This is a genomic window from Amycolatopsis sp. NPDC104819 (genome assembly GCF_055583145.1).
On sequence record NZ_JBVJON010000001.1, the window covers coordinates 659,828 to 705,500 of the forward strand.

The 45,673-nt window shown below is 70.4% G+C and carries 48 protein-coding genes and 1 tRNA gene (1 of these 49 only partly in view); 36 read left to right on the forward strand and 13 right to left on the reverse strand.

Features of this window, described 5'->3' with window-relative positions; all coding sequences use genetic code 11:
* The 14 genes from ACZ63E_RS03335 to ACZ63E_RS03400 all read left to right on the forward strand — a co-directional run.
* Nucleotides 1-428 carry the final stretch of a polysaccharide biosynthesis protein gene (locus tag ACZ63E_RS03335; protein ID WP_465333936.1) on the forward strand. Its footprint begins 889 nt before the window's first position, so 428 of the gene's 1,317 nt are visible here — the last part of the coding sequence; its start codon lies beyond the left edge, outside the window; the stop codon is at nucleotides 426-428.
* Between the two features lie 65 nt (nucleotides 429-493).
* Nucleotides 494-2,473 (forward strand): DUF6541 family protein, encoded by a 1,980-nt coding sequence (locus ACZ63E_RS03340; protein WP_465333938.1) that lies wholly within the window; start codon nucleotides 494-496, stop codon nucleotides 2,471-2,473.
* 68 nt (nucleotides 2,474-2,541) lie between these two features.
* On the forward strand, nucleotides 2,542-3,243 hold the full coding sequence (locus ACZ63E_RS03345; RefSeq protein ID WP_465286280.1) for a glycosyltransferase family 2 protein: 702 nt from the start codon (nucleotides 2,542-2,544) through the stop codon (nucleotides 3,241-3,243).
* An 11-nt stretch (nucleotides 3,244-3,254) separates the two neighbouring features.
* Nucleotides 3,255-3,689: a DUF2304 domain-containing protein gene (locus ACZ63E_RS03350; protein WP_465333939.1), complete on the forward strand. Its 435-nt coding sequence runs from the start codon at nucleotides 3,255-3,257 to the stop codon at nucleotides 3,687-3,689.
* A 46-nt stretch (nucleotides 3,690-3,735) separates the two neighbouring features.
* Nucleotides 3,736-4,230, forward strand: coding sequence for a uridine kinase family protein (locus tag ACZ63E_RS03355; RefSeq protein WP_465333940.1), 495 nt, complete (start codon nucleotides 3,736-3,738; stop codon nucleotides 4,228-4,230).
* 327 nt (nucleotides 4,231-4,557) lie between these two features.
* A complete protein-coding gene (locus ACZ63E_RS03360) occupies nucleotides 4,558-6,228 on the forward strand; it encodes an ABC transporter substrate-binding protein (RefSeq protein WP_465333941.1) in 1,671 nt (556 codons plus the stop codon).
* Between the two features lie 88 nt (nucleotides 6,229-6,316).
* Nucleotides 6,317-7,318 carry an ABC transporter permease gene (locus ACZ63E_RS03365; protein WP_465333942.1) on the forward strand — a complete coding sequence of 334 codons (1,002 nt, stop codon included), beginning with the start codon at nucleotides 6,317-6,319 and terminating at the stop codon, nucleotides 7,316-7,318.
* Complete coding sequence (locus ACZ63E_RS03370; RefSeq protein ID WP_465333944.1) at nucleotides 7,315-8,238, forward strand: ABC transporter permease; 924 nt, start codon at nucleotides 7,315-7,317, stop codon at nucleotides 8,236-8,238. The genes ACZ63E_RS03365 and ACZ63E_RS03370 overlap by 4 nt, the downstream gene beginning before the upstream one ends.
* A gap of 6 nt (nucleotides 8,239-8,244) precedes the next feature.
* A complete protein-coding gene (locus ACZ63E_RS03375) occupies nucleotides 8,245-9,240 on the forward strand; it encodes an ABC transporter ATP-binding protein (protein WP_465333946.1) in 996 nt (331 codons plus the stop codon).
* Nucleotides 9,237-10,349, forward strand: coding sequence for an ABC transporter ATP-binding protein (locus ACZ63E_RS03380; RefSeq protein WP_465333947.1), 1,113 nt, complete (start codon nucleotides 9,237-9,239; stop codon nucleotides 10,347-10,349). The genes ACZ63E_RS03375 and ACZ63E_RS03380 overlap by 4 nt, the downstream gene beginning before the upstream one ends.
* Before the next feature lie 83 nt (nucleotides 10,350-10,432).
* Nucleotides 10,433-10,792, forward strand: coding sequence for a YciI family protein (locus tag ACZ63E_RS03385; protein WP_465333949.1), 360 nt, complete (start codon nucleotides 10,433-10,435; stop codon nucleotides 10,790-10,792).
* Nucleotides 10,789-11,970 (forward strand): RNA polymerase sigma factor, encoded by a 1,182-nt coding sequence (locus tag ACZ63E_RS03390; protein WP_465333950.1) that lies wholly within the window; start codon nucleotides 10,789-10,791, stop codon nucleotides 11,968-11,970. Before ACZ63E_RS03385 ends, ACZ63E_RS03390 begins: the two co-directional genes overlap by 4 nt.
* A gap of 81 nt (nucleotides 11,971-12,051) precedes the next feature.
* The gene (locus tag ACZ63E_RS03395) at nucleotides 12,052-12,693 is read left to right on the forward strand and encodes an SDR family oxidoreductase (protein ID WP_465333951.1); all 642 of its coding nucleotides are present in this window, start codon (nucleotides 12,052-12,054) and stop codon (nucleotides 12,691-12,693) included.
* A gap of 104 nt (nucleotides 12,694-12,797) precedes the next feature.
* Nucleotides 12,798-13,445 carry a DedA family protein gene (locus ACZ63E_RS03400; RefSeq protein ID WP_465313116.1) on the forward strand — a complete coding sequence of 216 codons (648 nt, stop codon included), beginning with the start codon at nucleotides 12,798-12,800 and terminating at the stop codon, nucleotides 13,443-13,445.
* Here ACZ63E_RS03400 and ACZ63E_RS03405 read toward each other — a convergent pair.
* Nucleotides 13,442-14,350 (reverse strand): EamA family transporter, encoded by a 909-nt coding sequence (locus ACZ63E_RS03405; RefSeq protein WP_465333953.1) that lies wholly within the window; start codon nucleotides 14,348-14,350, stop codon nucleotides 13,442-13,444. The genes ACZ63E_RS03400 and ACZ63E_RS03405 overlap by 4 nt on opposite strands.
* Nucleotides 14,351-14,436: 86 nt before the next feature.
* Here ACZ63E_RS03405 and ACZ63E_RS03410 point away from each other — a divergent pair, with 86 nt between their 5' ends.
* Nucleotides 14,437-15,345 (forward strand): LysR family transcriptional regulator, encoded by a 909-nt coding sequence (locus tag ACZ63E_RS03410; protein ID WP_465333955.1) that lies wholly within the window; start codon nucleotides 14,437-14,439, stop codon nucleotides 15,343-15,345.
* Between the two features lie 32 nt (nucleotides 15,346-15,377).
* Here the strand turns inward: ACZ63E_RS03410 and ACZ63E_RS03415 are convergent, their stop codons facing one another.
* Nucleotides 15,378-15,983 carry a TetR/AcrR family transcriptional regulator gene (locus ACZ63E_RS03415; protein ID WP_465333957.1) on the reverse strand — a complete coding sequence of 202 codons (606 nt, stop codon included), beginning with the start codon at nucleotides 15,981-15,983 and terminating at the stop codon, nucleotides 15,378-15,380.
* Nucleotides 15,984-16,042: 59 nt separating this feature from the next.
* Here ACZ63E_RS03415 and ACZ63E_RS03420 point away from each other — a divergent pair, with 59 nt between their 5' ends.
* Complete coding sequence (locus tag ACZ63E_RS03420) at nucleotides 16,043-16,645, forward strand: peroxiredoxin-like family protein (RefSeq protein ID WP_465333958.1); 603 nt, start codon at nucleotides 16,043-16,045, stop codon at nucleotides 16,643-16,645.
* Here the strand turns inward: ACZ63E_RS03420 and ACZ63E_RS03425 are convergent.
* Together ACZ63E_RS03425 and leuA are read right to left on the reverse strand one after the other, a co-directional pair.
* Entirely contained in the window at nucleotides 16,632-17,183 is a 552-nt protein-coding gene (locus ACZ63E_RS03425) for a DedA family protein (RefSeq protein ID WP_465333960.1), read from the reverse strand. The genes ACZ63E_RS03420 and ACZ63E_RS03425 overlap by 14 nt on opposite strands.
* A gap of 80 nt (nucleotides 17,184-17,263) precedes the next feature.
* Nucleotides 17,264-19,024 carry a 2-isopropylmalate synthase gene (gene leuA, locus ACZ63E_RS03430; protein ID WP_465333962.1) on the reverse strand — a complete coding sequence of 587 codons (1,761 nt, stop codon included), beginning with the start codon at nucleotides 19,022-19,024 and terminating at the stop codon, nucleotides 17,264-17,266.
* A 218-nt stretch (nucleotides 19,025-19,242) separates the two neighbouring features.
* Here leuA and ACZ63E_RS03435 point away from each other — a divergent pair, with 218 nt between their 5' ends.
* Both ACZ63E_RS03435 and ACZ63E_RS03440 read left to right on the forward strand, forming a co-directional pair.
* Complete coding sequence (locus tag ACZ63E_RS03435; protein WP_465333963.1) at nucleotides 19,243-19,632, forward strand: hypothetical protein; 390 nt, start codon at nucleotides 19,243-19,245, stop codon at nucleotides 19,630-19,632.
* An 83-nt stretch (nucleotides 19,633-19,715) separates the two neighbouring features.
* The gene (locus ACZ63E_RS03440; protein ID WP_465333965.1) at nucleotides 19,716-20,420 is read left to right on the forward strand and encodes a ComEA family DNA-binding protein; all 705 of its coding nucleotides are present in this window, start codon (nucleotides 19,716-19,718) and stop codon (nucleotides 20,418-20,420) included.
* Here ACZ63E_RS03440 and ACZ63E_RS03445 read toward each other — a convergent pair.
* Nucleotides 20,417-21,007 carry a nitroreductase family protein gene (locus ACZ63E_RS03445; RefSeq protein WP_465333966.1) on the reverse strand — a complete coding sequence of 197 codons (591 nt, stop codon included), beginning with the start codon at nucleotides 21,005-21,007 and terminating at the stop codon, nucleotides 20,417-20,419. The genes ACZ63E_RS03440 and ACZ63E_RS03445 overlap by 4 nt on opposite strands.
* A gap of 230 nt (nucleotides 21,008-21,237) precedes the next feature.
* Between ACZ63E_RS03445 and ACZ63E_RS03450 the strand changes: the two genes are divergently transcribed.
* Together ACZ63E_RS03450 and ACZ63E_RS03455 are read left to right on the forward strand one after the other, a co-directional pair.
* Complete coding sequence (locus ACZ63E_RS03450; protein ID WP_465333968.1) at nucleotides 21,238-22,503, forward strand: aspartate kinase; 1,266 nt, start codon at nucleotides 21,238-21,240, stop codon at nucleotides 22,501-22,503.
* Entirely contained in the window at nucleotides 22,503-23,543 is a 1,041-nt protein-coding gene (locus ACZ63E_RS03455) for an aspartate-semialdehyde dehydrogenase (protein ID WP_465333969.1), read from the forward strand. Before ACZ63E_RS03450 ends, ACZ63E_RS03455 begins: the two co-directional genes overlap by 1 nt.
* A gap of 41 nt (nucleotides 23,544-23,584) precedes the next feature.
* Here the strand turns inward: ACZ63E_RS03455 and ACZ63E_RS03460 are convergent, their stop codons facing one another.
* Nucleotides 23,585-24,085, reverse strand: a complete 501-nt coding sequence (locus ACZ63E_RS03460; RefSeq protein WP_465333971.1) for a hypothetical protein — start codon at nucleotides 24,083-24,085, stop codon at nucleotides 23,585-23,587.
* 67 nt (nucleotides 24,086-24,152) lie between these two features.
* Entirely contained in the window at nucleotides 24,153-25,136 is a 984-nt protein-coding gene (locus ACZ63E_RS03465; RefSeq protein ID WP_465333973.1) for a DUF4034 domain-containing protein, read from the reverse strand.
* 98 nt (nucleotides 25,137-25,234) lie between these two features.
* Between ACZ63E_RS03465 and ACZ63E_RS03470 the strand changes: the two genes are divergently transcribed.
* A complete protein-coding gene (locus tag ACZ63E_RS03470; protein ID WP_465333974.1) occupies nucleotides 25,235-26,413 on the forward strand; it encodes an RtcB family protein in 1,179 nt (392 codons plus the stop codon).
* 17 nt (nucleotides 26,414-26,430) lie between these two features.
* Nucleotides 26,431-26,811: a hypothetical protein gene (locus ACZ63E_RS03475; RefSeq protein WP_465301139.1), complete on the forward strand. Its 381-nt coding sequence runs from the start codon at nucleotides 26,431-26,433 to the stop codon at nucleotides 26,809-26,811.
* Here ACZ63E_RS03475 and ACZ63E_RS03480 read toward each other — a convergent pair.
* Complete coding sequence (locus ACZ63E_RS03480; RefSeq protein ID WP_465334363.1) at nucleotides 26,808-27,953, reverse strand: MFS transporter; 1,146 nt, start codon at nucleotides 27,951-27,953, stop codon at nucleotides 26,808-26,810. The genes ACZ63E_RS03475 and ACZ63E_RS03480 overlap by 4 nt on opposite strands.
* Nucleotides 27,954-28,116: 163 nt before the next feature.
* On the opposite strand from ACZ63E_RS03480, the gene ACZ63E_RS03485 reads away from it, so the two are divergent.
* The 5 genes from ACZ63E_RS03485 to ACZ63E_RS03505 all read left to right on the forward strand — a co-directional run bounded on the left by ACZ63E_RS03485 (nucleotide 28,117) and on the right by ACZ63E_RS03505 (nucleotide 31,284).
* On the forward strand, nucleotides 28,117-28,467 hold the full coding sequence (locus ACZ63E_RS03485) for an MFS transporter (protein WP_465333976.1): 351 nt from the start codon (nucleotides 28,117-28,119) through the stop codon (nucleotides 28,465-28,467).
* An 11-nt stretch (nucleotides 28,468-28,478) separates the two neighbouring features.
* Nucleotides 28,479-29,168, forward strand: a complete 690-nt coding sequence (locus ACZ63E_RS03490) for an MFS transporter (protein ID WP_465333977.1) — start codon at nucleotides 28,479-28,481, stop codon at nucleotides 29,166-29,168.
* Nucleotides 29,169-29,631: 463 nt separating this feature from the next.
* Nucleotides 29,632-29,763, forward strand: a complete 132-nt coding sequence (locus ACZ63E_RS03495; protein ID WP_465333978.1) for a hypothetical protein — start codon at nucleotides 29,632-29,634, stop codon at nucleotides 29,761-29,763.
* The gene (locus tag ACZ63E_RS03500; RefSeq protein ID WP_465333980.1) at nucleotides 29,744-30,343 is read left to right on the forward strand and encodes an acyl-CoA-like ligand-binding transcription factor; all 600 of its coding nucleotides are present in this window, start codon (nucleotides 29,744-29,746) and stop codon (nucleotides 30,341-30,343) included. Before ACZ63E_RS03495 ends, ACZ63E_RS03500 begins: the two co-directional genes overlap by 20 nt.
* 410 nt (nucleotides 30,344-30,753) lie before the next feature.
* The gene (locus tag ACZ63E_RS03505) at nucleotides 30,754-31,284 is read left to right on the forward strand and encodes a hypothetical protein (protein ID WP_465333982.1); all 531 of its coding nucleotides are present in this window, start codon (nucleotides 30,754-30,756) and stop codon (nucleotides 31,282-31,284) included.
* A gap of 246 nt (nucleotides 31,285-31,530) precedes the next feature.
* Here ACZ63E_RS03505 and ACZ63E_RS03510 read toward each other — a convergent pair whose 3' ends face one another.
* Nucleotides 31,531-32,580, reverse strand: a complete 1,050-nt coding sequence (locus ACZ63E_RS03510; protein WP_465333983.1) for an alpha/beta hydrolase — start codon at nucleotides 32,578-32,580, stop codon at nucleotides 31,531-31,533.
* Nucleotides 32,581-32,706: 126 nt separating this feature from the next.
* Between ACZ63E_RS03510 and ACZ63E_RS03515 the strand changes: the two genes are divergently transcribed.
* From ACZ63E_RS03515 to ACZ63E_RS03540, 6 genes are all read left to right on the forward strand, one after another.
* Nucleotides 32,707-33,279, forward strand: a complete 573-nt coding sequence (locus tag ACZ63E_RS03515; RefSeq protein ID WP_465333984.1) for an NADPH-dependent FMN reductase — start codon at nucleotides 32,707-32,709, stop codon at nucleotides 33,277-33,279.
* Nucleotides 33,280-33,414: 135 nt separating this feature from the next.
* Complete coding sequence (locus ACZ63E_RS03520; protein ID WP_465333986.1) at nucleotides 33,415-33,837, forward strand: organic hydroperoxide resistance protein; 423 nt, start codon at nucleotides 33,415-33,417, stop codon at nucleotides 33,835-33,837.
* A gap of 37 nt (nucleotides 33,838-33,874) precedes the next feature.
* Nucleotides 33,875-34,351, forward strand: coding sequence for a Dps family protein (locus tag ACZ63E_RS03525; RefSeq protein ID WP_465301149.1), 477 nt, complete (start codon nucleotides 33,875-33,877; stop codon nucleotides 34,349-34,351).
* A 73-nt stretch (nucleotides 34,352-34,424) separates the two neighbouring features.
* Nucleotides 34,425-35,804: a glutamate decarboxylase gene (locus ACZ63E_RS03530; RefSeq protein ID WP_465333988.1), complete on the forward strand. Its 1,380-nt coding sequence runs from the start codon at nucleotides 34,425-34,427 to the stop codon at nucleotides 35,802-35,804.
* Nucleotides 35,805-36,240: 436 nt separating this feature from the next.
* Entirely contained in the window at nucleotides 36,241-36,867 is a 627-nt protein-coding gene (locus ACZ63E_RS03535; RefSeq protein ID WP_465333989.1) for a TIGR03085 family metal-binding protein, read from the forward strand.
* Between the two features lie 10 nt (nucleotides 36,868-36,877).
* Nucleotides 36,878-37,063, forward strand: coding sequence for a tautomerase family protein (locus tag ACZ63E_RS03540; RefSeq protein ID WP_465333990.1), 186 nt, complete (start codon nucleotides 36,878-36,880; stop codon nucleotides 37,061-37,063).
* 36 nt (nucleotides 37,064-37,099) lie between these two features.
* Here ACZ63E_RS03540 and ACZ63E_RS03545 read toward each other — a convergent pair whose 3' ends face one another.
* Nucleotides 37,100-38,950, reverse strand: coding sequence for a S9 family peptidase (locus ACZ63E_RS03545; RefSeq protein WP_465333991.1), 1,851 nt, complete (start codon nucleotides 38,948-38,950; stop codon nucleotides 37,100-37,102).
* A 39-nt stretch (nucleotides 38,951-38,989) separates the two neighbouring features.
* On the opposite strand from ACZ63E_RS03545, the gene ACZ63E_RS03550 reads away from it, so the two are divergent.
* Nucleotides 38,990-39,754, forward strand: coding sequence for a methyltransferase domain-containing protein (locus ACZ63E_RS03550; RefSeq protein ID WP_465333992.1), 765 nt, complete (start codon nucleotides 38,990-38,992; stop codon nucleotides 39,752-39,754).
* A gap of 51 nt (nucleotides 39,755-39,805) precedes the next feature.
* Here the strand turns inward: ACZ63E_RS03550 and ACZ63E_RS03555 are convergent.
* Nucleotides 39,806-39,879 (reverse strand) — tRNA-Pro (locus tag ACZ63E_RS03555).
* Between the two features lie 29 nt (nucleotides 39,880-39,908).
* A complete protein-coding gene (locus ACZ63E_RS03560; RefSeq protein WP_465333993.1) occupies nucleotides 39,909-40,889 on the reverse strand; it encodes a metallophosphoesterase in 981 nt (326 codons plus the stop codon).
* A 118-nt stretch (nucleotides 40,890-41,007) separates the two neighbouring features.
* On the opposite strand from ACZ63E_RS03560, the gene ACZ63E_RS03565 reads away from it, so the two are divergent.
* Nucleotides 41,008-42,714 (forward strand): serine/threonine-protein kinase, encoded by a 1,707-nt coding sequence (locus ACZ63E_RS03565; RefSeq protein ID WP_465333995.1) that lies wholly within the window; start codon nucleotides 41,008-41,010, stop codon nucleotides 42,712-42,714.
* A 48-nt stretch (nucleotides 42,715-42,762) separates the two neighbouring features.
* Here the strand turns inward: ACZ63E_RS03565 and ACZ63E_RS03570 are convergent, their stop codons facing one another.
* The gene (locus tag ACZ63E_RS03570) at nucleotides 42,763-44,937 is read right to left on the reverse strand and encodes a transglycosylase domain-containing protein (protein WP_465333997.1); all 2,175 of its coding nucleotides are present in this window, start codon (nucleotides 44,935-44,937) and stop codon (nucleotides 42,763-42,765) included.
* A 343-nt stretch (nucleotides 44,938-45,280) separates the two neighbouring features.
* Here ACZ63E_RS03570 and ACZ63E_RS03575 point away from each other — a divergent pair, with 343 nt between their 5' ends.
* Nucleotides 45,281-45,577 carry a WhiB family transcriptional regulator gene (locus tag ACZ63E_RS03575; RefSeq protein WP_465333998.1) on the forward strand — a complete coding sequence of 99 codons (297 nt, stop codon included), beginning with the start codon at nucleotides 45,281-45,283 and terminating at the stop codon, nucleotides 45,575-45,577.
* Nucleotides 45,578-45,673: the final 96 nt, after the last annotated feature.

Genomic DNA, 45,673 nt, shown 5'->3' on the forward strand with positions numbered 1-45,673 from the left:
ACGAGGGCCGGCGCCGGCTGCGGAAGCTGCTCGCGGTGGGCGCGCTCGGCACGCTGGTCGTCGGGGTGGTCGGCGCCCTGGTCGGCTGGCTGATCGGGCCGTGGCTGGTCTCCCTGCTCTACGGCTCGGAGTTCGTCGCCCAGGGCTGGTGGGTGGCGTGGATGGTGTGGGGTGCGGTGCTGCTCACCGCGCTGCAGCTGATGACGGCCGTGCTCGTGGCCCGCAAGGAAGCGAACAAGGTGCTCGTCACGTGGGCCGTGGTCGCGGTCGCGACCGCCGTGACGCTGCTGCTCGTGCCGGGTGACCCGATCCTCAAGGCGGTCGCCGGGCTGGCCGGTGGCCCGACGCTCGGGCTGGCCGTCGTGCTGGTGTTCGTGTTACGACGGCCAGGCAACGTGCACCCCGCTTCGGACGTCCCAGTAGGGTGACCCCGGCCGGACCCTCGGGGACAGGATCGGCGTGAAGCGCCGGTGAGGTTGGACAGCGGAAAACCATGAACGTACTTCTGGTCGTGCTCGCCTTCTGGCTGCCTGGCCTCGTCTTCGGGGCGGCGATCAGGCTCCGCGGCTGGCTGCTCGCGGCGGCCGCGCCGCTCCTGACCTTCGGCGTCGTCAGCCTGGGTGTGCCGGTGCTCGGCGGCCTCGGCATCCGCTGGAACGCGCTCGACGTCGCACTGTGGACGCTCGTGCTGTCCGTCGCCGGCTTCGGGCTCGCGTTCCTGGTGCAGCGCTTCACCGCGCGGCGGCACCCGGACTGGGCCGAGAAGGACGCCGCCGCGGCCGCGCCCGCCCGGTCCGTGCGTGACCACCTGCTGATGGGCGCGGGTGTCTTCGCCGGCAGTCTGATCGCGGTCGTCACGTTCCTGCGCGGCGCGCGCGGCCTCAACCAGGTCCAGCAGGGCTGGGACGCGCCGTTCCACGCCAACCTGGTGCGCTGGATCGCCGAGCACGGCGACGCCCGGCCGTCGACGGTCGGCACGATCGCGAACCTGCCGGGCCAGACGGACTACTTCTACCCGGACACCTACCACGCCCTGCTCGCGCTGGTCCTCGACAAGGCCGGCCTGGCGATGATGCCGACGCTGAACATGGCGGCGCTCACCGTCATCCTGTGCGTGCCGATCGGTGTCGCGGCGATGTGCCACGTGTGGCGGATGCCGCCGCTCGCGGTCGCCGCGGCCGCCGCGGTGTCGGCGTCGTTCACGAACTTCCCGTACGACTCGCTGTGGCGCGGCCCGCTGTGGCCCTACGTCGCCGGGGTCGCGCTGATCCCCGCCGCGCTCGCGCTGGCCCGCCTGCTGCTGGAGCCGAAGGGCGTCGCCGGCCCGGTGGCCATCGGCCTCGCCGTCGCGGGGCTGATCGGGCTGCACACGAGTGTCGCGTTCGTCGTGGTCGTGTACTTCCTGCTGATCCTGCTCGCCGTGGTGTTCCGGTTCGAGCGGATCGACTGGCGGCGCTCGGCGGCCTCGCTCGGCGCGACGATCGTGCTGGCCGTCCTCTGCGGACTGCCGCTCGCACTGCCTTCGCTGTACAACGCCGGGGGCGTGACGGGTGCTTTCTGGGCATCGGAAGCGACCGTCTCCGGCGGTTTCGGCGAGACCATCACGTTCTCGCCGATGGCCGCGTTCCCGCAGTGGTGGATCGGCGTGCCGGCGTTCATCGGCATCTGCCTGCTGGTGAAGCACCGCCGGATGCTGTGGATGGTTGCCGCCTACGTCGTGTTCGGCGGGCTGTTCGCGGCCACCGTGTCGATGGAGTCGCCGCTCATCCACACCCTCACCGGCATCTTCTACAACGACCACTGGCGGATCGGCGCGCTGGTCCCGCTGGCCGGGGCGGTCGCGTTCGGCGAGTTCACCGACACCGCGGCCCGCTGGTTCGCGCGCAAGGCCGGCACGCGGCTGACGAACGTCCGGCCGGCGACGCTCACCACGATCGGCGTCGTGCTGCTCGTCGTCGTGATCGGCGGGCTCAGCCGCGGCGGGTACATCGGCCGCAACACCGCCCGCCTGCAGCTCAACTACAGCGGCGGCCCGACGGTCAGCAACGACGAGCGCGAGGCGTTCGGCTGGCTCGCCGCGCACACCGCGCCGGGCGAGCACGTCATGAACGACAAGGCCGACGGCTCGGTCTGGATGTACGCCCTCAACGGCGTCCAGCCGGTCGAATGGACCTTCTACGGCGCCGAGCGGGACACCCCGGCCGGCTACCTCAGCGTGTACCTCAACGACATCGACAAGTACCCGCGGGTGCGCGAGCTGCTCACCGACCTCAAGGTGCGGTACGTCTTCATCGGCAAGGGCAAGGTCACCACGACCACCCAGACCGGGGTCGGCCTCGAGCACCTCGAATCCGGTACCGGTTTCAAGCTCGTCTACCGCAATCCGGGCGCTTCGATCTACGAGATCGAAGGCCAGCAGGGGGTCGTCACCTCGGGGGCGGCCGCCGGGTCCGCGGCCGGTAACGGGCAGTGAAAGGCTAGAGTGATCGCGTGTCAGTGACGTCTGCGACCTCCGTGACCAGCCGCCGGGTGCTCATCGTGATGCCCGCGCTGAACGAGTCGGCGAGCGTCGCGTCGGTCATCGAGCAGGTGAAGCGCGCCCTGCCGGGTGGCGACCTGCTGGTCGTCGACGACGGCTCGGTCGACGACACCGCCAAGCTCGCCCGGGCGGCGGGCGCCGAGGTGGCCCGCCTCGCGGTGAACCTCGGTGTCGGCGGCGCGATGCGCACGGGCTTCCGCTACGCCGCCGCCCGCGGCTACGACGTCGTCGTGCAGGTGGACGCGGACGGCCAGCACGACCCCGACGAGCTGGACGCGCTGCTGCGCGGCCTGGACGACGCGGACATCGTGATCGGCTCCCGGTTCGCCGGCAAGGGCTCGTACAAGGCGAGCGGGCCGCGCAAGTACGCGATGGTCGCGCTGTCGCTGGTGTTCTCGCGGCTGGCGAAGACCAAGCTCACCGACGTCACGTCGGGGTTCAAGGCGATGGGTCCGCGGGCCATCCGGCTGTTCGCCGGCTACTACCCGGCGGAGTACCTCGGCGACACCGTCGAGTCGCTGGTCATGGCCATCCGGGCCAAGCTGACCATCAAGGAGATCCCGGTTGTCATGCGGGAGCGCGCGGGCGGCACGCCCAGTCACTCGCCCGTGAAGTCGGCCGTCTACCTCAGCCGGGCCGGGCTCGCGCTGCTGCTGGCGCTGGTGCGCCGCCGGCCGGCCGTCGACTCGTCCGACTCCGCGTAAGGGGAAGCAAAATGCAGGGTTGGCGCGTCCTCAGCATCGTCGTCGCCTGTGTCGTGCTGTTCGTCGTCCTCGAGATGATGCGGCGGCGGAAGCTGCGCGAGAAGTACGCGGGTGTGTGGCTCGTCGTCGCGGTCGGCGTGGTCGTGCTCGCGGTGCTCCCGCAGGCCGCCGAGTTCCTGGCCAAGAACACCGGCGTGCAGACGCCGTCGAACTTCGTCTTCCTCCTCGCCGGTGTCGTGCTGGCGCTGGTGTCGCTGCACCTGTCCACCGAGGTCGGGCACCTGGAGGAAGAAGTCCGCACGTCGGTCGAGGAGATCGCGCTGCTGCGCTGCGAACTCGAAGACGCCAAGCGCGAGCTGGAAGGCCGGATCGCCGAGCTGGAGACCAGGACGTCGGCCCCGGACGACGTCAAAGGGCTCCCGGAGGTCGAGCGCGTCGCCAAGTGACGCGCTGATCGGGGCGCTGCTCGCCGCGCCCGCCCGCCTCGGCGGGGTGCGCGTCCTGGCCATCGACGGCCCCTCGGGCGCCGGGAAGTCCACAGTGGCCGCCCAGGTCGTCGAGCGGCTGCGCACGCGCGGCTGCCGGACGGAACTGGTGAGCACGGACGCTTTCGCGACCTGGGACGACCCCGTGGCCTGGTGGCCGCAGCTGCTGGACGGTGTCCTGCGTCCGCTCGCGGCCGGTGAGGAAGGCGGTTACCGGCGCGTGGACTGGTCGACCGGCACTCCCCGCGCGGGTGAGCTCGTCCGGGTGACGGTGCCGGACGTCCTGGTGCTGGAGGGGGTTTCCTGCGGCCGGGCTTCGGCAAGACCTCTGCTTTCGCACCTGTGCTGGATCTCCGGCGGTTCGGCGGCCGAGCGGCTGGCGAAGGCCGTCGCGAGGGACGGTGAGGCCGCACGGGACGAACTGGGCCGCTGGCAACGGTTCGAGCGCGGCTGGTTCGCCGTCGACCGCACTTCCGAGGCCGCCGGCACCCGACTTTCGTAGGGAACGGATCGCTCACGCTGCGTGCACGAGCCGTTCCGGACCGATCAAGAAGGCTCGCCGCGGAAACACGACTGGTCTAACGTGGGTACCGCCATCTGAGTTAGTGATCCGGCACCGGGTGCAGCCATCCCCGGCAAATGGTCACATTGTGTCGCGATTTACGGACACATTGCGGTCAAATCGACGCCCACGTAGCGCGATCGTAACCTCACGTGCTTAAGTGCGAGCCGAGTTCCCGCTAGTGTCGGCGAGCACACCGATCGTCCGTCGAGTTTCTGACCGACCGGACGGTGACTTTGATCCCGAACATCTCCCAAGGGGTGCCAGATGCAGCAATTGCGGCTGACCCGAACACGCCGCGTGGCCCTGATCGGGCTCGCCGGCGCGCTCGCGGTTTCGCTGTCCGCCTGTGCGGAATCCAAGCGTGAAGAGGGCGCCGGAGGTGGTTCCGGAGGCACGATGATCTTCGGCGCGGCCGGCAACCCGAAGATGTTCGACCCCGCGTTCAACGACGAGGGCGAGACCTTCCGGATCACGCGGCAGATCTACGACACGCTGATCCAGAACAAGCCGGGCACCGCCGACCTCGAGCCCTCCCTCGCCGAGAAGTGGGACCCGAGCAACGACGGCAAGACCTGGACGTTCACCCTGAAGTCCGGCGTGAAGTTCTCCGACGGCACTCCGATGGACGCCACGGCGGTCTGCTTCAACTTCGACCGCTGGTACAACATGAAGGGCGCCGCCGCCCAGAGCCAGATGATCTACTACGGCGACGTCTTCGAGGGCTTCGCCAAGAACGAAGGCGACGCGGGCGGCGACCCGGTCTACAAGAGCTGCGAGGCGAAGGACCCGACGACCGCGGTCCTGAACCTGAACAAGGCCAAGGGCGCGTTCCCGTCGGCGTTCACGCTGCCGTCGTTCTCGATCCAGAGCCCGACCGCGCTCAAGGCGCACAACGCGGACACGGTCACCCAGAGCGGCGACTCGTTCACCTACAGCGACTACGCGAACAAGTTCCCGACCGGCACCGGTCCGTTCAAGTTCGAGAGCTGGGACCAGGCCAAGGGTGAGATCACCCTGGTGCGCAACGACAGCAGCCCGTCGCCGGCGAAGCTCGACAAGCTGATCTTCAAGGTGATCCCGGACGAGAACGCCCGCAAGCAGGCGCTCAAGGCCGGCGACATCAACGGCTACGACTACCCGAGCCCGGCGGACTACGGCCTGCTGCGCAACGACGGCGAGCAGGTCCTCATCCGCCCGTCGTTCAACGTGCTGTACCTGGGCATCAACCAGGCCAACAACCCGAAGCTCAAGGACGTGCGCGTCCGGCAGGCGCTGGCCTACGGCGTCAACCGCGAGCAGTTCGTGAAGTCGAAGCTGGCCGAGGGTTCCGAGGTCGCGACCGAGTTCGTCCCCAAGGTCATCTCGGGCTACACCGACGACGTCACGAAGTACCCGTACGACGTGAACAAGGCCAAGCAGCTGCTGCAGGAGGCCGGGGCGACGAACCTGACGCTCAAGTTCTACTACCCGACCGAGGTCAGCCGCCCGTACATGCCGAACCCGGCGGACACGTTCACGGCGATCTCCGAGGACCTCAAGAAGATCGGCGTCAACGTCGAGGCCCACGCCGAGCCGTGGAACGGCGGGTACAAGGACGACGTGCAGAAGGCCGGCAAGCAGGACCTCCACCTGCTCGGCTGGACCGGTGACTACAACGACGCCGGCAACTTCGTCGGCACGTTCTTCGGCCGCAAGAAGGCGGAGTTCGGCTTCGACAACCCGGAGCTGTTCGCGGCCCTGGGTGCGGCGGACGCTTCGCCCGCCGGTGACGCCCACGCCAAGGCGTACCAGGAAGTCAACAAGCAGATCATGAACTACCTCCCGGCGATCCCGATCGCGTACCCGACGCCGGCCATCGTGGTCGGCCCGAAGGTCAAGGGTCTGGTGGCGAGCCCGCTCACCGACGAGCGTTTCAACACCGTGACCGTGAGCTGACCGACGGACTCAGCCAAAAGGCAGGGGGTGGGTGCTACCGCACCCACCCCCTGCGCCTGATTCCCGGGCTGGCAACAAAGGACTGCAAGTGCTCCGTTTCCTCGTGCGTCGGCTGCTACAAGCGATCCCGACGCTCCTCATCCTGTCCATCCTGGTCTTCGCCTGGCTCCGGTCCCTGCCCGGTGGCCCCGCCGCCGCCCTCCTCGGGGACAAAGCGACGCCGGAGAAGATCGCCGACCTGAACCACGTGCTGGGCCTCGACCAGCCGATCTTCATCCAGTACTTCGGGTTCCTCGGCCGCGCGCTCACCGGCAACTTCGGCAGCTCCCTGGTGTCGACCCAGCCCGTCATGAGCGAGATCGTCACCTTCCTGCCGGCAACCATCGAACTCGGTCTTTCCGCGATGATCATCGCGATCGTCGTCGGCATCCCGGCCGGCTACCTGTCCGCGCGGTACCGCGGCGGGCCGGTTGACAACGGTGTCATCGTGCTCAGCCTGATCGGCGTCGCGGTGCCGGTGTTCTTCCTCGGCTACATGATGCAGGACATCCTGGCCGCGCCGCTGGGGCTGCCGTCCCAGGGGCGGCAGTCGGCCGGGCTCGACGCCACCGCGATCACCAACTTCGCCATCCTCGACGGCATCATGACGAGCGAGTGGGACGCCGTCTGGGACGCGGTCAAGCACCTGATCCTGCCGGCGTTCGCCCTCGCCACCATCCCGCTCGCGGTGATCACCCGGATCACCCGCGCGTCGGTGCTGGACGTCCTCAACGAAGACTTCATCCGCACGGCCAACTCCAAGGGCCTCACCCAGCAGGTCGTGCGCACCCGGCACGTCCTGCGCAACGGCCTGCTGCCGGTGGTCACGACCATCGGCCTGCAGACCGGCGCGCTGCTCGGCGGCGCGGTGCTGACCGAGCGGGTGTTCAACATCCGCGGCCTCGGGTTCCTGCTGGCCGAAGGCATCGAACGGCGTGACTACCCACGGCTGCAGGCGCTCCTGCTGTTCGGGGCCGTGGTCTACGTCCTGGTGAACATGCTGGTCGACATCTCGTACGGGATCATCGACCCGAGGGTGCGTGTGCGATGAACACTTTGCTCAACAAGAAGAAGGAACCGATCGACAAGCTCGCCGCGGCGAGCGGCCGCAGCCTCGGCGGGGAAGCGCTCCGCCGCATGCTGCGCAGCCCGGTCGCGATCACCGGCGGGGTCATCACCGGCCTGTTCCTCATCGTCGCGATCTTCGCGCCCCTGCTGGAGCCGAAGGACCCGGACGTCCACTACCTCGGCGACCAGATCCGGCCGAACTTCATCCCGGGCGCGCAGTCCGGGTTCCCGCTCGGCGTGGACGACTTCGGCCGCGACTTCCTGTCGCGGCTGATCGCCGGCGCCCAGCAGACGCTGATCGTCGGTGTGCTCGCCACGCTCGTCGGGGTGCTGATCGGCGTGATCATCGGCGGTCTGGCGGGCGCGTTCGGCGGCTGGGTCGACACCGTCCTCATGCGACTCGTCGACGTCATGCTGTCGTTCCCGTCGCTGCTGCTGGCCATCTCGATCGCGGCGCTGTTCGCGAAGCCGAGCCAGTGGACGGTCATCCTGGCCGTGTCGATGATCGGCGTGCCGATCTTCGCCCGGCTGCTGCGCGGTTCCATGCTGTCCCAGCGGGACGCCGACCACGTGCTGGCGGCGCGGTCGCTCGGCGTCAAGCGTGGGGCGATCGTGTTCCGGCACATGCTGCCGAACTCGCTCGGCCCGGTCATCGTGCAGGCGACGCTGACCCTGGCGACGTCGATCCTCGAGGCCGCGGCGCTGTCGTTCCTCGGTCTGGGCGACCCGGACCCGTCGCGGGCGGAATGGGGACTGATGCTGGGCAAGGCCTCGCACCAGTTCCTCGACGTCCGCCCGGAGCTGGCGTACTACCCGGCGATCGCGATCATCATCGTGGCGCTCGGGTTCACGCTGCTCGGCGAGTCCCTCCGTGAAGCCCTCGACCCGAAGAACAGGCGGTGAAAACCCATGGCACTCCTTGAAGTCCGTGACCTGACGGTCAACTTCGTCCGCCGTGGCGAGCGGCCGTTCACCGCGGTGGACGGCGTCAGCTTCGACGTCGAACCGGGCCAGACGGTCGGCCTGGTCGGCGAGTCCGGCTGCGGCAAGTCCGTGACGTCGCTGGCGATCATGCGGCTGCTGGCCCGGCGCGGCAACAAGGTCAGCGGTTCGGTGCGCTTCGAAGGCACCGACCTGCTCAAGCTGTCCGACAAGGACATGCGCGACCGCCGCGGCCGCGACCTCGGCATGGTGTTCCAGGACCCGCTGTCCTCGCTGAACCCGGTCATCCCGATCGGGCTGCAGATCACCGAGGTGCTGGAGCGCCACCGCGGGATGTCGCGCAAGGCGGCGTCCGTCGAAGCGACGGAGCTGCTGGACAAGGTCGGCATCCCCGACCCGTCGCGGCGGCTTTCCGAGTACCCGCACCAGCTTTCCGGCGGGATGCGGCAGCGTGCGCTGATCGCGATCGCGCTGGCGTGCCGGCCGCGGCTGCTCATCGCCGACGAGCCGACCACCGCCCTGGACGTCACCATCCAGGCGCAGATCCTGGCGCTGCTGCGGGAACTGGTGCAGGACACCGGAACCGCGCTGATCATGATCACGCACGACCTCGGCGTCGTCGCCGGGCTCTGCGACGAGGTCAACGTGCTCTACGGCGGCAAGATCGTCGAGCGGGCGCAGCGGCACCAGCTGTTCGGCGAGCCGCGGCACCCGTACACCCACGGCCTGCTGGCTTCGATCCCGCGGCTCGACGCGGGCCGCGGCGAGAAGCTGATCCCCATCCGCGGTTCGGTGTCCGACAACATCCCGTGGGAGGGCGGTTGCGCGTTCGCGCCCCGCTGCCCGAACGCGCTGCCGGTCTGCCGTGAGGTTTCGCCGCAGCTGGTGCCCGACCAGGGTGGGCTGCTGCGCTGTCACAACCCCGTGCGGCCCGCGGTCGCCGCGGGAGGAGGAACCCGATGACCCGTCCCGGTGGTGACGTGCTGCTCGAGGTCACCGACCTCAAGGTGCACTTCCCGATCAAGAGCGGCGTGGTGTTCGACCGGACGGTCGGGCACGTGTTCGCGGTCGACGGTGTCGACCTGGCCATCCGCCGCGGCGAGACGTACGGCCTGGTGGGCGAGTCCGGCTGTGGCAAGTCCACGCTGGGCCGGGCGATCCTGCGGCTCAACGAGCCGACGGCCGGTTCGGTGGTCTTCGACGGCACCGACGTCGCGCAGCTCAAGGGTGAGGAGCTGCGGAAGGCCCGGCGCCGGATGCAGATGATCTTCCAGGACCCGATGTCCAGCCTGGACCCACGGCAGTCGGTCGAGTCGATCCTGGTCGAGGGCATGCACGCGCACGGCCTCGACAAGGACAAGGAAGCCACCCAGCGGCGGCTGCGGCAGCTGCTGCACGCGGTCGGCCTCCCCGAGTCGTCGCTGCGGAAGTACCCGCACGAGTTCTCGGGCGGGCAGCGCCAGCGCATCGGCATCGCGCGGGCGCTGGCGGTGGAGCCGGACCTGATCGTCGCGGACGAACCGGTGTCGGCGCTCGACGTGTCGGTGCAGGCCCAGGTGGTCAACCTGCTGGAGGACCTGCAGGGCCAGCTCGGCCTGACGTACGTGGTGATCGCGCACGACCTCGCGGTGGTGCGCCACATCTCCGACCGCATCGGCGTGATGTACCTCGGCGCGCTGGTGGAGGAGACGGACGCGGACTCGCTCTACCGCGACCCGCTGCACCCGTACACGCGGGCGCTGCTGTCGGCGATCCCGGTGCCGGACCCGCAGGTCGAGGACACGCGTGAGCAGATCCTGCTCGCGGGCGACCTGCCGTCGCCGGCGAACCCGCCGTCGGGCTGCCGTTTCCACACGCGCTGCCCGTGGAAGCAGGCGAGCCTGTGCGACACGGACCGCCCCCAGCTGCGTGAGATCGGCGGCGGTCACCGGGTGGCGTGCCACTACGCGGAGGACATCCGCGACGGGCGCATCCAGCCGCACGAGGTCAAGCCGGAGCTGATCGAGCTCACCGGGGCGCTCAACCCCGACCTGGGCCCGCCGGACATCGGCACCTCGGCCGAGATCCTCTGACCGGAGCTTTCACGTGAAAGCGATCCGGAGGTGCTCCCTCCAGGTCGCTTTCACGTGAAAGCGACGCTCCTCGGGAGGCGATCGTGAAATACGTGGTCCTGATCTACGGCAACCCCGAGTCCCGCGCGGCGTGGGCCGGGATGACCGACGAGCAGCGGGCCGCCGGGCTCGCCTACTACCAGCAGCTCAACGACGACCTCGACGCGTCCGGGGAGCGGATCGTCTCCGAGCGCCTCGCCTTCCCCGAGCTCACCAAGCGCGTCGGCGTGCCGATGGTCACCGATGGACCCTTCGCCGAGGTCAAGGAGTTCCTCGCCGGGTTCTACCTGCTCGACTGCGAAAGCGAGGAACGCGCGCTCGAGATCGCCGGGCGGGTTCCGGAGGCGGCGTTCGGGGTGGTGGAGGTGCGGCCGGTGATGGGCCTGCACGGGACGGACCTGTGAACGGTCTCCTCCGCGAGCTCGCACCCCAGGTCCTCGCCGCGCTGGTCCGGCGCTACGGCGGCTTCGACGCCTGCGAAGACGCCGTCCAGGAAGCGCTGCTGGCCGCGTCGCAGCAGTGGCCGTCCGATGGCTTGCCCGACAACCCCAAGGCCTGGCTGATCACCGCCGCGTCCCGGCGGCGGATCGAGCAGTGGCGCAGTGAGACCGCGCGGCAACGGCGTGAGCAGGCCATCGCGCTGGCCGAGCCGCCGGATCCCGAGCCGGTCGCCGGCGTCGACGACACGCTGACCCTGCTGCTGCTCTGCTGTCATCCGTCGCTGTCGCGGCCGTCGCAGGTCGCGCTGACCCTGCGGGCGGTCGGCGGCCTGACCACCGCGGAGATCGCGCGGGCCTTCCTGGTCCCGGAGGCCACGATCGGCCAGCGGATCAGCCGTGCGAAACGCTCGTTGCGCGGAGAACGCTTTTCGTCGGACGAGCAGCCCGAACGGCTGGCTTCGGTGCTTCAGGTGCTGTACCTGATCTTCACGGAAGGCCACACGGCCAGCTCGGGCTCGGCGCTGAACCGCGTCGAGCTGACCACCGAGGCGATCCGCCTGGTCCGGCAGCTGCGGTCGGAGCTCCCGTCGTCCGGCGAAGTCACGGGGCTGCTCGCGCTGATGCTGCTGACGGAGGCCCGCCGGCCGGCCCGCCTTTCCCCGGCCGGCGCCTTGGTGCCGTTGGCCGAGCAGGACCGGTCGCTGTGGACAACGGACCTCGTCGACGAGGGCGTCTCGCTGATCACGGGGGCGCTGGCTTCGGCGCCGGTGGGGCCGTACCAGCTGCAGGCGGCCATCGCCGCGGTGCACGACGAGGCCGCGTCCGCGAGCGAGACGGACTGGCCGCAGATCCTCACGTTGTACGACCTGCTGCGCGTGGTCGCTCCCGGCCCGATGGTGACGCTGAACCGCGTGGTGGCCTTTGCCCAGGTCAACGGACCGGCGGCGGGCCTGGCCGAGCTGGCCCGAGCCGTCGAAGACCCGGCGTTGCAGCCGCACTATCGGGTGGATGTGGTGCGGGGGCACCTCCTCGAACTGTCCGGAGACGCCGCCGGCGCGCGGGACGCCTATGGCGCCGCCGCCCAGCGGACTTTGAGCCTGCCGGAGCAGGCGTACCTTCAGTCCCGCGCGGCCCGGCTCTGACCGGGTTGTCCACATGGGGGTCACTCCTGTGGACAACTCCGCCCCTGGGCAAACCGCCGGCACCTGCGGGAGGATCAGCCCATGCAGGTCACCGTGCTGGGCGCGACGGGCCGGACCGGGTTCCACGTGGTCCGCTTGCTCGCCGCGAGAGGCCACACCGTCCGCGCCGGCCTTCGCGGCCGGAAGCGGGCCGAGGTGCTGCGAGACGTCAAGGCGCAGCCGGTCGTCGCCGACGTCACGGCCGATCCCGAAGACCTCGTCGAGGCCTTCAAGAACTCCGACGTCGTCATCAACACCATCGGCGCGCCCGATCCAGAGCCGGCGTCCGTCAACCTCGTCGACCGGGACGGGGCCATCACGGCCATCCGGGCCGCCGAGAAGGCGGGGGTCGCCCGGTACATCCAGCTGTCCGCCCAGTTCGCCGACTCGCCCGACCAGGGTGACCGGCTCGTGCGGTCGATCCTGCTGGCCAAGCAGATCTCCGACAGCGCCCTCCAGCGGTCCGCGCTGACCTGGACGATCGTGCGGCCCGGCACGCTCACCGACGGCCCCGCCACCGGGCGGGTCAAGGCCGCCGGCCACCTCGAGCCGGGGCGGATCGCCCGCTCCGACGTCGCCGCCGTGCTGGTCGGCGTGCTCGCCGAGCCGCTGACCGAAAACCGTGGTTTCGACGTCGTTTCCGGGGATTTCCCGGTTGCGCCGGCCCTCGCCGCGCTCGACTGACGCTACTTAAGTCGTAGTCACCGCAATACCTGAGTAGGCCGCCCCGGCGCGGCCGCCCCCGGTACCCTGCGGAAAGCAGATTCTCCAAGTAGGGGGTACGGGCAGTGCACATCGACCAATGGCTGGAGGCGATCCCGCCGCTCTCGGTGTACCTGATCGTCGGCGCGGTGATCATGATCGAGAGCCTCGGCATCCCGCTCCCGGGGGAGATCGTGCTGGTCAGCGCGGCTCTGCTGGCGTCGCAGCACAGCAACCTGAGCCCGCTGTGGATCGGGATCCTGGCCAGCGCCGGCGCCATCATCGGCGACAGCATCGGCTACCTGATCGGGAAAACCGGTGGCCAGCGGCTCTTCGCCTGGGCGGGCCGGAAATTCCCGAAGCATTTCGGCCCGACGCACATCGCCAACGCCGAACGCATCTTCAACAAACGCGGCATGTGGGCCGTGTTCCTCGGCCGTTTCATCGCGTTCCTGCGCATCCTGGCCGGGCCGCTCGCCGGGTCGCTGCGCATGCACTACCCGAAGTTCCTGGTGGCCAACGCGCTCGGCGGCATCGTCTGGGCGGGCGGCACCACCGCGCTCGTCTTCTACCTCGGGGTGGTCGCGGAGAAGTGGCTCGGCAACTTCTCCAAGTACGGCCTGGTCGCCGCGATCGTGATCGGCGTGGTCGTCTTCTTCGTCATGAAGAAGCGGCTCGGCAAGAAGCACGAAAGCGAAGAAGAGGCCTCGAAGCAGGAAGAGACCGCGGCCTAGACCGGCACTTCCTCGGGCAGCAGCTCCGGGTCGGGCTTGCGTGAGCGCCGGATCGACCCGAGCAGCACCCCGGCGATCACCACGGCGGCGGCGCCGATCTCCAGGCCGGTCGGCCGCTCGCCGAGCAGCAGGAACGACGCCGTCAGCCCGACCACCGGCACGAGCAGCGAGAACGGCGAGACGACACCGGCCGGGTTGCGCCGCATCAGCGTGGTCCACAGGCCCGAGCCGACCACGGTGCCGATCAGCACGACGTACGCGAGCCCGCCGAGCGCGGTCAGCCCGGTCGGCGTGCCCAGCGTCGTCAGCGACCGCCACTGCGCGGCCGGCCCTTCCATGACCAGCGACAGCGCGAACATCGGCAGCGGCGGCACGACCGACATCCACAGCGTGAAGTGCAGCGGGTTGTCCGGCTCGGCCTTGCGGGTGCTGAGGTTGCCGAACGCCCAGCTCAGCGCGGCCAGCAGCGTCAGGACCATCGGCAGCAGGGCGGCGTGCCCGGACTGCTGCCACGCGATCGCGGCCATCCCGGCGACGGCCAGCGCGATGCCGGCCAGTTGGTGCGGCGTGACGCGTTCGCGCAGGAAGACGGCGCCGAGCAGCACCGTGAACGGCGCCGAGGCCTGCAGCACCAGCGACGCGAGCCCGGTCGGCATCCCGGTGTCCATCGCGATGAACAGGAACGCGAACTGCCCGGTGCCGAAGCCCAGGCCGTAGCCGAGCAGGTGCCGCACCTTCACCTTCGGCCACGGCACGAACAGGATCGTCGGCACGGCGATCACGGCGAACCGCAGCGCGCCCGCGAACACCGGCGGGAACTGGCCGAGCGTGGCGTGGATGGCCAGGAAGTTCAGGCCCCAGAGGACGGCGACGAGCACGGCGAGCAGGCGGTCACGGGTGGGCATGTCTCCACTGTGACAACGGCGATCGTGAAGGACCAGCGAGAATATCTGCAGGGACTCTGTAGCCGTGCTTCACATATGCTGGGGCCGTGGATCTGGGTCGCCTGCGCACGCTGCGGGAGTTCGCCGACCGCGGCAGCGTGACGGCGGCCGCGCGGGCGCTGCACTGCACGCCGTCCGCCGTCTCGCAGCAGCTGCGCGCGTTGCAGGGCGAGGTCGGGCTGCCGCTCACCGAACCGGCCGGGCGCGGGCTGCGGCTGACCGACGCCGGGCGTGCGCTGGTCGCCCGCGCCGACGAGGTGCTGGCCGCGCTCGAGCGGGCCGAGTCCGAACTGGACACCTACCGCAGCGCGCCGCGCGGCCGGGTGCGGCTCGCGATCTTCCAGTCGGCCGGGCTGATGCTGCTGCCGGGCCTGCTGACCCGCATCGCCGGGTACGACGGCCTCGACGTCGACGTCCGGGACGTCGACATGACACCGCCGGAGGTGCCGGGCCTGGTCGCGGACTACGACGTCGTCGTGGCGCACCGCGACGAGCACGCGCCGGAGTTCGACTCCGGCCGCCTCGACGTCGTGCCGCTGCTGCGGGAGCCGCTGGACGTCGCACTGCCGGCGGGGCACCGGCTGGCGAGCCGCCGCCGGGTCGACCTCGCGGAGCTCGCGGACGAACGCTGGATCGGCGTCGACCACGGCTTCCCGGTGGACGACGTGCTGCGCTCGCTGACCGTCCGGACCGGCGTGCGGCCGGTCGTCGTCCAGCGGATCAACGACTTCCGGATCACCGAGCGGCTGGTCGCCGCCGGGCACGGGATCGCGCTGGTGCCGCGCTACACGATCGACACGCGCCGGGGCAGCGGCCTGGTGAGCCGCCCACTGGCCGGGATCCGCGCGGCGCGGCTGGTGGAAGCGGTCTGCCGCACGGGCGCGCTGCAGCGGCCGGCCGTCGCGAAGGTGATCGACGAACTGCGCGCGGAGATCGCCCAGCTCACCGGCTCGTGAGTGTTTAGGGCGGTTAGAACCGCCCTAAACACTCACGAGCGGAAGCCGCGCAGATAGGTGAGTGCGATGCTCAGCGCGTCCTCCAGTGCCGTGAGGTCGTGCCGGATGTGGGCCAGCAGCAGTCCACCTTGGACGGACGTCATCGCCGCCTGGGCGAGCCGCGCCGGGTCGGCGTCGGGCGCCAGCTCGCCCTGCTCCTGCAGCTTCACCAGCCCCCGCGCCAGGTGGGACTCCCACTCGCGGTAAGCCCGGTCGACCAGCGGCGCGAGCTTCGGGTTGTCGCCGACCTCACCGGCGAGGTTGCCCAGCGGGCACGCGACCGGGCTGCCCGCGCGGCGGTGGATGTCGAGGAGCTGCTCGGTCCACGTCTCGAGGTCCGCCCAGGAGGCCAGCTCGAAGATCGCCGGCTGGTTGCCGAGGATCTCCTCGAGGTAGCGGTCGATCACGGCCGCGACCAGCTCGTCCTTGTTCTTGAAGTAGTGGTACATCTGCGATTTCCCGGCCCCGCTCGCGGCGAGCACCTTGTCGACGCTCGTGCCCGCGACGCCGTCGACGTACATCAGCTTCGCCGCCGCTTCGACGATCGTCTCGCGAGTCCGCTTGCCGCGTGGGGTCGTGGCCGCCGCTTGCGTCTCCATGTACCGAATAGTACAGTCTGCTCCACTGTACCAATCAGTACAACGAGCTAGGGGGATCCATGACGCTCAACAACGCCCTGACCGGGGTCAACGACCACCTCCGCGGCGCGCTGCCGCCGGAGATCTTCGAGGTCCTCGAAGCGGACCGGCGCCGGGCCGGCGGGAAGTTCGCCGAGGCAGGCGACAAGATCGAGGAGTTCACGCTGCCGGGCGCCGACGGCGCGGACGTGAGCCTGGGCGACCTTGTCGCGGACGGGCCGGCGGTGCTGGTCTTCTACCGCGGCCAGTGGTGCCCGTACTGCAACCTGACCCTGCGCACCTACCAGCAGGAACTCCTGCCCGAGCTGGCGAAGTCCGGCGCGACCCTGGCCGCGGTCAGCCCGCAGAAGCCGGACGGCCCGCTCCCGGACCTGACGTTCCCGGTGCTGTCGGACGCCGGCAGCACCGTCGCCCGCGGACTCGGGCTGAGCTATCCCGTCTCCGCCCCGGTGCGGGATGCGATGGTGACCCTCGGCACGGATCTCGAGCAGGTCAACGGCACGTGGGAACTGGTCCACCCGGCGGTCGTCGTGGTCGACCGCGACCGCGTGCTGCGCTTTGTCGACGTCCACCCGGACTTCGTCACGCGAACCGAGCCTGCGGACATCGTCAAAGCGCTCTAGCGCCGCGCTTCACGCCGAAGGTGATCACCGAACCCAGGACCAGGGCGACGCCGAGGGAGAGCAGCATGCTGATCCCGGGTTCGGTGATGATCTGGCCGCCCGCGTAGCCGAGGAAGGCCACGTAGGACGTCCAGAGCGTGACGCCGACGGCCGAAGCGGTGAAGAACTCCGCCATTGGCCAGCGGAGCGAACCGGCGAGGAGGGCGCCGATCGTCCCGCCCGACGGCAGCCAGCGGGCGGCGACCAGCACCGGCCGGGGGTGGCGCTGCAGCCGCCCGTCGAGCCAGCCGATGCCGGCGGCGATCTTCCGCCGCCGGCTCAGCCGGTCCAGCGCCGCCCGGCCGCCGAACCGGCCGAGGGCGTAGAGCGTCTGGTCGGAAACCAGGCACCCGGCACTCGACACGGCGATCACCAGCGCGAGCGACGCCCCGCCCTGTGCCGCCGCGACACCCATCCCGAGGAGCGTCACCTCGGTGGGCAGCAGGGGCACCAGCGAGACGACGAACAGCACCAGGAGTCCCGCCGTAGTCGCGTCCACACCTCCATTAACCGCCTGCCGGGGCCGCGATGCTCCCGATCACCGGGGACTCACAGGAACCCGACAGGCGGCCCACAGGTTCAGCGATGGGCGCGGTTCACGGCCGAGACGACGGCGCGCAGCGACGCCGTGACGATCGACGGGTCGATGCCGATGCCCCAGAACACGCGGTCCGAGATCGCGCACTCGATGTACGACGCGGCGCGCGCGTCGTCACCCGGCGAGAGCGTGTGCTCGGAGTAGTCCAGGAGGCGCAGGTCGAAGCCGACGGTGCTCAGCGCGTCGAAGAACGCCGCGATCGGGCCGTTGCCGCGGCCGGTGACCTCGTGCTCGTCACCCTCCACGCGCACGGTCGCGGAGATGTCGTACTCGCCGTCACCGTTGTCGCGGACGTGCTGGCGGACCAGCTCCAGCGGCGTCTTCAGCTCCAGGTACTCGGCCGAGAAGGCGTTGTACATCGTGGCCGGGTCGACCTCGCCGCCCTCGGTGTCGGTGTAGCGCTGGATGACCTTCGAGAACTCGATCTGCAGGCGCCGCGGCAGGTCGAGCTGGTGCTCGGCCTTCATGATGTAGGCGACGCCGCCCTTGCCGGACTGCGAGTTCACCCGGATCACGGCCTCGTAGGTGCGGCCGACGTCCTTCGGGTCGATCGGCAGGTACGGGACCTGCCACGGGTACTCGTCCAGCGGCACGCCCTGCTTGTCGGCGGCGTCCTTCAGCGCGTCCAGGCCCTTGTTGATCGCGTCCTGGTGGCTGCCGGAGAAGGCGGTGAAGACCAGGTCGCCGCCCCACGGCGAGCGCTCGGGCACCGGCAGCTGGTTGCAGTACTCGACGGTCCGCTTGATCTCGTCCATGTCGGAGAAGTCGATCTGCGGGTCGATGCCCTGGCTGTAGAGGTTCATGCCCAGCGCGACCAGGTCGACGTTGCCGGTGCGCTCGCCGTTGCCGAACAGGCAGCCCTCGATCCGGTCCGCGCCGGCCTGGAAGCCCAGCTCGGCGGCGGCGATGCCGGTGCCGCGGTCGTTGTGCGGGTGCAGCGACAGGATCACCGAGTCGCGGCGTTCCAGGTTCCGCGACATCCACTCGATCGAGTCGGCGTAGACGTTCGGCGTCGCCATCTCGACGGTCGCCGGCAGGTTCAGGATCACCGGCTTCTCCGGTGTCGGCTGCCAGATTTCGGTGACGGCGTTGCAGACCTCGAGCGCGTACGACAGCTCGGTGCCGGTGTAGGACTCCGGCGAGTACTGGAAGCGGAAGTCGGTGTCCGGCTGCTTCGCGGCCAGCTCGACGACCATTTCCGCGGCCTGCGTCGCGATCTTCTTGATGCCCTCGCGCTCCTCGCGGAAGACGACGCGGCGCTGCAGGATCGACGTCGAGTTGTAGATGTGGACGATCGCGCGCGGCGCGCCTTCGAGCGACTGGAAGGTGCGCTCGATCAGCTCCGGACGGCACTGGGTCAGCACCTGGATGCTGACGTCGTCGGGGATGGCGCCCTCGTCGATGATCTCGCGGACGAAGTCGAAGTCGGTCTGGCTCGCGGCCGGGAAACCGACCTCGATCTCCTTGTACCCCATGCGTACCAGCAGGTCGAAGAACTTGCGCTTGCGCGCGGGCGACATCGGGTCGATCAGCGCCTGGTTGCCGTCCCGCAGGTCGACGGCGCACCACAGCGGCGCGCGCTCGATGCGCTTGGCGGGCCAGGTGCGGTCGGGCAGGTCGATGTTCTCGACGAGGTCGTACCAGGGGCGGTAGCGGTGCACCGGCATGGACGTGCCCAGCTGGGTGTTCCAAGCGGGCTGGTCAGCGGGGGCGGGACGCGAAGGCTTGCGGATCTTGCTCATGCGAATTCGGGGTTCTCCAGCTAGACGGGTGCGACCGGCACCACGAAGCCCCGCGACGGGGAGCCGGTCCGGTCAGGCCCCGTCGCGGCAGCGAAGCAGGAGAGCACGCGCCACGCCCCCACCATAACCACGGAACACGGCACGGGGAAAGCCGGGCGGTCCCCAGCTGGGGTTACCTGTGGGTAGCAATTGGCCGGTGGCCGTGCGAAACTGCGGGCATGGGTGAGCACGCGGAGTCATCGTCGACATCAGCGTCGGCGTCGGAAGAGGAGACGAAGGTTTCCCGCCGGGCCCCGGTCGACTGGCGCGCGACGGGCGGCCGGATCGCCTCGATCGTGGCGTCGATCGTCCGCTGGGTGGGCCTGGTCTTCGCGGCGCTGCTGGTGATCCACGTGATCTTCACGGTCGGCTCGGCCAACCCGGACAACGGCATCGTCTCGTTCGTGAAGTCCTGGGCGGACAGCCTGGCGCTGGGGTTCAGCGACCTGTTCACCCCGAGTGACGCGAAGCTCCGCGTCCTGGTGAACTACGGCATCGCGGCGATCTTCTGGCTCGTGGTGTCGGGGATCCTGGCGAAGATCATCCGCAGGGTGGGCGGAGCTTCCTGATTTCGCGGTGATCACGATCGGCGCACCCTCGTAACGCACTGTCGCCGCCAGGCGACATCAGCACGCCGGAAGGGGTGCTGACCATGTCCGTTTCACAGCCTGCCGCGACGTCGCCGAGTGCGGTCGCCCGCCTCGGGAGCCGCTGGTACTTCGTCGTCACGATCGCCACGGTGGGGCTTTTTGCCTGGGTGCCGTTCGTGCACGCCGCGCTGCGGCTCGGCCGGAAGTCGCTCTACGCGCGTGCCGCGGTTTTCGGGGCGGCTGCCGCGGTCATGGGTGTGCTGATGTCCCTCTCGCCGAAGGACGCCACGGGCAAGGTGGTCGGGACGACCGGGAACCTGCTCACCTCGGCCGCCGTGATCCTGGGGCTCGTTGTGGTCGCGGTCGGCTGCGTTCAGCAGGCCAAGCTGCGCCGGGAGATCTTGCGTCACGTCCCCGGTGAGCGGCTCGACGGCCCGGACCCCGCGCTGGCCGCGGCTTTGGCCGCGCGCGAACGGCGCTCCGAAGCGCGCAAGCTCGTCGCTGAGGACCCGCTCATCGCGCGCGACCTGCACGTCGGGCGTCCGGATCTCGCGCGGAACTACGACGACGGCGGTCTTGTCGACCTCAACAACGCGCCGGCCACCGTGATTGCCTCGGTTTGCGGGCTCGATGCCGCCACCGCCGAAGCCATCGTCGACATCAGGACGACTGTCGGCGGGTTCGCCGCCGTCGATGACGTCACCACCGTGGTGCCTTTCGCGGCGCTGGAGCGCGTCCGCGACCGGGCCGTCGTCCTGCCGAGCTAAAGGGCCGACGTGCCCCACTGGTCGGTGAAGGCGAACTCCTCCAGCGGCACCCGCACCCGCTCCGCCTTCTCCCGCTCGATCCGCCACTCCTCTTCGAGCACATCCGGATGCCCCGGCGACCCGACCGCGATCGCGACCCGAGGCACCACGTCCTCGGGCAGCGAGAACGCGGCCCGCACCGAGTCCGCGGAAAAGCCCGCCATCTGGTGCGCCACCAACCCCAGCTCCACCGCCTGCAGCACGAGGTTCTCCGAAGCCAGCCCCAGCCCGTACTCCGCGTACGGGACCGCCCCCTTCTCGTTCGTCGTCACCATCGCGCCGATCAGCAGCAGGCCCGCGCGGTGGGCCCACGCCCGGTTGCCCGAGTTCAACGTCGCCAGGATCGTGTCGAACGACGGTGTCCCGCGCACGCCCACCAGGTAGCGGGCCGGCTGGGTGTTGCCGAACGACGGGGCCCAGCGGGCCGCCTCCAGGAGCGACCGCACCTGGTCCGGGCTGACCGGCGAAGACGCGTCCAGGGCCCGGGGGCTCCACCGCTCGGCCATGATCGAAGCGATCGCGATGCTCGTCACAGCTGGTTTTCGCATGATCTTCACCGTACCCACCTAGTGCGCTGCATCACTCGGGAGGAAGGACTCCGCGCATTTCGTTGGTGTTACGGAAGATTTACTTCCGAGCGGCCCGGGGAACGGGTCCGCCCCACGTCAAGAGGGTGGCGGGCCGCTGGAGCCCCGGTAGGCTCCGTCTCAACTATGGGACGCGGGGGCTCTCCGGTGCCCACCAGGGAGCAGACCCGGCCCGTCTAGGAGGTTCGGGCGTGGCCCTCGTGGTCCAGAAGTACGGCGGATCGTCGCTGGAAAGTGCCGACCGGATCAAGCGCGTCGCGGAACGGATCGTCGCCACGAAGAAGGCGGGCAACGACGTCGTGGTGGTCTGCTCGGCGATGGGTGACACCACCGACGAGCTGCTCGACCTGGCTCAGCAGGTCAACCCGGCGCCGCCGGAGCGGGAGATGGACATGCTGCTCACCGCCGGTGAGCGCATCTCGAACTCGCTGGTCGCCATGGCCATCTCGGCCCAGGGCGCGGAGGCGTGGTCGTTCACCGGGTCGCAGGCCGGCGTCGTCACGACGTCGGTGCACGGGAACGCACGCATCATCGACGTCACCCCGAGCCGCGTCACCGAGGCGCTCGAGCAGGGTTACGTCGCGCTGGTGGCGGGCTTCCAGGGCGTCGCGCAGGACACCAAGGACATCACGACGCTGGGCCGCGGCGGCTCGGACACCACCGCCGTCGCGCTGGCCGCCGCGCTGAACGCCGACGTCTGCGAGATCTATTCCGATGTGGACGGTGTGTACACCGCCGACCCGAGGGTGGTGCCGGACGCGCGAAAGCTCGACACCGTCACCTACGAAGAGATGCTCGAGCTGGCCGCGAGCGGGTCGAAGATCCTGCACCTGCGTTCGGTCGAGTACGCGCGCCGCTACGGCGTCCCGATCCGTGTCCGCTCTTCCTACAGTGACAAGCCGGGCACCACGGTGACCGGTTCTATCGAGGAGATCCCCGTGGAACAAGCCCTGATCACCGGTGTGGCGCACGACCGCTCCGAGGCCAAGATCACGGTTACCGGCGTGCCGGACACCGCCGGTGCGGCGGCCCGGATCTTCCGCGTGATCGCCGACGCCGAGATCGACATCGACATGGTGCTGCAGAACGTCTCCAGCACGGTGTCCGGTCGCACGGACATCACGTTCACGCTGTCGAAGGCCAACGGCGCCAAGGCCGTCAAGGAACTGGAGAAGGTCAAGGCGGAGATCGGCTTCGAGTCGGTGCTCTACGACGACCACGTCGGCAAGGTCTCGCTGGTCGGCGCCGGGATGCGGTCGCACCCGGGTGTCACGGCGACGTTCTGCGAGGCGCTGGCCCAGTCCGGCGTCAACATCGAAATCATCAACACCTCCGAGATCCGCATTTCGGTGCTGATCCGGGACGCCCAGCTCGACGAGGCCGTGCGCGCGATCCACGACGCCTTCGAGCTCGGCGGCGACGAAGAAGCTGTTGTCTACGCGGGGAGTGGTCGCTGATGGCGGACGGGCTGCGGATCGGGGTGGTCGGCGCGACCGGCCAGGTCGGTGCGGTGATGCGCAAGCTGCTGGCGGAGCGGGAGTACCCGGTCGCCGAGCTCCGGTACTTCGCTTCGGCGCGCTCGGCGGGTTCGACCCTGCCTTGGCGCGACGGCGAAATCACCGTCGAGGACGCGACGACGGCGGATCCGTCCGGGTTGGACATCGCGCTGTTCTCCGCGGGCGGGTCGACGTCGAAGGCGCAGGCGCCGCGGTTCGCCGAGGCGGGCGTGACGGTGATCGACAACTCCTCGGCATTCCGGATGGACCCGGACGTGCCGCTGGTCGTCAGCGAGGTCAACCCGGAGGCCATCAAGGAGGCGCGGAAGGGGATCATCGCGAACCCCAACTGCACCACCATGGCCGCGATGCCGGTGCTGAAGCCGTTGCACGACGAGGCCGGGCTGGTCCGGCTGGTCGCGTCGACGTACCAGGCGGTGTCCGGCAGCGGGCTCGCCGGTGTGGACGAGCTGGCGGGGCAGATCAAGGCCGGCGCCGAGCACGCCGCGCTGCTCACCCACGACGGCGGGGCGATCGAATTTCCGGCGCCGGACAAGTACGTCCGGCCGATCGCGTTCAACGTCCTGCCGATGGCCGGGTCCATTGTGGACGACGGTGAGCTCGAAACGGACGAAGAGAAGAAGTTCCGCAACGAGAGCCGCAAGATCCTGAGCATCCCGGGTCTCGGCGTGTCCTGCACCTGCGTGCGTGTGCCGGTGTTCTCGGGGCACTCGATCTCGGTCAACGCCCAGTTCGAGCGCGCGCTGACGGTCGAGCGCGCGACCGAGCTGCTGGCGCACGCGCCGGGTGTCGAGCTGTCCGACGTCCCGACCCCGCTGCAGGCGGCGGGCAACGACCCGAGCTACGTCGGCCGCATCCGCGTCGACCAGGGTGTCGAGGGCGGCCGCGGGCTGGCGCTGTTCATCTCCAACGACAACCTCCGCAAGGGCGCGGCGCTCAACACCGTGCAGCTCGCGGAGCTGGTGGCGCAGCAGCTCTGAGCCGAACCCGCCCGGTCCCGGACACCCGGGGCCGGGCGGGTTCATTTCCTGGGCTTTTTCTGCCGGGGCTGGATCGGCGGCAGGCCGAACGCCGTCCGCAGCTCCGGCTTCTGCAGCGGCCGCAGCACGGCCATCATCAGCCCGCCCCACACGAACAGCCCGACCGGCGTGCCCGTGGGCCCGCCGGCCGACGAGCTCTGCACGAGGCTCACGACCAGGCCGATGAGCAGCACCGCGATGAACGCGCATTCCAGCCAGATGACCGTGAAGATGATCTTGCGTTCGCGCCGGCTCAGCAGCGCGCTGAACACCACGAGGGTGACGAGCAGCGCCGAGTTCACCGACACGACCACCAGCGGCCAGGTGACATCAGTGCCGTCGTCCACGCTCGCCGCCAGCGACCAGACGAAGACGGCGAGGGCCAGGTAGAGCACGGCCTGGGCGGCGATCGCGAGCCGCATCGACCTGATCCCGCGCCGCACCTCCCGGTCCGCGTTTTCGCCGGACACCGGCAGCGGCCGGTAGGCGCTCGATTCGGTCACGGGACCACCTCTCCGAATACGGCAGCAACCGGCCAAGGGGAGCACGGGTGCCCGGGGACCGGTCCCCTCACGCGTCCCTGGCCGCCTTCCGGCACGCCTGGGCTCGCAATGCCGCGAACTGCTTCACGGGCTTCGCAGAGCGCTTGACGTCGGTGTCGAAGTTCCAGACATGACCGTCGGCGTGGCCGCCGAGCCGCCGGAACTGGGCGACGGCTTCGTCGTGCCGGCCGTTGTGGTGCAGCGCGTAGATCGCGTAGCCGCGGTCTTCCCGGGTAGCGGGGTGCTCGGCGCCTTCGCCGTCCAACCAGGGCAGAGCTGTTTCGAGGGCCTCCCGGACGTACCGGCTGCGCCAGATCGGGTTGCCCTCCATGGCCATTTCGAAGGCCGCGTGCAGAGGCAGTGGCGTCAGCGACGGCGCGAAAGCCGCGGCGCCGGCGGCGAAGTCGAGCAGGCGTTCTTCGGTGCCGTGCCACTTCGGGCACCAGTACTGCAGGGCGCGGTTGTGGCCGATGCGGTGGGCGGGCGCGCGGACGAGCAGACCCGACCAGATCCCGTCGAAGGGCTGGTACCGGACATCGAGCCCCCGGCAGACGGTGACGAGGGTCGCCCAGGGTGTCGGATCGGCTCCGGCGAGTTCGGCCGCCTTCCAGGCGGTGTCGCGGGCGTGGTCCAGCAGCTGGTAGAAGGGCCCGAACTGCTGCCGGCTGGTGTGCCGGCCGCGTGCGGAGCCCCGGCGCTGCCAAGCCAGGGCGACGAAGGTCTCCGCCTGCACGACGGCGGCGTCGGGATCGCCGTCCCGCTCGGCGAGCCAGTCGCGCAACCACTGGCGTTCGGTCGTGGCGGTGGTGGCGAGTGCGCTGATGACGGCGGTGCGCCGGTCCCAGTCACCGTTAAGGGTGGCGATGAGCGCGGCGGCGGGGTGCCAGTCCCCGGCCAGCGCGGCGGAAACGGCGGCGGCGAGGCCGGGCTCGCCGAAATGCGGCTCGGTGCTGAGCTCCGCGTCCGGAACCATTCCCCGGGCAGCGGCCGCGGGGCCGGGCAGCAGGCCCATGTCCGTTCTCCTCCACAGTGGACTGCCGGAAATCGCCTTGTCCGATTTCCGGCCAAGAGGGATCCTAAGCCCCGCAACCAGTTCCAGGGGAGGAAACCATGTACACCGCCGTCGACGGCGCGCGTGTCCCGATCCGGATGTGGGCGGACCCCGCGTCCGTCGAAGACCAGGCCATGCGGCAGCTGCACAACGTCGCGAACCTGCCGTGGGTGCACGGTGTCGCCGTGATGCCCGACGTGCACTACGGCAAGGGCGCGACCGTCGGCAGTGTCATCGCCATGCGTGACGCCGTTTCGCCGGCCGCCGTCGGGGTCGACATCGGGTGCGGGATGAGCGCCGTCCGGACGTCGCTCGGCGCGAGCGACCTGCCCGACGACCTCGGGAAGCTGCGCCGGCGGATCGAAAGCGCCGTCCCGGTGGGCTTCGGCCTGCACAAGACGCCGGTGAACCCGGCCAAGGTGCACGGCGTCGGCGGCTGGGACGCGTTCTGGAAGGGCTTCGGCGAGTTGCACGGCGGCGTCCAGGAGCTGCACGACCGGGCCGCGCGCCAGATCGGGAGCCTCGGCGGCGGGAACCACTTCATCGAGGTCTGCCTCGACGACGAAGGCCGCGTCTGGCTGATGCTGCATTCGGGTTCGCGCAACATCGGCAAGGAGCTGGCGGAGCGGCACATGGCCGTCGCGCGGAAGCTGCCGCACAACGCCGACCTGCCGGACCGCGACCTCGCGGTGTTCGTCGCGGGCACGCCGGAGATGCAGGCGTACCGGCGTGACCTCTTCTGGGCGCAGGACTACGCGGCGCGCAACCGCGCCACGATGGTCGCGCTCGTGAAGCAGGCGCTGGCCGACGTCGTGCCGGGGACGGCCTTCGACGACGCGATCTCGTGCCACCACAACTACGTCTCCGAAGAGACGTACGACGGGGTCGAGCTGCTGGTCACCCGGAAGGGCGCGATCCGCGCCGGATCGGGTGACCTGGGGATCATCCCGGGCAGCATGGGGACCGGTTCGTACATCGTGCGCGGGCTCGGGAACGACTCGTCCTTCCAGTCGGCGTCGCACGGCGCCGGGCGCCGGATGTCGCGGAACAAGGCCAAGAAGCTGTTCACGGCCGACGACCTCGCGGCGCAGACGGCCGGCGTCGAGTGCCGCAAGGACTCGGGTGTGGTCGACGAGATCCCGGCCGCGTACAAGGACATCGATTCGGTGATCCGCGCCCAGACCGACCTGGTCGAGGTGGTGGCGCACCTCAAGCAGGTCGTCTGCGTGAAGGGCTGAGCCGGTACCTTGGCGACATGACGAGGGGTGGAACGACGGCCGCGTTGCTGGCCGGGGCCGCACTGCTGCTGAGCGGGTGCGACCAGGTCGGCAACGCGGTCGACCAGGGGGCGGACACGGCGAACAAGGTCAGCGCGTGCACCGAGGCGCTCGGGCTGGCGGACCTGAACCCGCTGGTCGACCCGGCCAAGCTCAAGGCGCGGGCCGAGGACAAGGAAAAACGGCTGCGCGAGCTGGCCGGGAACGTCCAGGACCAGGACGTCAAGAACGCGCTCTTCGGCATGGCCGACTCCTACGTCGAGGTGCAGAAGGAACGCATCGAGGACGCCGGAGTCGTCGCCCAGTGGGTGCAGCGCAACGTCAAGAAGCTCGACGCCCTGCGCGCGGCCTGCGGCTAGTTGCAGCTCTCGGCCAGCGCCGGCGCGGGGTCCGCGACCGGCTCCGGGGCCCGCCGGTGCAGCAGGCCGGCCGACGCGATCAGCAGGCCGCCGAGACCGGCCGCGGCGAAGCCCCACGCCGGGCTCGAGTGGTCGACCGCGAAGCCGACCACCGGGCTGCCCAGCGCCAGGCCGAGCCGGGTGGACGCGTCCTGCAGGCCCATCGCCTCGCCGCGGACCCGCGGCGGGGCGATCCGGCTGACCGTCTCGGTGGTCGCCGCCAGTGTCGGCGCGCAGACCAGGTTCGTCGGGATCAGCACCAGCATCAGCAGCCACCACGGCTGGTCGGCCAGCCCGACCGGCACCACCAGCAGCGCGAGCAGCAGCATCAGCAGACCCTGCGGCAGCGACCGCTTGACGGCGCCGTGCACGATGCCGCCGAGGATGGACGCGGCGCACATCACCGCGATGACCAGGCCGGTCACCCCGAGGTCGCCGTTCGCGCGCAGGGCCGCGAGCGTCGCCAGCTCGGTGCCGACCAGCACGAACAACGCGCCGGCGGCGATCAGCAGCGTCGCCACCAGCCGGCCGGTGAGCCAGCTCCGCAGCGGCGGGCGGGCGGTCTCGGCGAGCGGGTCGGTCACCGCCTCCCGGATCGGCGGGTTCACCAGCCAGATCAGGAACGCCGTGCCGCCGAACAGCACGCCGAGCGCGCTGAGCGTCCACGTCGGGGAGAACGACGTGATCGCCGCGATGCCGGCCGCGGGGCCGATCATGAACGTCGCTTCGATCGAGATCGTGTCGAGTGAGTACGCCGCCCGCCGCTCCGAAACCGGGACGAGCGCGGCCAGGATCTGCCGGGCGAGCGAGCCCGCCGGGACCGAGAGCATCCCGGCCGGGATCGCGACGGCGGCGAGCACCTCGTACGGCAGGTGCGGCGCGGCGATCCAGAACACCGTGGTGCCGATGCCGCAGACGGCGACGATCGGGCGCAGGCCGTACCGGTCGAAGCAGCGGCCGAGCAGCGGCGCGCCGAGCGCCATCCCGAGGGTGACCCCGGCGCCGACCAGCCCGGCGGCGCCGTAGCCGCGGCCGAGCCCGGTGACGATGTAGAGCGTCATCAGGACGCCGTTCATGGTCATCGGCAGCCGGGCCAGGAACATCAGCGCCATCGTCGACGGGACTCGGGGAACGGACAGGACCCGGCGGTACGGCTGCAGAGGCACGTCTTCGATGAGAACCCAAGGTGGTACGCGCGTGCAAGTTATTTCCCCGGTCATCGGGCCTGGCGCCAAGAAATTTTGAGAGCTGCTCGGCGCGCTCGCGGTGAGCCTGCTGACCGTCGGGCTCGACCTGACCGTGTTGAACGTCGCCGTGCCGATGCTGGCCGGCGCCACGACTACGCAGCTGCAGTGGTTCGGCAACGCGTACACGCTGGCGCTGGCCGCGCTGCTGCTGCCGGCCGGCCTGCTGGGCGACCAGTTCGGCCCGAAGAAGCTGCTGCTCGGCGCGCTGGCCGTGTTCGGGCTGGCCTCGCTGGGGTGCGCCTACGCGAGCTCGCCGGGCCAGCTGATCGCCGCCCGGGTGGTGCTCGGCGCCGGGGCCGCATTCCTCATCCCGCTGTCGCTTTCCCTGCTGAACATCCTGTTCCGCCGGAGGAGCGGGCGAAGGCGCTGACGACGTGGGTGATGGCGACGTTCGCCGGCATCCCGCTCGGCCCGCTGCTCGGCGGCTGGCTGCTCGACCACTTCGCGTGGGGCTCGGTGTTCCTGGTCAACGTGCCGCTGACCGTGGTCGGCCTGGCCGCCGTGCTGTTCCTGGTGCCGCTGACGCGGGGCTCGGGCCGGGGCGCGATCGACTTCGCAGGCATCGCGCTCTCGGCGGCCGGGCTCGTCGCGCTCACTTACGGGTTCGTCAACGCCGGTGAGCACGGCTGGGCCGACCCGGTCACCTACGGCCTGCTCGCGCTCGGCGTCGTCCTGCTCGCGGTGTTCTGCCGGGCGCAGACGCGGGTGGCCGCGCCGCTCGCCGACCTCGCGCTGTTCCGCGAACCGCGGTTCGTCTGGGGCGCGGTGCTCGCGACCATGGCGTCCTTCGCGCTGATGGGCCTGATGTTCGTGCTGCCGCAGCTGTTCCAGGCGGTGCAGGGGGCCGACGCGCTGCAGACCGGGGTCCGGCTGCTGCCGCTGATCGGCGGGATGCTCGTGGCGGCGAAGGTCGCCGAGAAGCTGGTCGCCGCGTTCGGGGTGCGCGGGGTGGTCACCGGCGGGTTCGTGCTGCTCGCGGGCGGGCTGGCCTGGAGCGCGCCCCGCCCTTCCCTGGCAGGGTTCCGGCAAAGTCGGGGCGAACGTGACCGGCGGGCCGCTGCGATGTCGTGAATGACTCATTCACCGCGTCAGAGGTCATGAATGAGTCATTCATGACCCTTCCCGGGCCGCTACCGCGACCTCCGGCGTGATGTACCTGGCCGTCCGCGCTGCGAGCCGACCGGCGAATCCGACTTTGCCGGAACCCCGCCCTTCCCTGGGGGGCGTCCCCGCTCCAGTGTATCGGCGACGGGTGACAAAACCGGCGAATTGTGGCTCGGGCGCCGGAGTTGTCCACATCGATCCCGAGCTGTGGACAATTCTCGGCAGGTCCGCGGCGGCCGCCGACGAGCACGCCCGCGCCGAGTGTTGCCAATGACCCATTCGGGACGCCAGACGTCCCGAATGACCCATTCGCGACGCTGGGCTCGCCGCCGACGCCGCCCGCGGCAGTGCGTCGGGCGCGGTCGCCGTCGCGGAGAAGCTGCACCTGCCCGCGCTCGCCGACTCCGCGCGGGCCGCGTTCACCGACGGCATGGCCGTGACGCTCTGGGTGTGCGCCGGGCTGGGCTTGGCCGCGGCCCTGCTCGCGCTGCTGTTCCTGCCCGGGCGGACGGCCGCGGGGACCCAGCCGCGAGAATCGGAGCATGACCTCGTCGCCGGCTGAGCCGCAAGGACTGCGCGAACGGAAGAAGGCCAGGACGCGGGCCGCCATCCAGCGGCACGCGTTGCGGCTGTTCCACGAGCAGGGGTACGCCGCGACGACCGTCGACCAGATCGCGGCCGCGGCGGAGATCTCGCCGAGCACCTTCTTCCGGTACTTCGCGACGAAGGAAGCGACGGTGCTGTACGACCCGTTCGACCGGGTGCTGATCGCGGCCGCGCTCGCCCAGCCGGCCGAGCTCAGCCCGATCGGCGCGCTGCGGGCGACGGCGGACACCATCCGGGAGCAGATCTCCGCGGCGGACTGGGCCCGCGAACGCGAGCGGCAGCTGCTGGTGTTCCGCGAGCCGGACCTGCGCAGCGCGATCATGGACCAGTTCGCGGCCGGGATCGACCTGCTGGCCGACCTCGCGGCCCGCCGCACCGGCCGCGACCCCGGCGAGTTCGAGGTGCGGAACTGGGCGGGCGCGGTGGTCGGGGTGGTCATGGCGGCGTTCTTCGGCGCGGCGGCGGACCCCGTCGCCGACACGCTCGTGGTGTTCGACCGGGCGCTGGCCCACCTGGAAACCGGCGTGACGCTCTGAGTGCCCGTCCGCTTCGGCGCTTTTACCGGAATTGAATTCGCGTTTTCCGCCCGGCCGGTGCGAACCTTGTGGGTGGCGGTGCGAGCGTGGGGGACGCCCTGTCTGGAGCAGTCCCGACACGCGGTCCGACGGAGTGATGAAGCTAAATGATCACCGTTTACACCCGCGTGGGTGACCGAGATGCTCCACAGTGGACGGCTGTCACCAGCGGTGACGATCGGACTCACTGTTGATGATCTTCAGGGGGACGGGCAAGGTTTCGACGTTAATCAATTGCGGGCGAGTTCGCTTCCCCTGCATCCGGCACGTAAGGGTTAGAAATCCTCCCTAACCGGTGATCGGGTGGCTTATCTCCGATACGGCGGGTATCGATTTAACGCGTCAGGTCTCCCGAGGCCAGGAGGTAGGAAATGAAAGGCAAGTTCGGGCGGTCCATCGCCCTGGTAGCCGCCGGCAGTCTGCTGGCGGTCGCGACGGCGGGGATCGCTTCGGCGAGCCCGGACGGGGGCAAGGGTTCCTCTAGCACCCAGGCTCTCGCCGCACAGGTGCTCCAGATGCGAGACGACCTGACCAAGGTGGCTTACGCGGGCAACGTCGGCGCCACGCGGTCGGATCTCGGTCAGATGAGCCCGGTGATGGCGGACATCGCCGCCGGCAAGCGCTACACGGTCCAAACCGACACCGAGCAGCTCGCCGGCCTGGCCAAGGGCCGCGCCGACGAGTCCACCCGGCTGCTCACCGACCCGACGGCCAAGGCGCGGCAGCTGCCGCCGCTGCCGTTGCCGATCCCGTCGCTGCCGGACCTGCCGGGCCCGCTGAAGATCGTCAGCGACCTGGTGAAGGCCCTGCTCGCGGCGGTCACCGGCATCCTCGGTGGCCTGCTCGGCGGCGTTCCGGTGCCGCCACTGCCGGTCCCGCCGCTGCCCGCACCGGCGGCCTGATCCCGGCACAGTGAAACAGGGGGGCCCGGAGCCCGGTCGCGGACATTTCTCCGCGCCGGGCTCCGGGTCGTTTCGGTCCGGGGGCTCGGCGTCGCGCGGCTTCGGGTCGTTTTGGTTCGGAGGCCCGGGTCGCGCAGCTCACCGGGGCCGGTGTTCGGCCCGGTGCGGACTCGGCTCGCCGCCGCCCCGCCCCTCCCGCCATGAATGACTCATTCATGACCTCGGACGTCATGAATGAGTCATTCACTACGTCCGGGCGAGGCCCTGCCGCAGTGCGCCGGCCATCTCGGCCAGCGCCTCCCGGAACCGGCTGCCGACCCCGGTGAAGTTGATGAACCCATGAATCAAGTCCTCGTGCCGCCGCAACGCCACATCCACGCCGGCCGAGGCGAGTTTCTTCGCGTACGCCTCGCCTTCGTCGCGCAGCGGGTCGAACCCGGCCGTGACGACCAGGGCCGGCGGCAGGCCGCTCAGGTCGTCCGCGCACAGCGGGGACAGGCGCGGGTCGGCCAGGTCGGTGCCCTCGGGCACGTAGTGACCCTCGAACCACTTCATGTGCACGTCGGTGAGGAACAGGTCCTCGGCGAACAGGTCCTGCGAGCGGTAGCGCCGCGTGAAGTCCGTCGCCGGGTAGATGAGCAGCTGGAACGCCGGTGCCGGGCCGCCTCGGCGAACCGCCTGCTGGGCCGTCACCGCAGCGAGGTTGCCGCCCGCGCTGTCGCCGCCGACGGCGATCCGCGCCGGGTCGGCGCCGAGGTCGCCCGCCTTCGCCACGGCGTACTCGAACGCCGCGAGCGCGTCTTCCGCGGCCGCCGGGAACGGGAACTCCGGGGCCAGCCGGTACTCGATCGACAGCACCCGCACCCCGGCGTGCTTGGCCAGGAAGCGGACGGCGTTGTCGTGGCTCGCGCGGGTGCCGATCACCCAGCCGCCGCCGTGGAAGAACACCAGCAGCGGTGACTTCTCGGGCAGCCCGACCGGCGTGTAGAGCGTCGCCGGCAGATCGCCGTCCGGTGTCGGGACGGCGATCTCCCGCACCGAAACCGGCTCGATCGTCTTGCCGCTGACCAGGTGCCGTCCGACGTCGAGGAGCGCGCGCGACTTCTCGACCGAGCCCTGCACCAGCTCCGCTCCGGAAAGCTTCTGCAGCCGGAGCAGCAGCTGGGCGTCGAGCGCGAGGTCCTGGCCGTCGAGGCGCACCGGGCGGCCCGCGACGGCTCGCCGCACCGGCGTGGGCAGCCAGAACGCGAGCTGGGACGCGGCCGCCTGGACGCGGACCGGGAGCGGGATGGCCATGGTTCCTCCTGAGCTTCGACGCCGCCCAGGACGTTACTTGTCAGTAGGTAACAGGTCCAGCTGTGACCAGGACCTCCGTCCCAGAGACTGGTCCTCCAGTTAACTGGAGGGGTTAGCCTGGAAAGCGTGACTTCAGCCAGGACGGTCAACGTGCTCGGGATCGGCGGCTCTCTGCGCGAGGGCTCCCAGTCCGAACGCGCGTTGCAGATCGCGCTCGCCGCCGCGGCGGAAACCGGCGTCCGGACCCGGCTGCTCACCGGGCCGGAGCTGGTGCTGCCGTTCTACGACGCCGGCGAGCCCGGGCGCGACGAACGCGCGACCCGCCTCATCGAGGCGATCCGGCAGGCGGACGGCCTGATCGTCGTCTCGCCGGGTTACCACGGCGCGCTGTCCGGGCTGGTCAAGAACGCCCTGGACTACGTCGAGGACCTGCGCGACGACACCCGGCCCTACCTCGACGGCCGCGCGGTCGGCCTGGCCGCCGTCGCGTACGGCTGGCAGGCGGCGGTGACGACCCTCGAGCAGCTGCGCACGATCACGCACGCGCTGCGCGGCTGGCCCACCCCGCTGGGGGGCTCCATCAACTCCGCCGAGACCAAGTTCGACGACGGCGGCGGCGCGTCCGACGAGAAGAGCGTTCGCACCCTCCGCCTGATCGGGCGCCAGGTCGCGGAGTTCGCGGTGACCCGCGCCGCGTGAAGTTTCCGCCGGAGGCCGCCGGGTAACCGGACAACGTGATGCCTGCCATGTGGGGGCACCGTTCCGCGGGTGCGGGATGTTGTGCCCAGTGAGACGCTCGCTGTGGAGCGTCCCCGGACAGAAGGCAGGCAGAGCATGGGTCAGGCGATCTACACGGCGGTGGCGACGGCGCGCGGCGACGGCCGCAACGGCGAGGTGACCTCCTCGGACGGCGTCATCGACGAGTCCCTGGCCATCCCGAAGGAGATGGGCGGCCCGGGCGGGGACAAGACCAACCCGGAGCAGCTCTTCGCCGCCGGTTACTCGGCCTGCTTCCACAGCGCGTTGCAGCTGGTCGCGCGCCAGGCCAAGGTGACGCTGAACGACTCGACCGTCACCGCCGAGGTCAGCGTGCTCAAGCAGGACGTCGGGTTCGGCCTCGGGGTCGCGCTGAACGTCTCGCTGCCGGGTCTCGAGCAGGCCCAGGCCGACCAGCTCGTCGAGCAGGCCCACCAGGTCTGCCCCTACTCGAACGCGACCCGCGGAAACATCGAGGTCGCGCTCTCCGCCACCGTCTGACCCCCTCGGGCCGGCACGAAGGAAGGATCACCGCCAGATGAGCAAGTCTCCGATCAAGAGCCCGCTTTCCGAGGCCGACAAGGAGATCACCGGCAACGCCCTGCAGGCGACGCTGGTGGACCTGGTCGACCTTTCGCTGATCGCCAAGCAGGCGCACTGGAACGTCGTCGGCTCGAACTTCCGCAGCGCGCACCTGCAGCTCGACGAGCTCGTGAACACCGCGCGCCAGTACGTCGACGAGGTCGCCGAGCGCGCCAACGCCATCGGCGTCTCGCCGAACGGCAAGGCGAAGACCGTCGTCGAGAGCTCGGGTGTGCCCGAGTACCCCGACAACTGGCAGTCCGTGGAGTCCACGGTCGCCGCGATCGTCGACATCCTCGCCGCGCTCATCGAGCGGCTGCGCGCCCGCATCGACGAAACGGACAAGAGTGACCTCGTGACGCAGGACCTGCTGATCGAGATCACTCGCGCGCTCGAAGAGGCGCACTGGATGTGGCAGGCCCAGCAGGCTTGATTTTTCGCGCGAAAGGGGTCGTTCCGGACGGGACGGCCCCTTTCGCGTTGCCGGGCTCAGTACGTTCGGGGGCATGGTCTTGCATCAGGGGAAAACCGGCCGCCCGGACCGCGCCGGCGGCACGAACCCGCTCTACGCCGGGGCGAACCCGGCCCTGGCGGCGGGGTTCGTCATGCCGCACGACCAGCTGCGTGACGACCCGTTGCCGCCGGACACGGCGCTGCAGCTGGTGCGCGACGAGCTGATGCTCGACGGCAACGCGCGGCTCAACCTCGCCACGTTCGTCACGACGTGGATGGAGCCGCAGGCGCGTGAGCTGATGGCCGAGTGCGTCGACAAGAACATGATCGACAAGGACGAGTACCCGCAGACGGCCGAGCTGGAGCGCCGCTGCGTCAACATCCTCGCCGACCTGTGGCACGCGCCCGATCCGACGGGGATCATGGGCTGCTCGACGACCGGTTCGTCCGAAGCGTGCATGCTCGCCGGGATGGCGTTGAAGCGGCGCTGGTCCAAGCTCGGGCGCACCGGGAAGCCGAACCTGGTGATGGGCGCGAACGTCCAGGTGTGCTGGGAGAAGTTCTGCGAGTACTGGGAGGTCGAGCCGCGGCTGGTGCCGATGGACGGCGACCGCTACCACCTCACGGCCGACGAAGCCGTGGCCCGGTGTGACGAGAACACGATCGGCGTGGTGGCGATCCTCGGGTCCACTTTCGACGGCAGCTACGAGCCGGTCGCGGAGATCACGGCGGCGCTGGACGCCCTTGCCGACCGGACGGGCTGGGACATCCCGGTGCACGTCGACGGCGCGTCGGGCGCGATGATCGCGCCGTTCCTCGACCCGGACCTGGTGTGGGACTTCCGGCTGCCGCGGGTGGCGTCGATCAACACGTCGGGCCACAAGTACGGGCTCGTGTACCCCGGCGTCGGCTGGGTGATCTGGCGCGACCAGGCGGCGCTGCCGTCCGAGCTGGTGTTCAACGTGAACTACCTGGGCGGCGACATGCCGACGTTCGCGCTGAACTTCTCGCGCCCGGGCGCCGAGGTGGCGGCCCAGTACTACACGTTCGTCCGGCTCGGCCGCGAAGGGTTCCGCGCGGTGCAACAGGCTTCGCGCGATGTTGCGACGCACCTGTCGGCCGGGATCTCGGAACTGGGGCCGTTCTCGCTGCTGACCCGAGGGGACCAGCTGCCGGTGTTCGCGGTGACGACCCGCGCGGACGCCGGCTTCGACGTCTTCGACGTGTCACGCCGCCTGCGCGAGCGCGGCTGGCTCGTGCCCGCGTACACGTTCCCGGCGAACCGGACGGATCTGGCGGTGCTGCGGATCGTCGTCCGCAACGGCTTCACGCACGACCTCGCAGACCTGCTGCTGGGGGACCTGGCACGGGTGGTCTCGGATTTGGAGAAGGAAGGCGGCCACCCGGCGAAGGCGACCGCCTTCCACCACTAGTGCCAGACTTGGCCCGCCCCCGGAACTCGCGTGAGTGAAGCCGGAACTCGCGAGTCCCGTCCTCAACAACGCGAGTCGCGTCTCTGAGCACGCGAGTTCCGCGCGGGATCACGCGGGTCACGGTCAGCCCCCGGCCACGCGCTGGTGCGCCAAGTCCGTCGGCTCCAGAGCGGCCCCCGCCCTGCCCCGGCACGGTCTGGCGACCAGTTCTGGTGTCGCGAATGGGTCATTGGGGACGCCAGACGTCCCCAATGACCCATTCGCCACACAAAAGTCGCGGTCGGAGCGAGGTGAGACGCGGCCCGCCGCCGCAGGAGTGGCAGTCGTCGACGGCAGCTTGGCCGTGCGAATCCGACCTCGCCAGAATCCCCCGCCCTGGCGTGCGCGCCGTCTCTTCCCGTCGCCAGGGCGGGTACCGGCGAGTAACGTCGACCACATGGGTGTCGCTGCTGACGAACGCCAGGCGTTGAGCTCGCTCTTCGAAGACCTCGGGCCCGACGCGCCGACTTTGTGCGAAGGCTGGACCACGCGGGACCTCGCCGCGCACCTCGTCGTGCGTGAGCACCGGCCCGACGCCGCGCCCGGGATCATGGTGCCCGCGCTCGCCGGGTACACGCAGAAGGTCCAGGACCGCTACGCCGCGAAGCCGTGGGGCGTCCTGGTCGAGCAGGTCCGCCGGGGCCCGTCGAAGTTCTGGCCCACCTCGATCGGCCCGCTCGACGAGCTGACCAACGGCGCGGAGTTCCTCGTCCACCACGAAGACGTCCGCCGCGCGCAGCCGGACTGGAAGCCGCGCCCGGCCGACCCCACCCGGGACGCCACGGCGTGGCGCTCGGCGAAGGGCGCCGCGAAGCTCAACCTCCGCAAGTCGCCGGTCGGCGTCACCCTCCGGACCACGGACGGCCAGGAGGCCGCGGTCAAGACCGGGCCCGACCCGGTGACGGTGGTCGGCGACCCGGTCGACCTGCTGCTGTTCGTCTTCGGCCGCGACGCCGTGCACCTCGACTTCCGGGGCGACCCGGCCGCGGCCGCGAAGCTTCAGGCGGCCAAGCGGGGGCTCTAGGCTGTGCGCCATGCCGATGATCAGTGTTTCGATGTTCCCCGGCCGCACGCCCGCGCAGAAGAGCGCCCTGGTCAGGGAGCTGACCGACGCCTTCATCCGCACCTGCGGCGGCAAGCCCGAGGGCGTCCAGGTGACGCTCGTCGAGATCGGCGCGGACCACTGGGCCACCGGCGGGGTCCTGCACTCCGAACGCTGACCCGCCGGGAGACCGCGCGGCCTCCCGGCGAGTGCGTCAGCGCAGGCCGAGCGCCCGCTGGGCGAAGTTGACCTCGATCGAGGTCTGCTTGATCGTCTCGGCGATCACCAGCGAGCCGTGGCCGGCGTCGTAGCGGTAGAACTCGTGGTGCAGCTCGCGGCCGCCGAGGCGGTCGAGGTAGTTCTCGATCTGCCGGATCGGGCAGCGCGGGTCGTTGTCGCCGGCCAGCACGAGCACCGGCGCCGTCACGGCGTCGACGTACGTGATCGGCGAGCACTCCTGGTACACCGCCGGCACCTCCTCCGGCGAACCGCCGAAGAGCGCGCGGTCGAACGAGCGCAGCTGCTCCATCTCGTCCTCGTACGCGGCGACGTAGTCCGCCACCGGCACCCCGGCGACGGCCGCCGCCCAGCGCGTCGGCTGCGTGCCGATCGCCAGCAGGGACAGGTAACCGCCCCACGAAGCGCCGTTCACCACGCACTTCTTCGGGTCGCTGAGTCCACTTTGGACGGCCCAGTCGTGCACCGAGGCGACGTCCTCCAGCTCGGTCAGCCCGGGCCGGCCTTCGATGGCGTCGCGCCACGCCGAGCCGTAGCCGGTCGAGCCGCGGTAGTTGACCTCGACCACGGCGAACCCGGCGTCGAGCCAGGTTGCGCGGTAGGCCGAGAAGCGGTCCTCGTCCGCCGCGTGCGGGCCGCCGTGCAGGGAGAACACCGTCGGCAGCGGGCCTTCCGGCGCGCCCGACGGCCGGGAGACCAGCGCGTGGATCCGGCCGCCGACCCCTTCGACGAACGCGTCGGTGACCGGCTCGGACCCCGGCGCGCGCTCGCCCGGCGGCTCGAGCAGCACGGAGTCCGTGCCGTCGGTGGTCCGGGCGCGGACCGCGGCCGGCTCGGCGGCGCTCGACCACGAGTACTCGACGGCGCCGTCCGGGCGGACGCCGGCGCCGCCGATCCGGCCGGCCGGGGTGTCCACAGAGGACAGCTCGGCGGTATCGAGGTCGTAGCGGTACAAGGAACTGCGGCCTTCGTGGAAGTGCACGACGAGCAGGGCGCGCGCGTCCGGGTACCAGCCGGCGACGACCTCGCCGGGCAGGTCGAGCTCGAGCTCCGTCTCGGTGTCCTCGCGGACGTCCCAGACGAGCAGCTCTTCGCGGCCCCGGCGTTCGTGCAGCACCAGCAGGCGCTGGTCGCCGGGCAGCGGGGAGAACTCGAGGGCGGTCAGGCCCTTGCCCTCGCCGTCCCACTTCTCGGAAACGGTGCCGAAGCCGTCGGTCGCGAGCACCCGCAGCGCGGGGTGCCGCGAGTCACCGTGTTCGGAGTGGGAGATCGCGATGAGACTCTCGTCGCGCGAAAGCGACGCGATGCCGGCGTCGTCGGCGTGGTTGTAGAAGCGGTGCGTTTCGCCGTCGATCCGGGCGAAGAGCTCACTGCCGTCGTCGGTCGAGACGCCGATCGCGACGAGCTTCGCGCCGATCTCGAGGCCGGCCGGGTAGCCGTCGTGGACGTCCGGCACGGCCTTCTCGGGCTTGCTGCCCTCGGTCGCGGCGAACGGCTCGCGCACCCACGAGCCGAACTCGTCGCCGTCGGTGTCGTCGAACCACCAGATCCACTCGCCGTCCGGGGACGGGGTCGAGTGCATGGTGCCGTTGGGCCGGTCGGTGACGCGGCGGTGCTCGCCGGTCGCGCGGTCCCAGGCGTAGACCTCCCAGACACCGCTGGAGTTGGAGACGTAGACGTTGGAGTCGGGGGCGTCGCGAGCCCAGTCGGGCACGGAGATGCGCGGGGCGTGGAAGCGGGCGCGCCAGCGGGTTTCGGCTTCGGCCTCGTCGAACAGCCGGTCCGGGACCACCGCGGGCGGATATTGGTTGGCTGACTGCGTGCTCACCCCTCGATCCTGCCACCTTCTGGCCGTACTGTGTGCGGGGTGCTGGAGGGTTACGCGCCGGGCTACGGGCGAGACGCGGTTTCGATGATGTCCGCGCGCACCGCCGCGGAGCGCGCGACGTTCGCGCAGCCCCTGTTCACCCCGGGCGCCTGGGTGGTCGACCTCGGCTGCGGCCCGGGCTCGATCACGCTGGGGCTCGCGGCGGAGTCCCGCGTGGCGGGCGTCGACCTCGACGCGGGCCAGGTGGCGATGGCCCGCGCGCTGGCCCGCCGGGCCGGCCGGTCCACAGTGGACTTCCTGGTGGCGTCGGCCTACGACCTCCCGTTCGCTTCCGCGAGTGTGGACGTGGCGTTCTCCCACGCGTTGTTCGAGCATCTGGCCCGGCCCCTGGACGCACTGGCGGAGCTCCACCGGGTCCTGAAGCCGGGCGGCCGCCTCGCTCTGTCCACTTCGGACTGGAGCAAGGCCCGGATCCGCCCCAAGACAGCAAACGTCGACGCGGCGTTGAGAGGGCACTACTTGTTGCGCCGCCAGGCGGGCGGAAACCCGTTCGCGGGCCGAGTGATAGCGGACCAATGTACCCAAGCAGGCTTCACCGAGGTGGTCTCAAGAGCGCGTTACCGCGAAGACATGAGCTACCGCGACCTGGCGAAGTACGTGGAAGCACGTCTGGAAGCGGCGATCGCGGAACCGGGCCGCGACCGGGACCAGCTGGCGAGCGCGGCGCGTTCGGCCTGGATGTGGACCCGCGGCGGCGACGGCGACTTCACCCAATGCTGGGTCGAGGTGACGGCGACCCGCTGACCCCTCCGGAAACCAGAAGAGCCGGTGTCCGAAGACACCGGCTCTTACTCGTCGGGGTGGCGGGATTCGAACCCACGACCTCCTCGACCCGAACGAGGCACGCTACCAAGCTGCGCCACACCCCGAGGTACTGCTTAACGGGTCGTGGAGAAGTCTAGCGGACGGTGTCGCGGGCTTTTCGGCGGGCCGCCTTACGCGGTTCCTCGGCCCCCGACCCGCGCGGGACCAGCGTCAACAGGCTGGCTTCCGGTGGGCACGCGAACCGGGCCGGGGCCCACGGCGACGTCCCCAGGCCGGCCGAGACGTGCAGCCACATGTGGGCTCCCCAGCGGGAGGCGCCGCGGGCGCGGGTGCGATCCAGCTCACAGTTGGTGACCAAAGCGCCGTAACCCGGGAGCCGGAGCTGGCCGCCGTGGGTGTGGCCCGCGAGGACGAGGTCGTAACCGTCCGTGGCGAACGTGTCGAGGACGCGCGGCTCCGGTGAGTGCGTGACGCCGAGGCGGACGGCCGCGCCGGAGTCGGCCGGGCCCGCGATGTCGGGGTAGCGGTCGCGGCGCAGGTGCGGGTCGTCGACGCCGGCCGCGAAGACCGCCTGGCCGCCGACGTCGATCGTGCGGCGGACGTGGGTCAGGTCCGTCCAGCCGTGCTCGACGAACGCCGCGCGCAGGTCGCGCCAGGGCAGCTGGACGCCGTGGATCCGCTTCTTCTTGCCCTTCGGCATCAGGTACCGGGCCGGGTTCTTGGGTTTCGGCGCGTAATAGTCGTTGCTGCCGAAGACGAACACGCCGGGCCGGTCGAGCAGCGGGCCGAGCGCCCGGAGCACCGACGGGACGGCCTGCCGGTGGGAAAGGTTGTCGCCGGTGTTGACGACGAGGTCGGGTTCGAGCTCGTCGAGCGCGGCGACCCAGCGCTGCTTGCTGTGGTGGCTCGGCAGCATGTGCAGGTCCGAGACGTGCAGGATGGTGAACGGCCGCGACCCGGGCGCCAGCACCGGGAGCTGGGCGGTGCGCAGGGTCCAGTGCCGCCGTTCGATGCCGACGGCGTAACCGAGCGTCGCGGCGCCGAGCGCCAGCGTCCCCGCGGCGAGGCGTGCCGCTTTCGCCCCCGACGTGGATTTGTTACTGAGCGTGCTCACGGGGTCCAGGATACGTGCTCAACGGTTGGATGACTTCGCCGCCGTTAAGGGGAACCTCTTGATTAGCATTTGCGTCGGCCCGTAGACGGGAAGCAAGCCGGGGGGCTTGGGGAGAACGATGGAGCAGTTCGGGCCGTACCGGATCGAGGGCCTGCTGGGCCGCGGTGGCATGGGCGAGGTCCACCGCGCCTACGACACGGCGCACGACCGCGTCGTCGCGCTGAAGCTGTTGTCCGGACCGAACGCGGCGGACGAGGGCTTCCGGGCGCGCTTCCGCCGTGAGTCGCAGATCGTCGCGCGGCTGCGCGAGCCGCACGTGATCCCCATCCACGCGTACGGCGAGATCGACGGGCAGTTGTACCTCGATATGCGCCTCGTCGAGGGCAAGGACCTGAAGGAGCTGCTCGAGGACGGGCCGCTGCCGCCCGAGCGGGCCGCCGGCATCGTCGAGCAGGTCGCGGGCGCGCTCGACGCCGCGCACGAAGACGGCCTGGTGCACCGGGACGTCAAGCCGTCCAACGTGCTCGTCACGAGCGCCGATTTTGTGTACCTCGTGGACTTCGGCATCGCGCGGTCGATGACCGCCGAAGGCACGTCGATCACCGGCACCGGCAACGTGATCGGCACGCTCGACTACATGGCGCCGGAACGCTTCGGTGACGCGCCGATCACCGGGCTCGTCGACGTCTACGCGCTCGCGTGTGTCCTTTTCGAATGCCTGACCGGCAGCCGCCCGTTCCCGGCCGAAGGCGCGGCCGCGCAGATGGGCGCGCACCTGACCGCGTCGCCGCCCGTGCCGTCGCAGGTGCGGCCGGGCCTGCCGCCCGCCCTGGACGCCGTGGTGGCGCGTGGGATGGCGAAGAAGCCGGCGGACCGCTACCCGACGGCGGCCGCGCTGGCCGACGCCGTCCGGGCCGCGGTGAAAGCGCCGGCCGCTCCGCACCCGACGTGGCAGAAGACGCTGCCCGCGCCGGCGTGGCAGCCGACCCGGCCGGGGCCGCCGCCCACCCTGGCCGCTCCTCCGCCCATGACACCGCCGCGGGCGACGCCGGTCCCGACCGGGCCGTACGGTCCGCCGACCGGGGCGTACCCGAGCCCGCCGCCCGCCCCGGCCGCGCCGAAGTCCCAGCGCAACCGCTGGATCGCCGTGTGCGGCGTGCTGGCCGGGATCGTGGTGGTCGCGCTGGTGGTGACGTACCTGGTGACGAAGGGCCGGACATCGCAGGCGGGGAGCCCGACGACGCCCCCGCTGGTGCCCGCGACCGTCACCGAGGGGTCTACTCCGCCGCCGACGACGTCGAGCCCGCCACCGTCCACTTCGGAGACCAAGCCGGCGCACGACGAGAAGCTGTACGCCGCGCTTCCGGCCGTCTACAAAATGTCCTCGTGCGTCGACGCGGCCGTGCCCGCCGGCGCGGCCGCCGCGGTGGAGTGCCAGGGCTCGAACGTCGGGGACATCAAGCCGGGCAACGTGGTGTTCCCGGAGCCGACCGGCGCGCGCTTCCTCCGCTTCGCCGACGCGGCCGCGATGGACGCGTTCTTCCAGAGCATCGTCAAGGCGCAGGGCCTCACCCGCAACGACGCGCAGGGAGCGTGCCGGCCCGAGAAGTACCCGAAGATCTGGGGCACGTACTACCGCGCTGCGGCCCCGAAGCCGGGTGAGTACCTGACGTGCTTCGTCGGCAGCCCGTCCCAGCTCGTGTGGACGCAGCAGAACCTGGTGGCCGGCGTGCTGCTGTCGACCAAGGTGACGAACAACGCGGAGCTGGCCGACCTGTACGAGTGGTGGAACACCGGGATCCTGTCGGAGATGCCCGACAACTGACCCCGGAACGACCGGAGGGGGCCCGCGGGCCCCCTCCGGTCGTCGGCGCTACCGGCCGCCGCCCATGTACTGCGGGTCCGGTTGCGGGAGGTCCATTCTCGGCTGGCTCGCGTCCATGATGTTCTTCATCGCGCCGAACCAGGTCCGGGCCGGGGCTTTCCCGCCGAAGATGTTCCCGCTGCCGCACACGCGGACGTTGCCCGGGCCGGCGTCGCAGATGCCGCCCTGGCCGCCGCCGAACTTGAACGTCATCGCCGCGCCCGCCAGCTGCGGGGTGCCGCCGACGAACGTCGCCGAGACGTTGCCCTGGGTCGTGCCCGTCTTGCCGATGATCGGGCGGTCCCAGCCGACGGCCGCGGCCGCGGTCGCCGACGTGCCACCCGGCTGGTCGTCCTTGCTCATGCCGACCGCCAGTGTGTTTGCCAGGCCTTCGGGCACCGCCTGATCGCAGCCGGCCTCCTTGACCGGCACCGGCTGGCCGTTGCGGTCGGTCACGCCGGCGATCGGCGTCGGCGGGCACCAGACGCCGCCCGACAGGATCGTCGCCGCTACGTTGCCCAGCTCCAGGCCGCTCAGCGGGCTGAAGCCGAGGGTGAACGCGCCGTAGCCGGGGCTGTTCCCGTTGGGCCCGTAGACCTGGGCCTGGCTGAGCCGCTTGTTCGCGTCCGGCGATTTCGGGTCCACGGTGCCGCCGCCGGTCGTGCTCGCCATCGTTTCGCGCATGCCGAGCCGGTTGGCCATGTCGATGCCCGGTGCCGTGCTGCCGAGCCGGTCTTCGAGCTCCACGAACGCGGTGTTCGGCGAGGTCGCGAGAGCTGTTTGGACGGTCGCGCCCTGCGCGATCCGGCTGTAGTCACCGGCGTTGCCCACGCAGTACCAGTAGGTCGCGGGCTTGCCCGTCGGTGTGGTGCTGCACCCGCCCTTGCCGGTGGTGAACACGTGCGAGGTGTAGGAGTCGGGCACCTGGATCGGCGAGAAGATCCCGGCGACGCCCTTCTCCAACGCCGCGGCCGTGGTGAAGATCTTGTACGTCGACCCCGCGCCGCCGGTGTTGTAGACACCGGCGGGCAGCGCGTACGTCGTCTGACCCTCGTCTTGGTTCCCGCCGTAGTCACGGTTCGCCGCCAGAGCGACGACCTCGTGCCGGTCCTTACCCGGTTTGATCAGGGACAACGTGTTCGCCACGTACGGCTGGGTCTTCTTCACCTGCGCCTCCGCCGAGACCTTCGCCTCGTGGTTGGCGCGCTCGTCCAGCGTCGTCTTGATCGTGTACCCGCCGGTGTAGAGCTGGTCCTTCGTCATCCCGGACTTGATCAGGTAGTCCTCGACGTACTGGCAGAAGAACCCCTGCTCCGGGCCCGCGCCGATGCAGTTGGCGGGCGGCTTCGCCGGGAAGTCCGGCACGACACCCAGCGGCTCGCCCTTGAAGCGGTCGGCATCGGCCTTGGCCAGCTTCTTGTTCTCCACCATCCGGTCGAGGACGAGGTTGCGGCGCGCGGTGGCCTTGTCGGCGTGCTTCCACGGATCGTTGTTGATCGGGTTGTTCACCAGCCCGGCCAGCAGCGCGGCCTGCGGCACGGTCAGCTTCTCCGGCGTCGTGTTGAAGTACGCGTGCGCGGCGGCGCCGATCCCGTAGATCTGCCGGGAGAACTCGACGATGTTCAGGTAGCCGGCGAGGATCTGCTGCTTGCTCAGCTTCGTCTCGAGCTGGATCGCGATCCGCGCTTCCTTCAGTTTGCGCGCGACCGATTGCTCCTGGGCCTTTTTCTGGCCGATCGGGTCGTTCCGGTAGACGACGTTGATCAGGTAGTTCTTGGTGTACTGCTGGGTCAGTGTCGACGCGCCCTGCGTGTCGGCGCCGGTGCTGTTGCTGACGGCCGCACGCAGCGTGCCCTGCCAGTCGACGCCGTGGTGCTCGTAGAACCGCTTGTCCTCGACCGACACCAAGGCCCACTTCATGGCCTCGTTGATCTGGCCGGGAGTGATCGGGAGGCGGTACTGGTCGTACAGGGTCGCGATCGGCTTCCCCGTGTTGTCGGTGACCGTCGTGACCAGGGGCGGAGGGATGTCGGCGAGGTCCGAAGACGTCTTCTCGACCGTCTCGCTGGCCTGGTTGGACATGACGCCGGCGGCCCCCACGACCGGGAAGAGCATGCCGGCGACGAGCACCCCCGCGAGCAGACAGAGGCCGATGAGCTTGAACAAACCATCCGCTTTTCGCACGGGGCCAGCCTACGCGGACGAGGTCAGGCCACGGTGACGCCCTGTCTCCACAAGTGTGAATTCAGTGACAAAACCGACCCCCTTCGGTGACATCTGGTAACGGAAGGCATCCTAGGTCTTGGCGGGGGGAACCGAGGGCCCCTACAGTCCGTCAACGTCTCACGAAGAAAAGCCGTCGGACGGGTTAGTGCGAGTGGGAGCTCGCTTGGCCCGAACGGCGGCACCGGCACCGGGGAGGTGCCCGGGTAACCGACGTGAGCAGAGGGAGACACGCTCGCGGGGGCAGGGAGCGCAGTGCCTTTCCCCGCTGGTGCGTCGAACACCAGGGTAGGGAGCTGGGGGTATGGAAACCAACCAGTCGAGCTGGCGAATCAACGCGTCCTGCCGGGACGCCGATCCGGACGGCCTGTTCGTCCGGGGTGCGGAGCAGAACCGGGCGAAAGTCGTCTGCATGGGCTGCCCGGTCCGCACGGAATGCCTCGCCGAAGCGCTCGACGGCCGGATCAACTTCGGTGTCTGGGGCGGTATGACCGAACGGGAACGGCGGGCCCTGCTGCGCCGCCGTCCCGACGTGGGGAGCTGGGCGGACCTGCTCGAGGCGGCCAAGAGGGACGCCTTGGAGCGGGTCGAAGTCGGCTGAGCGCTCTGCCGCAGCTCGTCGTGGGGGGTTTGGGGGGTTGGAACCACCCCCCAACACCACCCACAGTATACTAACTTTGTGTCGCGATTGTACGCG

What these genes read in the sequence shown, in the direction of transcription:
- ACZ63E_RS03340 (WP_465333938.1), top strand. Translation starts at nt 494, where the DNA reads ATGAACGTACTTCTGGTCGTGCTCGCCTTCTGGCTGCCTGGCCTCGTC.
- ACZ63E_RS03345 (WP_465286280.1), top strand. Translation starts at nt 2,542, where the DNA reads ATGCCCGCGCTGAACGAGTCGGCGAGCGTCGCGTCGGTCATCGAGCAG.
- ACZ63E_RS03350 (WP_465333939.1), top strand. Translation starts at nt 3,255, where the DNA reads ATGCAGGGTTGGCGCGTCCTCAGCATCGTCGTCGCCTGTGTCGTGCTG.
- ACZ63E_RS03360 (WP_465333941.1), top strand. Translation starts at nt 4,558, where the DNA reads ATGCAGCAATTGCGGCTGACCCGAACACGCCGCGTGGCCCTGATCGGG.
- ACZ63E_RS03370 (WP_465333944.1), top strand. Translation starts at nt 7,315, where the DNA reads ATGAACACTTTGCTCAACAAGAAGAAGGAACCGATCGACAAGCTCGCC.
- ACZ63E_RS03375 (WP_465333946.1), top strand. Translation starts at nt 8,245, where the DNA reads ATGGCACTCCTTGAAGTCCGTGACCTGACGGTCAACTTCGTCCGCCGT.
- ACZ63E_RS03380 (WP_465333947.1), top strand. Translation starts at nt 9,237, where the DNA reads ATGACCCGTCCCGGTGGTGACGTGCTGCTCGAGGTCACCGACCTCAAG.
- ACZ63E_RS03395 (WP_465333951.1), top strand. Translation starts at nt 12,052, where the DNA reads ATGCAGGTCACCGTGCTGGGCGCGACGGGCCGGACCGGGTTCCACGTG.
- ACZ63E_RS03405 (WP_465333953.1), bottom strand. Translation starts at nt 14,350, where the DNA reads ATGCCCACCCGTGACCGCCTGCTCGCCGTGCTCGTCGCCGTCCTCTGG.
- ACZ63E_RS03415 (WP_465333957.1), bottom strand. Translation starts at nt 15,983, where the DNA reads ATGGAGACGCAAGCGGCGGCCACGACCCCACGCGGCAAGCGGACTCGC.
- ACZ63E_RS03420 (WP_465333958.1), top strand. Translation starts at nt 16,043, where the DNA reads ATGACGCTCAACAACGCCCTGACCGGGGTCAACGACCACCTCCGCGGC.
- leuA (WP_465333962.1), bottom strand. Translation starts at nt 19,024, where the DNA reads ATGAGCAAGATCCGCAAGCCTTCGCGTCCCGCCCCCGCTGACCAGCCC.
- ACZ63E_RS03435 (WP_465333963.1), top strand. Translation starts at nt 19,243, where the DNA reads ATGGGTGAGCACGCGGAGTCATCGTCGACATCAGCGTCGGCGTCGGAA.
- ACZ63E_RS03440 (WP_465333965.1), top strand. Translation starts at nt 19,716, where the DNA reads ATGTCCGTTTCACAGCCTGCCGCGACGTCGCCGAGTGCGGTCGCCCGC.
- ACZ63E_RS03445 (WP_465333966.1), bottom strand. Translation starts at nt 21,007, where the DNA reads ATGCGAAAACCAGCTGTGACGAGCATCGCGATCGCTTCGATCATGGCC.
- ACZ63E_RS03455 (WP_465333969.1), top strand. Translation starts at nt 22,503, where the DNA reads ATGGCGGACGGGCTGCGGATCGGGGTGGTCGGCGCGACCGGCCAGGTC.
- ACZ63E_RS03465 (WP_465333973.1), bottom strand. Translation starts at nt 25,136, where the DNA reads ATGGGCCTGCTGCCCGGCCCCGCGGCCGCTGCCCGGGGAATGGTTCCG.
- ACZ63E_RS03470 (WP_465333974.1), top strand. Translation starts at nt 25,235, where the DNA reads ATGTACACCGCCGTCGACGGCGCGCGTGTCCCGATCCGGATGTGGGCG.
- ACZ63E_RS03475 (WP_465301139.1), top strand. Translation starts at nt 26,431, where the DNA reads ATGACGAGGGGTGGAACGACGGCCGCGTTGCTGGCCGGGGCCGCACTG.
- ACZ63E_RS03480 (WP_465334363.1), bottom strand. Translation starts at nt 27,953, where the DNA reads ATGTTCCTGGCCCGGCTGCCGATGACCATGAACGGCGTCCTGATGACG.
- ACZ63E_RS03490 (WP_465333977.1), top strand. Translation starts at nt 28,479, where the DNA reads ATGGCGACGTTCGCCGGCATCCCGCTCGGCCCGCTGCTCGGCGGCTGG.
- ACZ63E_RS03495 (WP_465333978.1), top strand. Translation starts at nt 29,632, where the DNA reads ATGGCCGTGACGCTCTGGGTGTGCGCCGGGCTGGGCTTGGCCGCGGCC.
- ACZ63E_RS03500 (WP_465333980.1), top strand. Translation starts at nt 29,744, where the DNA reads ATGACCTCGTCGCCGGCTGAGCCGCAAGGACTGCGCGAACGGAAGAAG.
- ACZ63E_RS03505 (WP_465333982.1), top strand. Translation starts at nt 30,754, where the DNA reads ATGAAAGGCAAGTTCGGGCGGTCCATCGCCCTGGTAGCCGCCGGCAGT.
- ACZ63E_RS03510 (WP_465333983.1), bottom strand. Translation starts at nt 32,580, where the DNA reads ATGGCCATCCCGCTCCCGGTCCGCGTCCAGGCGGCCGCGTCCCAGCTC.
- ACZ63E_RS03520 (WP_465333986.1), top strand. Translation starts at nt 33,415, where the DNA reads ATGGGTCAGGCGATCTACACGGCGGTGGCGACGGCGCGCGGCGACGGC.
- ACZ63E_RS03525 (WP_465301149.1), top strand. Translation starts at nt 33,875, where the DNA reads ATGAGCAAGTCTCCGATCAAGAGCCCGCTTTCCGAGGCCGACAAGGAG.
- ACZ63E_RS03530 (WP_465333988.1), top strand. Translation starts at nt 34,425, where the DNA reads ATGGTCTTGCATCAGGGGAAAACCGGCCGCCCGGACCGCGCCGGCGGC.
- ACZ63E_RS03535 (WP_465333989.1), top strand. Translation starts at nt 36,241, where the DNA reads ATGGGTGTCGCTGCTGACGAACGCCAGGCGTTGAGCTCGCTCTTCGAA.
- ACZ63E_RS03540 (WP_465333990.1), top strand. Translation starts at nt 36,878, where the DNA reads ATGCCGATGATCAGTGTTTCGATGTTCCCCGGCCGCACGCCCGCGCAG.
- ACZ63E_RS03565 (WP_465333995.1), top strand. Translation starts at nt 41,008, where the DNA reads ATGGAGCAGTTCGGGCCGTACCGGATCGAGGGCCTGCTGGGCCGCGGT.
- ACZ63E_RS03575 (WP_465333998.1), top strand. Translation starts at nt 45,281, where the DNA reads ATGGAAACCAACCAGTCGAGCTGGCGAATCAACGCGTCCTGCCGGGAC.